Origin of the sequence: Streptomyces sp. NPDC006012 (assembly GCF_042871185.1) — a bacterium.
Taxonomy (GTDB): Bacteria; Actinomycetota; Actinomycetes; order Streptomycetales; family Streptomycetaceae; genus Streptomyces.
In genome coordinates, this window is record NZ_JBIAIE010000007.1 from 288,357 (window position 1) to 346,027 (window position 57,671).

44 protein-coding genes and 2 pseudogenes (1 of these 46 only partly in view) are annotated in these 57,671 nt (G+C 73.5%); 31 read left to right on the forward strand and 15 right to left on the reverse strand.

Annotated elements, in window-relative coordinates:
• Positions 1 to 145 precede the first annotated feature (145 nt).
• The 3 genes from ACFYPJ_RS16385 to ACFYPJ_RS16395 all read left to right on the forward strand — a co-directional run bounded on the left by ACFYPJ_RS16385 (position 146) and on the right by ACFYPJ_RS16395 (position 2,360).
• Positions 146 to 724, forward strand: coding sequence for an HPP family protein (locus ACFYPJ_RS16385; RefSeq protein WP_389016623.1), 579 nt, complete (start codon positions 146 to 148; stop codon positions 722 to 724).
• A gap of 330 nt (positions 725 to 1,054) precedes the next feature.
• A complete protein-coding gene (locus ACFYPJ_RS16390; protein WP_389016795.1) occupies positions 1,055 to 1,819 on the forward strand; it encodes an isocitrate lyase/phosphoenolpyruvate mutase family protein in 765 nt (254 codons plus the stop codon).
• A gap of 109 nt (positions 1,820 to 1,928) precedes the next feature.
• Entirely contained in the window at positions 1,929 to 2,360 is a 432-nt protein-coding gene (locus ACFYPJ_RS16395) for an NUDIX hydrolase (protein WP_389016626.1), read from the forward strand.
• Here the strand turns inward: ACFYPJ_RS16395 and ACFYPJ_RS16400 are convergent.
• From ACFYPJ_RS16400 to ACFYPJ_RS16410, 3 genes are read right to left on the reverse strand one after another with little or no spacing between them, the layout of a single operon-like run.
• Positions 2,341 to 3,069: a hypothetical protein gene (locus ACFYPJ_RS16400; protein WP_389016629.1), complete on the reverse strand. Its 729-nt coding sequence runs from the start codon at positions 3,067 to 3,069 to the stop codon at positions 2,341 to 2,343. The two genes, ACFYPJ_RS16395 and ACFYPJ_RS16400, sit on opposite strands and share 20 nt — an antisense overlap.
• Before the next feature lie 38 nt (positions 3,070 to 3,107).
• Entirely contained in the window at positions 3,108 to 4,493 is a 1,386-nt protein-coding gene (locus ACFYPJ_RS16405) for a hypothetical protein (RefSeq protein ID WP_389016630.1), read from the reverse strand.
• 59 nt (positions 4,494 to 4,552) lie between these two features.
• Entirely contained in the window at positions 4,553 to 5,161 is a 609-nt protein-coding gene (locus ACFYPJ_RS16410) for a TetR/AcrR family transcriptional regulator (RefSeq protein ID WP_389016632.1), read from the reverse strand.
• Between the two features lie 241 nt (positions 5,162 to 5,402).
• On the opposite strand from ACFYPJ_RS16410, the gene ACFYPJ_RS16415 reads away from it, so the two are divergent.
• Positions 5,403 to 6,614 (forward strand): MFS transporter, encoded by a 1,212-nt coding sequence (locus ACFYPJ_RS16415; RefSeq protein ID WP_389016634.1) that lies wholly within the window; start codon positions 5,403 to 5,405, stop codon positions 6,612 to 6,614.
• Between the two features lie 46 nt (positions 6,615 to 6,660).
• On the opposite strand, the pseudogene ACFYPJ_RS16420 reads toward ACFYPJ_RS16415, so the two are convergent.
• The 4 genes and pseudogenes from ACFYPJ_RS16420 to ACFYPJ_RS16435 all read right to left on the reverse strand — a co-directional run.
• A pseudogene (locus tag ACFYPJ_RS16420) lies at positions 6,661 to 6,822 on the reverse strand (MFS transporter); the annotation flags it as partial.
• Positions 6,823 to 6,860: 38 nt separating this feature from the next.
• Entirely contained in the window at positions 6,861 to 9,716 is a 2,856-nt protein-coding gene (locus ACFYPJ_RS16425; protein ID WP_389016637.1) for a glycoside hydrolase family 2 TIM barrel-domain containing protein, read from the reverse strand.
• A 501-nt stretch (positions 9,717 to 10,217) separates the two neighbouring features.
• Positions 10,218 to 11,459: an ROK family transcriptional regulator gene (locus ACFYPJ_RS16430; protein WP_389016640.1), complete on the reverse strand. Its 1,242-nt coding sequence runs from the start codon at positions 11,457 to 11,459 to the stop codon at positions 10,218 to 10,220.
• A gap of 139 nt (positions 11,460 to 11,598) precedes the next feature.
• Positions 11,599 to 12,843 carry a D-arabinono-1,4-lactone oxidase gene (locus ACFYPJ_RS16435; RefSeq protein ID WP_389016643.1) on the reverse strand — a complete coding sequence of 415 codons (1,245 nt, stop codon included), beginning with the start codon at positions 12,841 to 12,843 and terminating at the stop codon, positions 11,599 to 11,601.
• Between the two features lie 195 nt (positions 12,844 to 13,038).
• Here ACFYPJ_RS16435 and ACFYPJ_RS16440 point away from each other — a divergent pair, with 195 nt between their 5' ends.
• The 6 genes from ACFYPJ_RS16440 (at position 13,039) to ACFYPJ_RS16465 (ending at position 21,211) form a co-directional block, all read left to right on the forward strand.
• Positions 13,039 to 14,370: a radical SAM protein gene (locus ACFYPJ_RS16440; RefSeq protein WP_389016645.1), complete on the forward strand. Its 1,332-nt coding sequence runs from the start codon at positions 13,039 to 13,041 to the stop codon at positions 14,368 to 14,370.
• A 322-nt stretch (positions 14,371 to 14,692) separates the two neighbouring features.
• On the forward strand, positions 14,693 to 16,240 hold the full coding sequence (locus tag ACFYPJ_RS16445) for a cellulose binding domain-containing protein (protein WP_389016648.1): 1,548 nt from the start codon (positions 14,693 to 14,695) through the stop codon (positions 16,238 to 16,240).
• Positions 16,241 to 16,487: 247 nt separating this feature from the next.
• Positions 16,488 to 17,582 carry a ribosome small subunit-dependent GTPase A gene (gene rsgA / locus ACFYPJ_RS16450; protein WP_389016651.1) on the forward strand — a complete coding sequence of 365 codons (1,095 nt, stop codon included), beginning with the start codon at positions 16,488 to 16,490 and terminating at the stop codon, positions 17,580 to 17,582.
• Positions 17,583 to 17,682: 100 nt separating this feature from the next.
• Positions 17,683 to 19,224, forward strand: a complete 1,542-nt coding sequence (locus ACFYPJ_RS16455) for a bifunctional transcriptional activator/DNA repair enzyme AdaA (RefSeq protein ID WP_389016798.1) — start codon at positions 17,683 to 17,685, stop codon at positions 19,222 to 19,224.
• Entirely contained in the window at positions 19,221 to 19,721 is a 501-nt protein-coding gene (locus ACFYPJ_RS16460) for a methylated-DNA--[protein]-cysteine S-methyltransferase (protein WP_389016654.1), read from the forward strand. The genes ACFYPJ_RS16455 and ACFYPJ_RS16460 overlap by 4 nt, the downstream gene beginning before the upstream one ends.
• Positions 19,722 to 19,951: 230 nt before the next feature.
• Positions 19,952 to 21,211 carry an SGNH/GDSL hydrolase family protein gene (locus tag ACFYPJ_RS16465; protein WP_389016657.1) on the forward strand — a complete coding sequence of 420 codons (1,260 nt, stop codon included), beginning with the start codon at positions 19,952 to 19,954 and terminating at the stop codon, positions 21,209 to 21,211.
• 51 nt (positions 21,212 to 21,262) lie between these two features.
• Here ACFYPJ_RS16465 and ACFYPJ_RS16470 read toward each other — a convergent pair whose 3' ends face one another.
• Both ACFYPJ_RS16470 and ACFYPJ_RS16475 read right to left on the reverse strand, forming a co-directional pair.
• On the reverse strand, positions 21,263 to 21,745 hold the full coding sequence (locus ACFYPJ_RS16470) for a DUF456 domain-containing protein (RefSeq protein ID WP_389016660.1): 483 nt from the start codon (positions 21,743 to 21,745) through the stop codon (positions 21,263 to 21,265).
• A gap of 47 nt (positions 21,746 to 21,792) precedes the next feature.
• On the reverse strand, positions 21,793 to 22,782 hold the full coding sequence (locus ACFYPJ_RS16475; RefSeq protein ID WP_389016663.1) for a helix-turn-helix transcriptional regulator: 990 nt from the start codon (positions 22,780 to 22,782) through the stop codon (positions 21,793 to 21,795).
• 1,746 nt (positions 22,783 to 24,528) lie between these two features.
• Between ACFYPJ_RS16475 and ACFYPJ_RS16480 the strand changes: the two genes are divergently transcribed.
• Both ACFYPJ_RS16480 and ACFYPJ_RS16485 read left to right on the forward strand, forming a co-directional pair.
• Entirely contained in the window at positions 24,529 to 25,353 is an 825-nt protein-coding gene (locus tag ACFYPJ_RS16480) for a protein phosphatase 2C domain-containing protein (RefSeq protein ID WP_389016666.1), read from the forward strand.
• Positions 25,354 to 25,444: 91 nt separating this feature from the next.
• Entirely contained in the window at positions 25,445 to 27,187 is a 1,743-nt protein-coding gene (locus tag ACFYPJ_RS16485; protein WP_389016669.1) for a pyruvate dehydrogenase, read from the forward strand.
• 204 nt (positions 27,188 to 27,391) lie between these two features.
• Here the strand turns inward: ACFYPJ_RS16485 and ACFYPJ_RS16490 are convergent, their stop codons facing one another.
• Positions 27,392 to 27,733, reverse strand: a complete 342-nt coding sequence (locus ACFYPJ_RS16490) for a hypothetical protein (protein ID WP_389016671.1) — start codon at positions 27,731 to 27,733, stop codon at positions 27,392 to 27,394.
• 733 nt (positions 27,734 to 28,466) lie between these two features.
• On the opposite strand from ACFYPJ_RS16490, the gene ACFYPJ_RS16495 reads away from it, so the two are divergent.
• Complete coding sequence (locus ACFYPJ_RS16495) at positions 28,467 to 29,288, forward strand: hypothetical protein (RefSeq protein ID WP_389016674.1); 822 nt, start codon at positions 28,467 to 28,469, stop codon at positions 29,286 to 29,288.
• Positions 29,289 to 29,647: 359 nt separating this feature from the next.
• A complete protein-coding gene (locus tag ACFYPJ_RS16500) occupies positions 29,648 to 30,100 on the forward strand; it encodes an ATP-binding protein (protein WP_389016677.1) in 453 nt (150 codons plus the stop codon).
• Positions 30,101 to 30,190: 90 nt separating this feature from the next.
• Here the strand turns inward: ACFYPJ_RS16500 and ACFYPJ_RS16505 are convergent, their stop codons facing one another.
• Entirely contained in the window at positions 30,191 to 31,231 is a 1,041-nt protein-coding gene (locus ACFYPJ_RS16505) for a DUF2637 domain-containing protein (protein WP_389016679.1), read from the reverse strand.
• A gap of 404 nt (positions 31,232 to 31,635) precedes the next feature.
• On the opposite strand from ACFYPJ_RS16505, the gene ACFYPJ_RS16510 reads away from it, so the two are divergent.
• A complete protein-coding gene (locus ACFYPJ_RS16510) occupies positions 31,636 to 32,472 on the forward strand; it encodes a GntR family transcriptional regulator (protein WP_389016682.1) in 837 nt (278 codons plus the stop codon).
• Positions 32,473 to 32,582: 110 nt separating this feature from the next.
• Here the strand turns inward: ACFYPJ_RS16510 and ACFYPJ_RS16515 are convergent, their stop codons facing one another.
• Positions 32,583 to 33,350 (reverse strand): hypothetical protein, encoded by a 768-nt coding sequence (locus tag ACFYPJ_RS16515; protein ID WP_389016684.1) that lies wholly within the window; start codon positions 33,348 to 33,350, stop codon positions 32,583 to 32,585.
• A 167-nt stretch (positions 33,351 to 33,517) separates the two neighbouring features.
• Positions 33,518 to 35,269 carry a PucR family transcriptional regulator gene (locus ACFYPJ_RS16520; RefSeq protein ID WP_389016687.1) on the reverse strand — a complete coding sequence of 584 codons (1,752 nt, stop codon included), beginning with the start codon at positions 35,267 to 35,269 and terminating at the stop codon, positions 33,518 to 33,520.
• Between the two features lie 344 nt (positions 35,270 to 35,613).
• Between ACFYPJ_RS16520 and ACFYPJ_RS16525 the strand changes: the two genes are divergently transcribed.
• The 5 genes from ACFYPJ_RS16525 (at position 35,614) to ACFYPJ_RS16545 (ending at position 42,372) form a co-directional block, all read left to right on the forward strand.
• Complete coding sequence (locus ACFYPJ_RS16525) at positions 35,614 to 36,504, forward strand: FAD binding domain-containing protein (protein WP_389016690.1); 891 nt, start codon at positions 35,614 to 35,616, stop codon at positions 36,502 to 36,504.
• Complete coding sequence (locus tag ACFYPJ_RS16530; RefSeq protein ID WP_389016693.1) at positions 36,504 to 37,067, forward strand: (2Fe-2S)-binding protein; 564 nt, start codon at positions 36,504 to 36,506, stop codon at positions 37,065 to 37,067. The genes ACFYPJ_RS16525 and ACFYPJ_RS16530 overlap by 1 nt, the downstream gene beginning before the upstream one ends.
• A gap of 2 nt (positions 37,068 to 37,069) precedes the next feature.
• Positions 37,070 to 39,451 carry a xanthine dehydrogenase family protein molybdopterin-binding subunit gene (locus ACFYPJ_RS16535; RefSeq protein ID WP_389016696.1) on the forward strand — a complete coding sequence of 794 codons (2,382 nt, stop codon included), beginning with the start codon at positions 37,070 to 37,072 and terminating at the stop codon, positions 39,449 to 39,451.
• 228 nt (positions 39,452 to 39,679) lie between these two features.
• Positions 39,680 to 41,137, forward strand: coding sequence for an NCS2 family permease (locus tag ACFYPJ_RS16540; RefSeq protein WP_389016699.1), 1,458 nt, complete (start codon positions 39,680 to 39,682; stop codon positions 41,135 to 41,137).
• An 83-nt stretch (positions 41,138 to 41,220) separates the two neighbouring features.
• Positions 41,221 to 42,372 carry an XdhC family protein gene (locus ACFYPJ_RS16545; protein ID WP_389016701.1) on the forward strand — a complete coding sequence of 384 codons (1,152 nt, stop codon included), beginning with the start codon at positions 41,221 to 41,223 and terminating at the stop codon, positions 42,370 to 42,372.
• A 69-nt stretch (positions 42,373 to 42,441) separates the two neighbouring features.
• On the opposite strand, the gene ACFYPJ_RS16550 is transcribed toward ACFYPJ_RS16545, so the two are convergent.
• Together ACFYPJ_RS16550 and ACFYPJ_RS16555 are read right to left on the reverse strand one after the other, a co-directional pair.
• Positions 42,442 to 42,882: an SRPBCC family protein gene (locus tag ACFYPJ_RS16550; protein ID WP_389016704.1), complete on the reverse strand. Its 441-nt coding sequence runs from the start codon at positions 42,880 to 42,882 to the stop codon at positions 42,442 to 42,444.
• 136 nt (positions 42,883 to 43,018) lie between these two features.
• The gene (locus ACFYPJ_RS16555) at positions 43,019 to 43,819 is read right to left on the reverse strand and encodes a polysaccharide deacetylase family protein (RefSeq protein ID WP_389016707.1); all 801 of its coding nucleotides are present in this window, start codon (positions 43,817 to 43,819) and stop codon (positions 43,019 to 43,021) included.
• A 150-nt stretch (positions 43,820 to 43,969) separates the two neighbouring features.
• Here ACFYPJ_RS16555 and ACFYPJ_RS16560 point away from each other — a divergent pair, with 150 nt between their 5' ends.
• The 11 genes and pseudogenes from ACFYPJ_RS16560 to ACFYPJ_RS16610 all read left to right on the forward strand — a co-directional run.
• Positions 43,970 to 44,611: a phosphoribosyltransferase gene (locus ACFYPJ_RS16560; protein ID WP_389016710.1), complete on the forward strand. Its 642-nt coding sequence runs from the start codon at positions 43,970 to 43,972 to the stop codon at positions 44,609 to 44,611.
• 53 nt (positions 44,612 to 44,664) lie between these two features.
• Positions 44,665 to 45,135: a TIGR03668 family PPOX class F420-dependent oxidoreductase gene (locus ACFYPJ_RS16565; RefSeq protein WP_389016801.1), complete on the forward strand. Its 471-nt coding sequence runs from the start codon at positions 44,665 to 44,667 to the stop codon at positions 45,133 to 45,135.
• A 145-nt stretch (positions 45,136 to 45,280) separates the two neighbouring features.
• The gene (locus ACFYPJ_RS16570; RefSeq protein ID WP_389016713.1) at positions 45,281 to 45,955 is read left to right on the forward strand and encodes a response regulator; all 675 of its coding nucleotides are present in this window, start codon (positions 45,281 to 45,283) and stop codon (positions 45,953 to 45,955) included.
• Between the two features lie 438 nt (positions 45,956 to 46,393).
• Positions 46,394 to 46,883 (forward strand): annotated as a pseudogene (locus tag ACFYPJ_RS16575) (ABC transporter ATP-binding protein); the annotation flags it as partial.
• A gap of 73 nt (positions 46,884 to 46,956) precedes the next feature.
• Positions 46,957 to 48,354 carry an MFS transporter gene (locus ACFYPJ_RS16580; protein ID WP_389016716.1) on the forward strand — a complete coding sequence of 466 codons (1,398 nt, stop codon included), beginning with the start codon at positions 46,957 to 46,959 and terminating at the stop codon, positions 48,352 to 48,354.
• The gene (locus ACFYPJ_RS16585; RefSeq protein ID WP_389016719.1) at positions 48,351 to 49,565 is read left to right on the forward strand and encodes an FAD-dependent monooxygenase; all 1,215 of its coding nucleotides are present in this window, start codon (positions 48,351 to 48,353) and stop codon (positions 49,563 to 49,565) included. The genes ACFYPJ_RS16580 and ACFYPJ_RS16585 overlap by 4 nt, the downstream gene beginning before the upstream one ends.
• 347 nt (positions 49,566 to 49,912) lie before the next feature.
• Positions 49,913 to 51,640 (forward strand): trypsin-like peptidase domain-containing protein, encoded by a 1,728-nt coding sequence (locus tag ACFYPJ_RS16590; protein WP_389016722.1) that lies wholly within the window; start codon positions 49,913 to 49,915, stop codon positions 51,638 to 51,640.
• On the forward strand, positions 51,637 to 53,895 hold the full coding sequence (locus ACFYPJ_RS16595) for a tetratricopeptide repeat protein (RefSeq protein ID WP_389016724.1): 2,259 nt from the start codon (positions 51,637 to 51,639) through the stop codon (positions 53,893 to 53,895). The genes ACFYPJ_RS16590 and ACFYPJ_RS16595 overlap by 4 nt, the downstream gene beginning before the upstream one ends.
• A gap of 31 nt (positions 53,896 to 53,926) precedes the next feature.
• Positions 53,927 to 55,510, forward strand: a complete 1,584-nt coding sequence (locus tag ACFYPJ_RS16600; RefSeq protein WP_389016726.1) for a VWA domain-containing protein — start codon at positions 53,927 to 53,929, stop codon at positions 55,508 to 55,510.
• Between the two features lie 54 nt (positions 55,511 to 55,564).
• Positions 55,565 to 56,623, forward strand: a complete 1,059-nt coding sequence (locus tag ACFYPJ_RS16605) for a hypothetical protein (RefSeq protein WP_389016728.1) — start codon at positions 55,565 to 55,567, stop codon at positions 56,621 to 56,623.
• Positions 56,620 to 57,671 carry the 5' portion of an extracellular solute-binding protein gene (locus ACFYPJ_RS16610; protein WP_389016730.1) on the forward strand. The gene runs 262 nt beyond the window's last position, so only the first 1,052 of its 1,314 coding nucleotides appear in the window; it begins with the start codon at positions 56,620 to 56,622; its stop codon lies beyond the right edge, outside the window. The genes ACFYPJ_RS16605 and ACFYPJ_RS16610 overlap by 4 nt, the downstream gene beginning before the upstream one ends.

Consider the following 57,671-nt stretch of genomic DNA (forward strand, 5'->3'; position numbering starts at 1 on the left):
TGTCGATAAAGTTCCTCAATTGCCCGATAAACGAGCGATCTTGGACGGGATCCGGTCGATGACGTCAGGATGCCCGGCGTGATCCCCGTCTTCACGGACGACGAGCCGCGTGGGCCGAAAGCGGGGAAAATTCCGAGGAGTTCGCGTGCTGTTTCCGAGCGCCCCGCAGACGGCGGCTGAAGCCCCCGGAACAACGGAGACCGTCGATGCGTCGGCCCGCCCGCGGAAGCGTTCCCTGCTGCGCGGACGGACGTCCGCGCAACCGCGGCCGCCCCGGAGCACGGTCGCCGCCTCGGCCGTCACCACGTCGGCCGGACTGGCCGTGCTGGTGGCCGCGGGGACACTCATGCACCAGACCGTGCTCGTACCGCCGCTCGCGGCCACGACGGCGATCGTCACCGCCACCCCCGATTCGCCGCTCGCCCAGCCCCGCCAGGTCCTCGGCGGCCACATGCTGTCCTGCCTCGTCTGCTTCGCCGCGCTCGCTCTCGGCTTTCATGGTCCGTGGGGCGCCGTCGTGGCCTGCGGCGTCGCGTGCGCACTCGTGCTGGTGCTCAGGGCGGCCCATCCGCCGGCCCTGGCGACCGCCGTCATGATCATGCTCACCGATCCGTCCCCGGGCCGCTTCGTGCCCCTGCTGGCCGCCGGTGCGGTACTGCTGGTCGTGGTGCAGATGGTCTCCGCCCGCCTGCGACGTGAGATCTATCCCGTTTCCTGGTGGTGAGCCGGCACGGTCGGGACGGCGGTCGCCGCCTGCCGCCGTCGCCCGCTGCCACCGTTCGGGTACCGCGACCTGCCGAGTCGTCACCGGCCTGGGTGACAGGTGAGTTCTGGCCGGCCTCGGTGGCAGCGGAGTTCTCGCCGGACGAGCCCTCGGCAACGCCGTCACCCGACAGTTCGGCCGGCGCCGAAGCGAACCGGGCCTAGCGTCGGTCCTATGAGCGACATCGCGCAGAAAGCCGCGGCGGGAGCGGCGGTGGCGGCCGTGGCAGGGGGCGCGGGACCGATGCCGGAGCCGGAGCCGGAGCCGGGGACGGAGCCGGATGACGGTCCGCTGACGGGCCGGACCTTCGCCGCGCTTCATCACCGTCCCGGTCGTCCCCTGCTGCTGCCCAACGCCTGGGACCACGCCTCGGCCGCCGCCCTCGCGGCACGCGGATTCACGGCGATCGGGACGACGAGCCTCGGTGTCGCCGCGGCGGCCGGGCTGCCCGACGGCGCGGCGGTGACCCGCGATCGCACCCTTGGACTCGCCCTCATCCTCGGCACCGAGCCGTTCCTGCTCTCCGTCGACGCCGAGGGCGGGTTCAGCGACGAACCCGACGACGTGGCAGAGCTGGCACGGCAGTTGTGGGCCGTCGGGGCCGTCGGCGTCAATCTGGAGGACGGGCTCGGTCCTGCGGACCGGCATGCCGCGAAGATCGCCGCCGTCAAGGCGGCCGCACCCGGCTTGTTCGTCAATGCCCGCACCGACACCTACTGGCTGGGCGACGGCAGGGGCACCCGTGAGCGGCTGGACGCCTATCGACGGGCGGGCGCGAACGGTGTGTTCGTACCGGGGCTGAGCGACCCCGAGGAGATCGCCGGCCTGGTGCGGCACCTCGACGTCCCCCTGAACATCCTCTACTCGCCCACCGGGCCCACCGTCCGCCACCTCGCCGACCTGGGCGTGCGCCGGATCAGCCTCGGCTCGCTGCTCTACCGCCGGGCGCTGGGCGCCGCCCTGGACGCCATGGCCGACATCGCGGGCGGCCGCGCGCCGGACGGTACGACGCCCTCGTACGACGACGTACGAGCCTGGGAACGGCGGCCCGGATGAGAGCGGGAACACAGCCCGGTCCGGGGCGCGCTGGTAAGGTGGGCGCCTTTCTGGGTATGCCTGTATGAAGACCCTTTTCGACCCGTCACCGGTGAGAGACCGAGGAACCATGGACCTGGAGATCCCCGGCGAGAGGCGACTGGCCGCCGCCGTCGTGATGGACGAACGGGCGCGGGTGCTCCTGGTGCGCCGCAGCGAACGCGAGCGGTTCCTGCCCCGGGTGTGGGGCGTGCCGTGCGGGAAACTGGAGCCGGGGGAGTGTCCCGTGGACGGCGCGCTGCGGGAGTTGAAGGAGGAGACCGGCCTGCTCGGCGAGATCGTCGCCCGGGTCGGCGAATCCTGCTTCGTCAGCGACTACCGCGGCCACGAGGTCAAGAACTGGCAGGACAACTTCCTGGTCAGGCCGTTGACCCGGGTCGTCACCCTGCCCGAGCCGGACCAGGCCCACGCCTGGCTGGCCCTGGACGAGCTGACCGGCGTCGACATCGACGACTACAACCTGGACGTAGTCCGCCAGGCCGTCACGTACATGGGCCTCTGAGCAGTTCCGCCAGTTCGTCCAGCGCCGCCAGATAGCCCGGCGCGTCCAGCGGAACCTTGGCCACCGCCCCCGGACGCGGACCGGCCACCGTGAACACGTCCGTATGCTGCCGGCGCCCCGCACCCGTCTCCAGGAACAGCGTCACCGTCGGCGCGTCCGTGTCGCACCAGGCACGGTGCAGGGTGTGCGCGGGCAGGGCGTAGGTGCTGCCCGCCGTGTACCGCCCCACTTGAGTCAGCCGCAGCGACTGACGTCCGGCCGGTGCCAGCCGCCAGTCCGCCGTACCGTCCGACAGCGTCTCCTCGTAGTGGTCCGCCGCGATCCCGTCGCCCCCGGCCTCGTACAACTCCATCGCCAGCCGGCCCCGCACGATGCAGGAGGCCAGTGCGCAGCGGTGGTTGTGGACGTCCTCCTCGCCCGCCGAGCCGGTGCCGGGACGCCAGACATGGGCGCGCAGCATGTGCCCGGTGCCGGTGTCGACCAGCAGGAGCTTGTCGAAGCCGAGGACGTGCCGGTACGACAGCCGGGCGCAGCCCGCCGGGTCGCCCTCGCCCGAGGCCAGTTCGGCGATCAGCTCCAACAGCCGCTCGGGGGCGCCCAGTTCGGCCACCACGGTGCGGGCCGCCAACACCCTTTCGTGCTCGGGCAGTTCACCGTCCAGGGTCTCGGCCAGCAACCGCCGTGCCGCCAGGACCTGTCGACCGCCCATGCACTCAACCCTTCGGCCGCCGGGCCGGAACGACGGGTTCAGCCGTCCGGCTGATACATCCATACGGCATGTGCCCGCATCGCCGAAAGACCTTGATAGGTCATCCACAGGGGGCGGCGCAGCTCGGTGCCGTCGTCCCGGTCCCAGCTCCAGATGCCGTCCGTCTGACCCGCCCACACGGCGGCGAACGCCCCGTCGAGCCGCTCCCGCCAGCGCGCCTGGAGCCCGTCAGCCCGCGCCACCTCACGGGCACCCGGCGTGGTCAGGGCGCGTACCAGCCACGCCGCGGTGAAGTGCCGCACGTTCAGCACCTCGTGCCGGGCCGGGTCGCCGGTGCGCGGCCTGCGCACCTCCTCGCGCAGGTTCGCCACGTCCGGGCAGGCGTCGTGCCGCGGATCCGGGCAGGCGAGCAGCCAGCGCACCCCGTCCTGCCGGGCCGCCCGCGCCCCCGCGTTCTCGCCCAGCACCCGCGCCGCCCGGTCCAGGGCGACCACGGCCTGCGCGGTGTGCAGCGCCGACGGCGGACCGAACGGCGGACACAGCCGGTACGCCCAGCACCGCAGATGCTCCCGGCGCTCGTCGTCGAGCGCGCCGTCCACCAGGGCCTCGCACAGTTCGGGCAGGTGCGGCGAGCGGGGCGCGGCACGCAGCAGACCGCGCAGCACGGTCGTGACGACATGGGTCGAGTCGCGGCCGGCCGGGTCGAGTGCGCGGGTGAACCGCGTGGCGCACCCGGTCACCTCCGCCGCCACCCGGTCGCCCGACGACCCGGCCCGCGCCAGCGCACCCAGCACCAGCGCGGTGACCTCGGGCCGGGCCTGCGAACCCTGGGTGCGCGCCGACCAGCCGCCGTCCGGCAGCCGCAGCCGCCACAGCGTCTCCACCAGGTCGCCGGTGCTCAACCGCCCGTCGGGCACCCCCAGATCGAGGATCGTGTGCAGGCCGTACGCCGTGCTGAGCGCCGTGGGCGGCGACGCGTCGCCCTCGCCCAGCGAATGGGACCAGCCGGTGAGCCGGCCGCGCACCGGGTCGTCGACCACGGTCACCTCGCTCACCAGCGTCTCGTACGCGGCCGCGAACACCTCCGGCAGCGGGCCGGGTGTTTCGGCCGCCGTCCGGACGGACACCGCAGCCGGCCGCCCCGCCCCGGCGGCCCGCAGCCGCAGCAGCGCAGCCGCCAGCCAGGCCGCCACCGCCGTACCGCCCCCGCTCACCCCGGCGACCAGCCACTTGGCCGCCGCACCGCCGAGTGAGTCCGGCAACACCCCGAACAGGGCCTGGAAGACGCCGTATCCCGCCGCCGCGCAGCCGAGGCCGCCCAGCCAGCCGACGAACCGGGCGGGCGGTGAGTCCCCGTCCGCCGCCGGCACCGGATCGACCGCCCCGGATCCCACGGGCCCGCGTCCCAGCTGCTGTTGCGACACGGCGCGCTCCCTCCCCCGCGGCGGCACACAACACCCGCTCACACTCGCGAAGTTCCAGTCTAGGGCGTTGACGGGTCCCCCGGGGCGTCGCCTGCGGGCGCCGTCCGGGGCCAGTGCTCCAGCGCGATGTGCAGGGCGTCGACCGCCTTGTCCCAGGAGAGCTGTACGTCGCGCGGGGCGCCGAAACCGCCCGCCGACTCCAGCGCGCAGTAGCCGTGGAAGGTGCTGCGCAGCAGGCGTACGGCGTCGGTCAGGTCGGGTTCGGCGAGGCCGTAGGCGCGCAGCAGGCCGTAGGTGACGTCGGCGGTGCGGCGCAGCGCGGGGGAGTCGGCGACGAGGTCCTGGTCGATCCGGATCTGGGTGGCCGCGTACCGGCCCGGCCGCTGAAGCGCGTACGACCGGTAGGCCGCGGCGAACGCGACCAGCGCGTCCTTTCCGGTCCGGCCCGCCACGGCGGCCGCGATCCGGTCGACCAGCTCGCCGCCCGCGTACAGCGCGAGCCGGGTGCGCAGCTCTTCGAGACCGCGGACGTGCGAGTACAGGCTGGCGTCCTTGACGCCGAAGCGGCGGGCCAGCGCGGACAGAGTGACCCGCTCGAAGCCCACCTCGTCCGCCAGTTCGGCCGCGGCGGCGACGAGCCGGTCGACGGTGAGTCCTGCCCGGGGCATACGGCGGGCGACCTCCGAATCCCTCTGTCGGCGACGGTCGATCAATCAAGGCCGCCCGACGGGGTTGCCCGACCGGGGTCGGCCGGCGGTCGGCGAAGCGGTCGGCCGGGCTGATTGTCCTACCTGGCCGGCTGCCTAATATAGCCAGGTCCGGCGGTGCGTCGGCGCGGGTTGCGGGTGGGGAGCCGAGCCCACTGCCCAAGACCGCCGGGCGGAGAAGCCGTGATACGGAGTGGGGCGGATGGACGACGGGGCGCGACCCCTGTGGCGGCAACGCGACTTCGGGATCTTCTGGTTCGCGCAGACCCTGTCCGTCCTCGGTGACTCCTTCGCGATGATCGCTCTGCCGCTGCTGGTGCTCCAGGCCACCGGTTCGCTCGCCCGGATGGGCCTGCTGACGGCGGTGGGCGGTGCGGCCTCCGTGCTGGCCGCGGTGTTCGCCGGGGCGCTGGTGGACCGGGTCGACCGGCGCAGGCTGCTGATCGGCTGCGACCTGGTGCGCCTGGTGCTGTACGGACTGGTGCCGCTGGTGTGGGCGTTCGGCCCGCGCGGCTGGCTGCTCTACGTGGTCCTTCCGGTGTGCGAGGCCGTCGGCATGCTGTTCGCCGTCGCCTACGTCACCGTCGTACGGGGGCTGGTCGGCCGGGACCGGCTGACCGAGGCCAACGGCCGGCTGAACGCCACGGCGGCCGCGGCCGGGGTGCTCGGACCGCTGGGCGCGGGCCTGGTCGCGGCCTGGACGGGGCCCTCCGCCGCGATCGGTGTGGACGCGGCGAGCTTCGGGGTGTCGGCGGCCTGCCTGTGCTTCGTCCGGATCCGGGAGCGCGCCGCCGACGGCGCCGGACCGCCCGGGCGGGCCGGCCTGTGGCAGGACCTGCGCACCGGCGTGTCCTTCCTCCGCCACCACCCGGTGCTGCGCACCCTGACCGTCCTCCTCTTCGTCTTCAGCTTCCTCACCCTCGGCCTCACCGACCTGGTCATCTACCACGTCAAGCACGACCTCGGCCATCCCGACGGCACGGTCGGCACCGTCATGGCGGTGGGCGCGCTCGGCACCATCGCGGGCTCCCTCCTCGTCGCGCGGGTCCGCGGGCGGTTCGGTTTCGGGCCGACCTGGACCGGCTCGGTCGCGGTGTGCGGGCTGGCCTTCGCCGGTCTCGGCCGGGCGCACGAGGTGGCCGTCGTCGCCGTGCTGGGCGCCGCCTTCCTGGCCTGCGTCGCCATGGCGGGCACCTGCTCCATGTCCCTGCGGCAGGAGGTCACCCCGGAACCCCTGCTGGGCCGGGTCACCTCCGCCTTCTGGACCCTCCAGTACTCGGCGGCGCCGGTCGGCGCCGCCGTCCTCACCTGGGCCGCGGAACGGCACGGGACGGCGCTGGTCGGTGCCGTCGCCGGGGGCTGCTGCGTACTGATCGCCGCGGTGGCACCGGCCACGCCGATCCGCGGGGCGTGACGGGGGAGCGACGAGGCGCCGATCACCCAGGCACCGACGTCCCGGGCCCGCGGTACGACCCTGGGAAGTGCAGGCCCAGCCCGGCGTCCGACGGGGACAGCCCGAACGCGTAGCGCAGGCCGGGCACCGCCGGCCCGTAGAGGGCCTGGAGCATGCCGATGAGGACGAAGCCGACGCAGGACGCCACCGCGGCCGGCCTGGTGAACAGGCGTCGGCCGGACGCGGTGGCGGTCAGGACCTGGTCGGTCAACCGAGTTCCGAGAAGACGAAGGAGAACTCGGCGGGTTCGGCCCGCAGGTAGTACTGCGGGAGCGGGCCGGGACCGCAGGACTGCGAGCCGATGCCGTGCTGGCCGTGGTCCAGGTTGACCCACACCGTGTCGCCGGGAGTGAGGTCGCTGAGGTGGGTGGCGGCGTCCAGTTCCCCGGTGGTCCAGCGGCGGGCGGTGAACCAGAACTCCAGGTCGCCCTCGACGCGCAGCCCGCCGATCTCCGCCCAGCGGACGTCGGCGCGGGCGCCGTTCTCCTGCGGGCGGACGTACGGGGTCTGCAGGTCGTCGACCGTGGACTCCCAGCGGCCCGGCAGCGCCGCCGACCTCGTGTCCGGGTACGCCTCGCCGGGACCGCCGCCGAACCAGCGCACCCGGTCGGCGGCCGACAGCCCGAGGCGGACACCGAGCCGGGGCAGCGGCACCGTCCAGTCGCCCTCGGGGGACACGGACACCGTGAGCTTCACCCGGTCGCCGTCCGACGTCCAGCGGTACACCGTCGCGAGCCCCACCTCCCGGGCGGCGGGCGCCACCCGGGTGCGCACCGTCAGCGCGTCGCCCTCCGGTTCCACCGCGTCGAGGCGGTGCCGCATGCGGTGCAGACCGAGCCGGCGCCACAGCAGCCCGTACCGGGTGTCGGTCTGCCAGGCCGCGCCGTCGTCGTTGTCGGTGGGCGCCCGCCACACGTCAAGGCGCGGACCGGTGACCGGCACCGCGCCGATCGCCGTGAGTGCGCCGGTCCGGGCGTCGAAGGAGGCCGGGCCGAGGGTGATCAGCCGCTCGCCGGGCACCGGACGCGCGCTCGGGGTGACGGACGGCACCGGGCGCGCTGTGACCGGGAACCGGCCCCAGGCGACCACGTGGCCGCGCGGCCCCCACGCGGTGTCGGCGGCCAGCACCGCCCGTACCGTCCCCTGGATCTCGCCCGGACCTGTCGGGGGCGGCTGCGGGAGCTTCACCTCGGCGGACTCACCGGGCGCCAGGGCCGGCACGGCCAGCGCGCCCGACGCGACCGTGTCGCCGTCCACCTGGTACGACCACTCGAAGGCGAACGCGGACAGGTCGGCGAAGTCCTGCTTGTCGGTGATGCGCACGGTGTTGCCGGTGCCGTCCCCCTCGATCAGGACGGGCTCGATCACCTTCTTGAACTCGACCAGACCGGGGGAGGGCCGGCGGTCCGGGAACAGCAGGCCGTCGCAGACGAAGTTCCCGTCGTGCAGCTCCTCACCGAAGTCGCCGCCGTACGCGTAGCCGTACCGCTCGTCCTCGATGCCGTGGTCGATCCACTCCCAGATGAATCCGCCCTGGAGCCGCTCGTGCGACTCGAAGATCCGCTGGTAGTCGGCGAGGCCGCCGGGGCCGTTGCCCATGGCGTGGCCGTACTCGCACAGGATGAAGGGGAGTTCGCGGCGGCGCCGGGTGCCGCCGTCCAGGCCGCGGCCGATCTGTTCGACCTCGGCGTGCGGGGCGTACATCCGCGAGTACATGTCCGTGTCACGGCAGGTCTGGTCGCCCTCGTAGTGGACGAGCCGCGACGGGTCCCGGCCGTGGATCCACTCGGACATCGCGGTCAGGCCGCGGCCGGTGCCGGCCTCGTTGCCGAGCGACCAGATCACCACCGACGGGTGGTTCTTGTCCCGCTCGACCATGCGGGCGGCACGGTCCAGCAGGGCCGGGGTCCAGCGGTCGTCGTCGACGGGGTTGTCCCGCCACGCCTGCTCGGTGAAGCCGTGGGTCTCCAGGTCGCACTCGTCGATCACCCACAGGCCCAGCTCGTCGCAGAGGGCGAGGAAGGCGGGGTGCGGCGGGTAGTGGGAGGTGCGGACGGCGTTGATGTTGTGCTGCTTCATCAGCAGCACGTCCTCGCGCATGGTCTCCGGGTCGAGGGCGCGGCCCAGCCGCGGGTGCCACTCGTGCCGGTTGACGCCCTTGAACAGCACCGGCCTGCCGTTGACCCTGATCAGGCCGTCGGCCAGTTCCACCGTGCGGAAGCCGATGCGCAGCGGCACCCGTTCGCCCTCGGTGGCCAGTACGCCGTCGTAGAGCGTCGGGGTCTCCGCGGTCCACGGCTTGACCGGGACCGTCACCGGCTCGCCGGTCGCGACGTCGATGCCGAGGCCGGGCACGGTGACCCGGCCGTCCACGTCCGAGTCCACGCGCAGCGTGCCGGCGCCGCCTGCGTGGTCGTAGGAGGCGTGTACGAAGAAGTCGAGGACGGCGCCCGCCGGGCGGTGCAGCAGGGTGACGTCACGGAAGATGCCGGGCAGCCACCACTGGTCCTGGTCCTCCAGGTACGAGCCGGCCGACCACTGGTGGACCCGGACGGCGAGCACGTTGCCGGTGGGCCGCAGCAGGTGCCCGACCGCGAACTCGTGGGGCAGCCGGGAACCCTTGAACTCGCCGATGTCCGTGCCGTTCAGCCAGACGCGGGCACAGGACTCCACCCCGTCGAACCGCAGCACGCAGCCGCCTTCGGCGAGGTCCGGCCAGTCGTCGGGCAGGTCGAAGAAGCGCAGGTGGTCACCGGTCGGGTTCTCGGTGGGCACCCGGGGCGGGTCCACCGGGAACGGGAAGAGGTGGTTGGTGTAGATCGGGGAGCCGTGGCCCTGGAGCACCCAGTGGCCGGGCACCGGGAGCCGGGCCCAGCCGCCGGAGTCGTACCCCGGCTCGGCGAACGCTTCGTCCTCGGCGTCTGCCGTCGGCGACAGGCGGAAGCGCCAACTGCCGTTCAGGGAGAGGGAAGCGGCATCGGAGGAGGGGTACCAGGCGCGGGGCGGCAGGGCCCCGGAGCCGGGTGAGACGTCCTCGACGTAGTCAACGGTCCGGAAAGACATCGGTCTCCTTGCTCAGCCCTCGACACCGGTCCGTGTGGCTCCCGCACCGGCCGTCGCCGGGGGAGGGGGAGACACGGACGGCGGGGGCGGGATGGACATGGCGGTGGCGGTGGCCGTGGAGATCAGGTGGCGGGGACGGTCGGGTCGGTCAACGCGATCGTGGTGGCGGGGACGGGACGGGGCGGTTGCGGTGGCCGTGACCGTGGTGGCCGTGACCGTGGTGGCCGTGACCGTGGTGGCCGCGACCGGGTGGTCGCGCGGGAACCCCAGGAAGTACTGCCGGACGAGTCGGCGGGTGAAACCACCGTTGCCGCAGCCGGAGCCGCAGCCGTTGGGACGCTACCCTTCGCCCAATACTTCGGCAAGGGGTTGGACGAAGCCCCGTCAGGTGCGGCGGGCACGGCGGTCGCGGCGGGGCGCGGGGAGTCGGCCGGCCTGGCCGTGACGTCCGCCGTCGACACGGCGGACGTATCCGATCCACCGCGCGCGTCCGCTGAGCGTTCAGCGCCTCGCCGGGGGCCTGGCGCGGCCGGGGACCGGGGACGGGCTCGGCCGGCCGCCCGGCTGGAGCGCGCCCTCCAGCGCGAACGTCGCCGCGCCCAGGGAGACCGGGTCGGTGGGGATCGGCGAGAGGACGATCTCGGTGGCGGCCAGCGGGCGGCGCAGCGCGTACCCGGCGACGGCCGCGCGCACCTCGGCGAGCAGCCGCTCGCCGAGCCGGGCGGCGACCCAGCTGCTGAGCACGACGACCTCGGGGTTGAGCAGGTTGACCAGGTCCGCGATGCCCGCGCCGAGATAGCGGGCGGTGTCCCGGACCACCGCGGTGGCCACCGGGTCGTCGGCGGCCACCGCGCGGGCCAGCGCCTCGATCGTGGCCGTCTGGTCCCCGGGGTGCAGCAGCGCGGACCGCGGGCTCGCCTCGCGCAGGTTCTGCATGATGCCGGGCGCTCCGACGTACGTCTCCACACAGCCCTGGTTGCCGCAGTGGCACCGCCGCCCGCCCAGCACGAGCGTGGTGTGCCCCCACTCGCCGGCGCTGTTGCTGACCCCCCGGTACAGCCCGCCGCCGAGCGCCAGACCCGCGCCGACCCCGGTGCCGAGGTTGACCACCACGGCGTCCCCCCGGCCGCGCGCGGCCCCGAACCACAGCTCGGCCACCGTGCAGGCGCGCAACGGGTTGTCCAGGTACAGCGGGTAGGCGATGTGCTCGGCGAGCAGGGCGTGCAGCGGTACGCCGTGCCAGTCCCAGTTGGCCGCGTACTCGGCGACGCCGGTGTCCCGGTCCACCTGGCCGGGGAAGCTCACGCCCACGCCGAGCACCCGGGCCGCCTCGACCCCGGCCTGCGCCACCACCGAGCCGACCGCCGCGGCGACGTGCCCGACCACCTGCTCCGGGCGGTTCTCGTCGGGGCGCAGCTCCTCGTCGGCGCGGGCCAGCACGTTCAGCGCGAGGTCGAACAGCTCGGCATGGACGTAGGTCTCCGCGATGTCGACGCCGATCAGCGCGCCCCCCGAGGCGTTGACGGCGACGAGCCCGCGCGGGCGGCCGCCCGCCGAGTCCTCGAAGCCGACCTCGGTGATCATGCGGAGGTCGAGCAGCTCCCCGACGAGCGTGGCGACCGTGGCCAGGCTCAGCCCGGTGGCGGCGGCCAGCTCCTGCCGGGACGCGGGGGACTCGGCGATGATCTGCCGCAGCACCTCGTAGCGGTTCGTGGTACGGATGTCACGTGACGTGTGCCTCACGGAACTGCCCCTCCCAGCCCCGCCTGCCGCAGGCCGGACGGGGGCGGCTTCGGCGCCGGGCTCCGGCGTGGCGCAAGGGTATGGGCTGGAAGGGGCGCGGGCAAGTTCGGCCAGGACTTAGGAAATGGCCTTTACGAAGTCACTCGCCCAGGGCGTCGCGGACGAAGTCGTTGGCGAACTTCCCGGCCGGATCCAGGGACCGCGCGAGCGCCAGGAAGTCGTCGAGACGCGGATAGCGCCCGCGCAGCACGGACGCCGACGCGGTGAACACCTTGCCCCAGTGCGGGCGCGGTCCGAACGGATCCAGCGCCTCCTCCAGCCGGCGCACCACCGGCAGCACCGCGGGCATGTCGTCGACCCAGGTGAAGTGCAGCGCCACCGAGTCCCGTCCGTGGGCGGGACCGAGCCACTGCGGGTCGGCGGCGACGGTCCGCACCTCGCAGGTCTGCAGTACGGGGGCGACCGTCCCCCGGATCGCGTCCAGCGCGTGCAGTGCGTCGAGGGCGGCCGAACGCGGCAGCAGGTACTCCGACTGCAGTTCGTCGCCGTTGCTAGGGGTGAAGTCCGCCTTGAAGTGCGGCAGCCGTTCGTGCCAGGGGCCGGGCTCCCCGAACTGCGGGGTGCAGTTGACCGCGGACATGCCCGGCACCGGGTGCATGGCCTCGGTCGCGGGCGCCGCCCAGGGGAAGACCGGCGGCGCCTGGTCGGTGCGCCGCTTCAGCCACACCTGCCTGAAGCCCGGCTCCCGCCAGTCGGTGAACAGGCTCACGCTGTACGCCGCCGCCGCGACCGTCTCGAAGTCGAGGCCGGCCAGCGGCAGTTCGGTGAAGACGTGCTGCTCGACCTCGTAGGCCGGTTCCAGGCCGAGGGTGAGCGCGGTGACCACGCCGAGCGCGCCGAGGGAGGTGACCGCGCCGTCGAAGCGGGCGTCGCCCCGCGTGACGACCACCGTCGAGCCGTCCGCGGTCAGCAGCTCCACCTCCCGCACCGCGGCGGCCAGCGAGCCGTTGCCGACCCCCGAGCCGTGGGTGCCGGTGGCCACCGAACCGGCCACCGAGATGTGCGGCAGGGAGGCCAGATTGGGCAGGGCGAGACCGCGCGCGTGCACCGTGCGGGCCAGTTCGGCGTACCGGACGCCGCCCGCGACCCGTACCGTGCGGGCGGCCGTGTCCACGTCGAGGACGGGCGGCAGGCCGGCGATCGACACCAGGTCGCCGTCGGCGCCCGGGTCGGCGATCCGGTTGAAGGAGTGGCCGCTGCCCAGCACCCGCAGCCGGGTGGCGGCGGCCACCAGGGACCGCAGCGCGTCCAGCGACCGCGGGCGGTGGTACTCCCTGGCCGTGTAGGTGATGTTGCGCGCCCAGTTGGTGACTCTCTGCGTCAACCCCGTCACCCCTCCCAATGAGTGCTCGTGCTGCTCCGACCTTCTCATTCGCCGTGCCGCACGGCGACGGTCGCCCCTGGTCGTGGCGGCGTGGACTTGGGGGCGGCGCGGCATGCGGGGGGACCCGGCACATCCGACGCCGGAGCGGGGGCATACCGTGAGGAGTCGAACGCCTGAGCCGGGAGGAGACACGGGATGGGCAGCCGTACCGCACTGGTCGAGGATCTGATGGAGCGGTTCCCGCACGTACCGCGGGAAGCCGTCTTCAAGGAGGACCTGCTCCGGGGCGGTGTCGCCTTCGACGCGTCCGCCCTGTCCGACAACGAGGACGGTGAGGTCAAACCGAAGTCGTACTTCATCTTCTCCTTCGACCACGGCACCCTGCCGGAGCTGGGCGAGGCCGCACTGCGCCGCCCGCCGGAGGAGATCATCCTCACCGGCGGCCCGTACGACCTGCGCCGGACCGTGGTGTCCGTACGGGTGAACCCGGCCTCGCCGTACCGGGTCGCCGCCGACGACGAGGGGCAGCTCGGGCTCTACCTCGACGGGAAGCGGGTCGCCGACGTCGGCGTGCCGCCGATGCCCGAGTACTACCGGCACACCCTCTCCAACGGGAAGTCCGTGATGGAGGTGGCCCCCACCATCCAGTGGGGCTACCTGATCTACCTCACCGTCTTCCGCGTCTGCCAGTACTTCGGCGCCAAGGAGGAGTGCCAGTACTGCGACATCAACCACAACTGGCGCCAGCACAAGGCGGCCGGCCGGCCCTACACCGGCGTGAAGGACGTCGAGGAGGTCCTGGAGGCGCTGGAGATCATCGATCGGTACGACACCCAGAAGGTGTCCACCGCCTACACGCTCACCGGCGGCGCCATCACCAAGACGGTCGCCGGGCGCGACGAGGCCGACTTCTACGGCCACTACGCCAAGGCCATCGAGGAGCGCTTCCCGGGCCGCTGGATCGGCAAGGTGGTCGCCCAGGCACTGCCCAAGGACGACGTGCAGCGCTTCAAGGACTACGGCGTGCAGATCTACCACCCGAACTTCGAGGTGTGGGACCGCCGCCTCTTCGAGCTGTACTGCCCGGGCAAGGAGCGCTACGTCGGCCGCGACGAGTGGCACCGCCGGATCCTGGACTCGGCCGACGTCTTCGGCGCGCGCAACGTCATCCCCAACTTCGTGGCCGGTGTCGAGATGGCCGAGCCGTTCGGCTTCACCACCGTCGACGAGGCCATCGCCTCCACCACCGAGGGCCTGCGCTTCTTCATGTCGCACGGGATCACGCCCCGCTTCACCACCTGGTGCCCGGAGCCCACCACCCCGCTCGGCAAGGCCAACCCCAACGGGGCGCCGCTGGAGTACCACATCCGGCTCCTTGAGGCGTACCGCGCCACCATGGACGACTTCGGGCTGTCCTCCCCGCCCGGCTACGGTCCGCCCGGACCCGGCCGCGCGGTCTTCTCCGTCAGCTCCTTCATGGACAGCCTCCCCGCCCGGGAGACGGCGACCGAGCCGGCCGAGGTCTGACACCGGCGGCGCCGCCGGCCGTCGGCCAGGGGGTCCCGTCCGGCGGCCGTCCGGCACGCGTCGCGGGGCGCGGCCCGGCGCGCGGGACCTGCCCGCGCCCGGCCCGTGTCCTGTCCGCACCCGGCCCGCACCCGGCCCGCGTGCTGTCCGCACAATGCCCGCACCCTGCCCGTGTCCTGCCCCGGCCGGCCCGAGGTCAGAACCGAATGAGTTGCTTGTCAGCCGCGTCAACCTCGTGAAAGGCTCGTTTCCGCCGCGAGGTTTCCCCACAACCTCACTGCCCCTATGGTGAGTTGACCTCGCCCGTGGATGCAGGAGACCCATGCCCGAACCGCCGACCCCTCAGGACGCCACCGAGGCCGCGCTGTTCGCCGAGTACTGGGACGTCGTGCTGTCGTACGCCGACCTGTGCACCTCCGGCGCCGGGACGGCCGAACGACTGGCCACGGAGGCATTCGCACTCGGTATGCGCGAGGCCCGCGCCCTGGGATTCTCGCCCGGGCGCAGCGCGGGGCGGCGCACCGGCCGGCTGCCCGTGATCCCGCTGCTGCTCGCCGCCGTACGCGGCACGGCCGCCGGCTGGGAGGCCGCGGGGCGCGGCCACCGGCTTGACCCCGACCTGCGGCTGTGGCTCAACTCCGAGCAGGCGGCCCGCTACACCGGGCCGCCCCCGCAGCGCCCGGTCGCCCTGCGCGGTCTCAGGGACCTCCAGGAGTCGGACGGCACGCTGCTGTGGCTCGCCGAGGTGGAATCGCTGCCGCTGCCCGTCGTGGCCCGTCGGCTCGGACTCGACCCGGACGTCGCGGCCCGCGAACTCGACCAGGCGCGGACCCTGTTCCGGGACCGCTGCCACCGCGCCCACCTCGACACCCCGATGGACGCGGAGTGCCGCAGCTTCACCCGGCTCCTGGACGCGGTCACCCGCTCGCCCGCCACCGACACCCCCGACGACCTCTCCCGGCACCTCGCGGGCTGCGCACGGTGCGCGGAGGCCGCCGCCTGCCTGCGGCTGCACGGCGGCGGACTGCCCGCGGCGCTGGCCGGCGGAGTCGTCGGCTGGGGCGGCCCCGCCTATCTGGCGCGCCGCCGCCGGGCGGCCGAGGTACGGCCGGGCGCGGGCCGCCCGGCGGCACCGGTGGACCGGGAGACCGGCGACCCGACTTCCGGCGCCGGCCACGGCCGTCTGCTGCGCAACAGCCTGCTCGCCACCGCCGTCCTGCTGTCGGTGCTGGCGCTCGGGGTGTCGATGATGCCCCGCGGCGGCACCGCCGGCACCACAAGCTCCGACGCCTACTGGGCCGCCCGGCACGACAGCCGGCCGCCGGCCGCCGAACCCGCCGAACCGCTGCCGTCCGCCGAGGCCAGCCGCCGCCCGCTCCCGTCCACGAGCCCTTCCCGGTCCAGGCCCGCCACCCGCTCCGCCACCCCCTCGGCGACCCGCACCGAGACCGGGTCGGCGGACCGCGAACCCGACCCGGAACCCCAGGGCACCACGTCCGCGACCGTGACCGCGTCCGCCACCCTGAGCGGTCCCGCCGCCGCGACCAGTCCGCCCGCCGCCTGCCGGGTCGCGTACGACCAGGTCGACGAGTGGACCGGCGGCTTCCAGGCCACCGTCACCGTCACCACCGCCGAGGCCCTGACCGGCTGGCGCGTCGCCTGGTCCTTCCGGGACGGCCAGCAGGTGAGCCAGATGTGGGACGCGCGGATCAGCCAGCAGGGCTCCCGGGTCACCGCGAGCGCCACCGACTACGGCGCGACCGTCGCCGCGCACGACAGCCTCAGCTTCGGCTTCCTCGGGTCATGGCACGGCAGGAACTCCGCGCCGTACGGGTTCACGCTGAACGGCGCCGCCTGCGCCGCCCTCTGACCGCCCGCGGGAAAACAGGTTGACGCAGGGAGTTCGGCACGGGATAGATTCTGCGTGCGCACACCGAACGGTGCGCGCACCTGAGAGTGGACGAGGAGGTGTCGACCGATGGCTGTCATTGAGATGGGCGCTGCCCGCATCCAGGAATCCGTCAAGTCCACCTCCGTGGCCACCGGCTGACGACCACTCATCGCACCGCGCACCAGGCGCGTGCCATCGCCGGGGCCACCCTGTGAAGGGTCTCCCGTTGACTTCCACCTCCGCAGTTTTCTCCGCTCTCGCTCCCTACGGCTGGGACCAGGCGTGGGCGGACCTGTTCGCTCCGCACGCGGCCGAAGGGCTGCTGCCCGGCCGGGTCGTCCGCGTCGACCGCGGCCAGTGCGACGTGATCACCGCCGACGGGGTGCTGCGCGCCGACACGGCCTTCGTCACCCCACACGACCCGCTGCGGGTCGTGTGCACCGGCGACTGGGTCGCCGTCGAACCAGGCGGCAACCCGCGCTACGTACGGTCGTACCTGCCGCGCCGTACCGCCTTCGTGCGCTCCACCTCCTCCAAGCGGTCCGAGGGGCAGATCCTCGCCGCCAACGTCGACCATGCCGTCGTCGCCGTGTCCCTGGCCGTCGACCTCGACCTCGGCCGCGTCGAACGCTTTCTGGCCCTGGCCTGGGAGTCCGGGGCGCAGCCCGTGGTCGTGCTCAGCAAGGCCGACCTCGTACCCGACCCGATGACCCTCGCGCACCTCGTGCGGGACGTGGAGACGGCCGCTCCCGGAGTGCCGGTGCTGACCGTCAGCGCCCTGCACGGGGAGGGCCTCGACACCCTCGTCGCGCTGGTCGGGGCGGGCACTTCCGTGCTGCTCGGACAGTCCGGCGCGGGCAAGTCGACCCTCGCCAACGCCCTGCTCGGCGAGGACGTGATGGACGTCCGGGCCGCCCGGGACGTGGACGGCAAGGGCCGGCACACCACCACCACCCGCAACCTGCTCGCGCTGCCCGGCGGGGGCGTGCTCATCGACACCCCGGGGCTGCGCGGCGTCGGACTCTGGGACGCCGAGACCGGCGTCGGACAGGTGTTCGCCGAGATCGAGGAACTGGCCCGGGAGTGCCGCTTCCACGACTGCGCGCACGACACCGAGCCCGGCTGTGCGGTCACGGCCGCCGTCGGGACCGGCCGGCTGCCGGTCCGCCGCCTGGAGAGCTACCGCAAGCTCGTCCGGGAGAACCAGTGGATCGTCGCCAAGACCGACGCGCGGGCCCGCGCCGAACTGCGCCGGGACTGGAAACGGAAGGGGGCGGAGGGCAGGGCGGCGATGCAGGCCAAGCGCGGACACCTGCGCTGAGCCCGCCGGGGGCGGCCGGCGGCGGGCGCGCGGGGGCGGCAGCGTCGCGTCCGATTTCCGCCAGCCGCCCCCGCCCACGTCACCCACACTGGATGACGTGATGGACGAGGACACCAGGTACGAGGCCGTGCGCAGCCGGGACGCCCGGTTCGACGGGGAGTTCTTCTTCGCTGTCGAGACGACCGGGATCTACTGCCGTCCCAGTTGCCCGGCCGTGACCCCGAAGCGGCGGAACGTGCGGTTCTTCACGACCGCCGCCGCCGCGCAGGGCGGCGGTTTCCGGGCGTGCCGCCGCTGCCGCCCGGACGCCGTGCCCGGCTCCGCCGACTGGAACGTCCGCGCGGACGTCGTGGGCCGAGCCATGCGGCTGATCGGCGACGGCGTCGTCGACCGCGAGGGCGTCGCCGGGCTCGCCACCCGGCTCGGCTACAGCGCCCGGCAGGTCCAGCGGCAGCTCACCGCAGAACTGGGCGCCGGACCCGTCGCACTCGCCCGGGCCCAGCGGGCGCACACCGCGCGCGTCCTGTTGCAGACCACCGAACTGCCCATCACCGAGATCGCCTTCGCGTCCGGGTTCGCCAGCGTGCGGCAGTTCAACGAAACGATCCGGGCCGTGTACGCGGCCACCCCGAGCCGGCTGCGGGCCACCGCACCCCGGGGCCGGGGCACGGTGGCGCGCGGGATCCCGGGCTCCGGGATCCCGTTGCGGCTCGCCTACCGGGGGCCCTACCAGGCCGCGGCCGTCTTCGACCTGCTCGCGCGCGAGGCCGTACCCGGGATCGAGGAGGTGCACGGCGGCCGGGGCGACCGGAGCTACCGGCGCACGCTCCGGCTGCCGTACGGCAGCGGCATCGCCGCCGTGGCCGAGCGGACCCGGTCCCCGCGGGCCGCGCCCGCCCACCCCGGCGGCTGGCTGGACGCCCGGCTGCACCTCACCGACCCGCGGGACCTGACCACGGCGGTGCAGCGGCTGCGCCGGCTGTTCGACCTGGACGCCGACCCGTACGCCGTCGACGAACGGCTCGCCGCCGACCCGCAGCTCGCCCCGCTGGTCGCCGCCCGGCCCGGGCTGCGCTCGCCGGGCGCCGCCGATCCGGCCGAGTGGGCGGTGCGCGCGCAGGCCGGGCGTGCCCGGTCCGAGTGGCTGGTGCAGCGGTACGGGAAGGCGCTGGACGCCCCCTGCGGCAGCCTCACCCACCTCTTCCCGGAACCCGCCGCGCTGGCCGCCGCCGAACCGCACGGCACTCTGGGCGCGCTGGCCGCCGCGCTGGCCGACGGCACCGTGGTGCTCGATGCCGGCGCGGACCGGGACGACGCCACGCGGGCCCTGCTCGCCCTGCCCGGCCTGGCGGCGGACGTGGCCGCCACGATCCGGATCCGCGCACTCGGCGATCCCGACGTGGCCCCGCCCGGCCTCGGCATGCCGGACAGCCGGCGGCCCTGGCGTTCGTACGCCGTGCGGCACCTGGACACCGCGCCCGAACGGGACGACGGGAACCACCCGTACGCCCCGCAGCACAACGACTCGGACCCGCACGCTCCGCAGCACACGAACTGGGACCCCTGTGCTCCGCTCTGTACAGACGGGGACCCCTGCGCTCCGCAGCACACGGACTCGGAAAGGAAGCCGCAACAGGCATGAGTCTCGAACCGACCTACTGGACCACCGTGGCCGCCCCCATCGGCCCGCTCCTGCTCACCGCGGGCCCGGACGGCGCGCTCACCTCGCTCTCCGTGCCCGGCCAGAAGGGCGGCCGCACGGTCGGCGAGGACTGGCGGCGCGACCCCGGTCCCTTCCGGGCGGCCGAGGAGCAGCTGCCCTCCTACCTCGCCGGTGAACTCAAGGAGTTCCGGCTGGAGCTGAGGACACAGGGCAGCGAATTCCGGGAGCGGGTGTGGGCGGCGCTCGACGCCGTTCCCTACGGCGCGACCACGACGTACGGCGAGATCGCCGCGCGGATCGGCGCGTCGCGGGCCGCGGTGCGTGCCGTCGGCGGCGCGATCGGCGCCAACCCCCTGCTGATCGTCCGCCCGTGCCACCGGGTGATCGGCGCGGACGGCTCCCTGACCGGCTACGCGGGCGGTCTCGACCGCAAGACCTGGCTGCTCGCCCTGGAGGGCGCGCTCACCCCGGGCTGACCGACGGCGCCCGAGGACGGCTTCGCCGACGGAGCCGTCCTCGGGCGCTGCCCGCCCGCGGCAGCGCCGTGGCCGGTCACGCCGCTGCGCGCGCCCCGTCACGGTGTCCGCGAGCCGTGGCCGGTTCCCGCTGGGCCGTGCGGGTGTCATCCCGGTGATGTTGCTCCGGCGCCACCCGGCCGTGTGCCACCTTCGCCTCCTGCGGGGCATCGGGAAGGGCGGGCGCACACATGGTCAAGGCCGGGCGGGTTCTCGCGGCGGCACTGCTGGCGCTGATCGGTACGACGGCGACGGCGCCCGGGGCGGCGACCGCTCCCCGGCACGGCGCTCCGGCAGCGGCACGGACGACGGCGGCCGCGGTCGCGGGAACGGCCCGCGCCGGAACCCTGCCGAGCCCCTGGTCCGGCACCTGGGAGGCCGCCCCGTCCGGTACCGCGCCCGCACTGCCGGGCGCCGCCGTCCGCAACGTCGTCCGCCTCAGCGTCGGCGGGACCCTGCTCCGGGTCCGGGTCAGCAACCGGCTCGGCACCGCGCCGCTGGCGCTCGGCGCGGTCACGGTCGCGCTGCGCCGCGGGACCGGCCCGGACGCCGTTCCCGGCACGATGCGCACCGCGACCTTCGGGGGCCTGCCCACGGCCGACGTCCCGCCGGGTTCCGACGTGGTCAGCGATCCGCTGCCGCTCGTCGTGCCGGCCGCCGCCGACCTGCTCGTCACCGTCCACACCCCCGGCGACTCCGGGCCCGCGACCAACCACCGCACCGCCCTGCGGACCAGCTATGTCGCCCCGCAGGGCGCCGGCCGGGCCGCCGACGTGGACGGCTCCGCGTACACGGCCACCACCAGCCGCTGGTACTACGTCACCGGCGTCGACGTCCTCGGCAGCGGCGGCGCCGGCAGTGTCGTGGCCTTCGGGGACTCCCTCACCGACGGCACCGGCTCCACGCCCGACGCCGACCACCGCTGGCCCGACCGGCTCGCCGAACGCCTCGGGCCCCAGCGGCTCGGCGTCCTCAACGCGGGGATCGCCGGCAACCGCCTGCTGCGCGACGGCACCGGGCCGAGCGCACTGTCCCGGCTCGACTCCGACGCCCTGTCCCGGGCCGGAGCCCGGGCACTGATCGTCTTCGAGGGCATCAACGACATCAACGGCAAGCCCCAGGCGGACGACGTCCGCGACTTCGAGGCCGCCTACCGCACGATCGTCACCCGCGCCCACGCCCTCGGCATCCGGGTCGTCGGTGCCACTCTCACGCCGTACGGCGGGCACGGCGGCTTCACGGCCGCCCGTGAGGACCTGCGGCAGCGGATCAACGCCTTCATCCGTACCGGCGGCGCCTTCGACGCCGTCGTGGACTTCGACGCCGCCGTCCGCGACCCGGCCGACCCCCAGCGGATCCGGCCCGCCTACGACCCCGGCGACCACCTGCACTTCAACGACGCGGGCATGCGGGCGCTGGCCGACGCGATCGACCTCGGCGCGCTGGGGTGAGGCGCCCCGGCGGACCTTGGCCGGTTCTCGCCGGGTGCCGGGTCCGCGCCGTCAGCCCCAGACCACCGCACCCAGCCAGGCGCCCAGGATCAGCAGACAGGTGAACAGTTCCGTCAGCACCCGGGTGCCGCCCGAGCGCATCGCCGTACGCAGTGCCGCCATCGCCTCGCCGTGCCCGCCGAGCCGCAGCCGCTCGTGCAGATAGATCCCGGCGAGGAAGCCGGGGACCGCGCCGATCACCGGGATCAGGAAGAAGCCGAGGAACGCCCCTGCCCCCGCGTACACCTCCAAATCCGGCGCGGCGCCGCTCTCGCGCAGCCGCCGGGGCGGCAGCGCCCAGCGCACCACCTGGGACAGGAACAGCACGAGAGTCGCGCCGACCAGTACGCCCCAGGCCACCGGCCGCGGATCCTGCAACGCCCACCACAGCACCGCGGCCCACACCAGCCACGACCCCGGCACCCCGGGCACCAGCACTCCGCACAGGCCGAGCACGATGACCAGGCCGACCAGCAGGAGTTCCCACACTCCCATCTGCCCAGGGTGCCGGAGCGCGGCCTCCTGCGCAGGTCAAGTACGGGTCACTCGTGGGCGTCCCGGGCCACCCAGCCGCGTTCGTAGGCGTGCCAGCCGAGCTGCAGCCGGGTCGTCACCCCGGTCAGCTCCATCAGCCGCTTCACCCGCCGCTGTACGGTCCGCAGGCCGAGGTCCAGCTGTTTGGCCACGCTGGCGTCGGTCAGCCCGGCGAGCAGCAGCGACAGCACCTCCAGGTCGGTGCCGTCGGGTCCGTCCGGCTGCTGTTCGCGGACCCCGGACGCGCCCAGGGTGAGCGGCAGCGCCCGGCGCCACACCGACTCGAACAGCCCGGACAGCAGCTCCAGCAGACCGCTGGCGTGCACGACGAGCGCGGCCGGTTCGGCACTGTGCGCGGTGAGCGGGACCATGGCGAGCGAGCGGTCGGCCACCACCAGCCTGGTCGGGACCTCGTCCACCACCCGCACCTGCTCGTCCCGGCCGAGGGCCGCGGTCAGCTCGGTGATCCCGCCCGGCAGGTGCAGCACCGACCTCTCGACCACCACCCGGTAGCGGACGCCGCGCCCGGCGGCCTGTTCCTCGGCGTCGTTCTCGGCGCCGGAGACGACCATCGGATTGCCGGTCACCAGCGCGCAGACCTCGTTGCCCGCGGCCAACTGCATCTGCAGGAACCGCTGGGCCACCGCGGCGGCGCCGGTCACCACCTCGACCAGATCGTGCACGGCGGGCTCGGCCGCAGCCGCCCGGTACTCCTCGGCGAGCAGCGCCGCCGCCAGTTCGGCCTTCTCCAGCTCGTGCCGCTGCTGGGTGAGCAGGGCGCCCAGCGCGACGCCGGGCGGCGCCGCCACCCAGCGGCCCGGACGGGCGGAGGACTGGGCGGCGAGGCCCTGCAGTTCCAGCCGGCGCAGGGCCCGCTCGGTGTCGTGCTCGGCCAGGGCCAGCCGCCGCGCCAGATCGGGCACGTCGGCGGCGCCCACGGACACCAGCGCCCGGTACGCCGACTCGTGCGTCTCGTCCAGCCCTATAGCTGTCAGCATCAGCCCTCGTCCCTCCCCGGCGCACAGGCGCCTCCGGTGGCGGGGCCTGGCGGAAAACGGCCACGGCGCAAACCCGCCTCGGCACATCATCGCCATATCACGGGTCACTCTGCCAAGGTGGCGCTACCGCGAAGTCGATCACTTCTTTGGGTCGCCGCGCCGACGGTGGTCCGCGACCGGGCCACTTGGGTGTCGCCGGGCCGCTCTCCCGTGGGGGGTGGAGCCGCCCGGCGACCCGATCCGGACCGTCCCGCGCCCTCCCGAATCGCGTACCGCCGGGTTCTGTAAGGGAGTTCACTGGCCCCGCACATGCCGTTCGCGGCGTACCGGCGCACCGGTTTTTTCCGATGCCCCGTTTTCCCGGGGCCCGCGCTGTCGACAATTAGGGGCATGAGCGAGCAGGGGGGCAGGCCCACCCGACCAGACGACGACTGGTGGGGCCAGCTGTACGACGACTCCACCCACGACACGGGACCCGCACCGGCGGCGGACTCCCTGGACGACCGATTCGCCTCGGCATCGAACACGGTCGCCACGCACCCATCCACGCCCGCCCCCGCTCCGTCCCCGGCCTCCTCGGCCGCCCCTGCCGGTGCCCCGGCGTCCGGGCTCGGCGCCGGGCCCGCCGTGGAGACCGGGACCGGGGTCGGGGGCGGGGCCGAGAACGGGACCGGGATCGGGTCGGAGAGCGGAGACGGGAAGGAGAGCGGGATCGGGACCGGAGGCGGAGCCGGGGGTGTGGTGCCGACGCAGCGCACCTCCGGGCTGCCGGAAGTCGGCAGACCGGACTTCGGTGGGCCGGACACCGGTGGGCCGGGCCCTGGTCCCCGGACGGCCGGTCCGCAGGGCGCCCGCCCCTGGGCCGCGGGCCCGCAGGGCGCTGATCCCTGGGCCGCAGGTCTGGCCGATGCGGGTCTGCCTGAAGCCGGTCTGTCGGATGCCGGCCCGTGGGGTGGGGGTCTCCGGGACGCCGGTCCTTCGGGTGGTGGTGCGTCGGATGTCGATCCCTGGACTGCCGGTCTGTCGGATGCCGGTCCGTGGGACGGGGGCCTCCGGGAGGCCGGTCCGTCGGGCGGTGGTCTCCGGGAGGCCGGTCCCTCGGGTGCCGGTTCTCAGGTGGCCGGTCCGTCGGGCGCCGCTCCACCGGACGCGGTCCCCTGGGCTGCCGCTCCACCGGAGGCTGTATCGGTGGAGCCTGCGCCGCCGACTGCCGGACCGCCGACTGCGGGATCGCCGGATGCCGAGCCTTCGGCTGCCGGATCGCCGACCGCCGAGCCTTCGGCCGCGGGACCGTCGGCCGGGGGACCGCCGCCTGCCGCACCCTCCGCTGCCGGACCCCTGCCCGCGCGACCGTCCGCCACCCCACCGCCGCCTGCGCAACCGTCTCCTGCCAGTCCACCGTCCGCTGCCGCACCGCCGGACGCCGAGCCGCGGCGGCGGGCGCCGTGGGAGCCGCCGCCCGCGGTCCCGGAGCCCCCGTCGACCTTCCCGCCCGCCCGCCGCAGGCACCGGGCCGCCGCCGGGAGCGCTCCGCACCCGGCGCAGGACCCCGGTCCGGTTTCCGGCGCCGAGTGGGACAGCTCGGGGGCCGGGACGCGGGGCGGGGCCGCGTACGTCGGGTCCGAGCCGCCCACCTACGACGCCGAGCCCACCGCCCTGCCCCCGGCCGACCCCGACGACCTCGGCGCACTCGTCGCGGACACGGTGCTCGACGGCGCCCGGTACGGGGTGTGCACCCTGCGGGCCGTGTCCGCGCGGGGCGACTTGGCACGCTTCCGGGGCGAACCACGCCGGGACGCGCTGCTCACCGCCCGGTTCGGCACGGGCGACCAGGCGCTGATCCTCGTCGCCATGGCGACCGGCGCGCGGGGCACTCCCGACGCCCACCGTGCGGCGGCCGAGGCCTGCGACCGGATAGGCAGGGCCGTGGGCAGCAGCCACCAGCGGCTCGTCGACGACATCCACGCGGCCCGCCGCGGCGACCTGAAGTCCGGCCTGCACCGGCTCACCGATCGCACGCTGGGCAAGCTGCGCGCCAGCGCCGCCGAGCAGGGCATCCCCCCGCAGGAGTACGCGGCCGACCTGCGCTGCCTGCTGCTGCCGGCCCACCCGGACTGCCGTACCCGGGTGTTCTTCGGTGTCGGCGACGGCGGCCTGTTCCGGCTGCGGGACGGCGCCTGGCAGGACATCGAGCCGCAGGTCAGCCGGGCCGACACCAGCGGTGACGCGGTGCTCGGGTTCGGCTCGCTGCCGGCCGAGACCCCCGACGGCGACCGGCTCACCATGGACCTGGGGATCCCGACACCGCCCAGTCCCTACGAGCCCGTCACCGAGCCGCCCCGCGAACCCTTCCGTTTCCGGGCCTCCGTCGCCCGCCCGGGTGATGCGCTGCTCATGTGTGGCGGCGGCCTCGCCGATCCGCTGCGCGGCGAGCCCGCCCTCTGCGCCTACCTGGCCCGGCGCTGGTCCGAGGGCACCGCGCCGGGCCTGGCCGACTTCCTGGTGGACACCCAGGTACGGGTCAAGGGGTACGCCGAGGACCGCACGGCCGCCGCCGTCTGGGAGGCGTAACCGCGGCCGCTGTGAATTCATGGAACTCCGAGCCGACCGTCGGATCCCCCGAGTCCGCAGGGGTACGAGCCCGGAGAGGTACTCGAAAGCCATGGCCAGACAGAACGTTGCCGAACAGTTCGTAGACATCCTCGTCCGCGCCGGCGTGCGCCGTCTCTACGGCGTCGTCGGCGACAGCCTCAACCCGGTGGTCGACGCCGTGCGCCGCAACGCGGCCATCGACTGGATCCACGTGCGGCACGAGGAGACCGCCGCCTTCGCGGCAGGTGCGGAGGCCCAGATCACCGGCAAGCTGGCCGCCTGCGCCGGCTCCTGCGGCCCCGGCAACCTGCACCTGATCAACGGCCTGTACGACGCCCACCGCTCCATGGCGCCCGTGCTCGCGCTCGCCTCGCAGATCCCGTCCAGCGAGATCGGCCTGGGCTACTTCCAGGAGACCCATCCCGACCAGCTGTTCCGCGAGTGCAGCCACTACAGCGAGTTGATCTCCCACCCCCAGCAGATGCCCCGTCTGCTGCAGACCGCGATCCAGCACGCCGTGGGGCAGCGCGGCGTCAGCGTGGTGGCCCTGCCGGGGAACATCGCCGCCGAGCCCGCACCGGAGAAGGCCGCCGAACTCGCCCTCGTCACCTCCCGGCCCTCCGTACGCCCCGGCGACGCCGAGATCGACGCGCTCGTCCGGATGATCGACGAGGCCGACAAGGTGACCCTGTTCTGCGGCAGCGGCACGGCGGGCGCGCACGCCGAGGTGATGGAGTTCGCCGGGAAGATCAAGTCTCCGGTCGGCCACGCCCTGCGCGGCAAGGAGTGGATCCAGTACGACAACCCGTACGACGTCGGCATGAGCGGCCTGCTCGGGTACGGCGCCGCATACGAGGCCACCCACGAGTGCGATCTGCTGATCCTGCTCGGCACCGACTTCCCGTACAACGCCTTCCTGCCCGACGACGTGCGGATCGTCCAGGTCGATGTTCGCCCCGAGGTGCTGGGCCGCCGCTCCCGGCTCGACCTGGCCGTGTGGGGCGATGTGCGCGAGACCCTGCGCTGTCTCGTGCCGCGGGTGCGGACCAAGGAGAACCGGCGCTTCTTGGACCGGATGCTGAAGAAGCACGCGGACGCGCTGGAGGGCGTGGTCAAGGCGTACACCAGGAAGGTGGAGAAGCACGTCCCGATCCACCCCGAGTACGTGGCGTCCGTCCTGGACGAAATCGCCGACGAGGATGCCGTGTTCACGGTGGACACAGGCATGTGCAACGTCTGGGCGGCCCGCTACATCTCGCCCAACGGCCGCCGCCGCGTCATCGGTTCCTTCTCGCACGGCTCGATGGCCAACGCGCTGCCCATGGCGATCGGGGCGCAGTTCACCGACCGCGGCCGACAGGTGGTGTCGATGTCCGGTGACGGCGGGTTCGCCATGCTGATGGGCGACTTCCTCACGCTCGTGCAGTACGACCTGCCGGTCAAGATCGTCCTCTTCAACAACTCGGCGCTGAGCATGGTCGAGTTGGAGATGCTGGTCGCGGGCCTGCCTTCGTACGGCACCACCAACACCAACCCCGACTTCGCCGCCGTGGCCCGCGCCTGCGGTGCCTTCGGGCTGCGGGTGGAGAAGCCCCGGCACCTCGCGGGCGCGCTGCGGGACGCCTTCAAGCACCCGGGCCCGGCCCTGGTCGACGTGGTCACCGACCCCAACGCGCTGTCCATCCCCCCGAAGATCAGCGCCGACATGGTCACCGGCTTCGCCCTGTCCGCCTCGAAGATGGTGCTGGACGGCGGCGTCGGCCGCATGGTCCAGCTGGCCCGTTCGAACCTGCGCAACGTCCCGCGGCCCTGACCCGACGCACGGCGGGGCGGTGTATTGACGATGGACGAGCACGTGACAGACGAGTGATCGCACACAACAGCTCCCGCCAGGGATGAAACCGGGCGGGAACTGATTGCGTTGCCATGTCAGACGAGGCTGCCCCGCTTCACTGCGTCACGAACATGCCCCACCCGGTGTCACCGACGACGACCGCAGGTGCCGTCCGCGTGAGGGTCACACCGCCGTGACCGGCCGCGCCTGATCCCACAGGGCTGCCACGTGACCCGCGAACCGGTCGTAAAGGCCGTCATCTCCGAGGCGCCGCAGATGCAACATCGGCGACTCATGCCCCAGCAAGCTGGACAAGTGCGGAGTCACCAGCATTTCATCATCGAAAGAGAAGACGGAGAGCGCGATGTGCCCGTCGGAGAAGCGCGCTTCGACGCCGTCCCCTTCGATCTTGCTCAGTGCGTCGAGGGTGATACGGATGCGCGTGCTGACGGTGAGGGGAACTCCCTCGATCTCCTCTCGTCGCCGCGTGACCTCTGACTCCGGATCGCCGACAAGGAAGCGCACGGCGCAGTGGGCGGCAGCCCTCGCGGCGAGCCGCTCGGCCAGACGCGGATGTTCCTGCCAGATAAAGTAATTCGTCTACCCCGCAAAGGTAATGGACGACGACGCACCGTCGATAAGGCGTGCCCAGACAGACGTAGAACACGCGTTGCGGTATGGGTATGCCGCCAGGATTTCTCGCTCGGGGCCAGTCTTCACGGTGCTTCGGATCGCCTTCGGCCACAGCACGTCTGCACTCACTCCCAACGCCTTCGCGACGTCCTCCCGCGTGCGAGGGTGCGGCGCACGCATCGGGTCTGCTGCCCATCGTTCGACAGTCTTACTGGTCACTCCGACTGTACGGGCCAGACGGCTACGTGAGATGGGTGACCCTCGTCGTGGAGCAACGGAAACGCCGCGCCGGCCGGCGCGGGTTCGATCCGCCAGGTCCCCCGACCGTCCTCAGTCTTCTGGACCGGATCTCGACTCTGTGCGGCAGGTGCACCGGACACCGGACCGTCCCGTGCCCGTCGTGCTGTGGATTCGACTTCGAGACGTGCCGGCACTGCCGCCGCACCGGGCTGAGGCCATGCCCTGAGTGCACGTCGGGCCCCGACGTCCCAGTGATCCGCTGGTGATGTCACCACCCGCAGACCCGCGGACCGGGCGACCGTGGTGTCCGGCCCGAGGTGGGCGTGACGTGAGTGCACGCCCGGTTTCCCGGGCAGTTCAGGTACTCCCAGGAACTGAGAGGCATATGCACACCCATAGTCCACTCTCCGAAATCCTTTCCCTGATCCAGGAACATACGGGTCCGGTCACCGAGTTCCGCCGGACCGAACAAGGGAACCGTTCGGATCTGACGGCCATTGCCGATTGCGCGACGGGTCCTTTCTTCGTGAAGGCCATGCGTAACCGGCCCGGGGGCCGGCGGGATTCCCTTGTCAGGGAGAGGGAGATCAACGACCATCTTGGGCACATCTCACCGCCTCTGTTGTGGGACGTGGAAGCCGAGGACTGGCTGATCCTGGGCTTTGAGGTCGTTGACGGTCGAGCGGCTGACTTCGCGCCCGACTCGCCAGACCTTCCCTTGGCCGTGGACGCGCTTGCGCTAATTGGCCGCCTGCCGCTTCCCGAGATCGCCCGGAACTGGACTGAAACCCGGTGGGACCGGTTCGCCTCAGACAACTGGGAAGCTGAGCTGTTCCGCGGTGACTCGCTGCTCTACACGGACATCAATCCGGACAACATGATGGTTCAGGGGCGACGCATGAGGGTCTTGGATTGGGCTTGGCCGACCAAGGGGGCCGGGTTCATCGACCCCGCGCTTCTGGTCGTCCAGCTCATTGCGTCGGGCCACAGCCCCGCCGGCGCGGAGAAGTGGGCGGCTCAGTTGGCGGCATGGCACCGGGCCGACCCGAGGGCAATCGATGCCTTCGCCGCAGCCAACCTGCGGATGTCCGTTGCGTTCTCCGAGCGGAAGCCGGATGAGGGCTGGTTGAAGTCCCTGGTGATCGCGTGCCGGTTGTGGACCGACCACAGAGGAGTGACCCCAAGCGCCGACGGCGCCCGACGCTGAGCCCCTCTGCGCAACGTTCCGCGCCCCTGACCCGACGCACGGCGGGGCGTTGTATTCCGGCCAGATTCACGTGCACCGGAGGCGGCCCGGTGCCGGGCTCCGGGCGTCCCGGGCCGTCGTGACGCGGCGCTCGTGGCGCCGTACCGCCCCCTCGACAGCCGGATCCCGCCCCCGGCGGCACCCGGGCATCGGCGGTGCCGCCACGCCGCCGTGGCCGAACCGCCGGGCGTCGGCGATCGCGCAGGACTGGCCGGTGCCCCACGGGGCATGGATCCCCGTGAACGTGTTCGATCAGGAGGGGCAACAGCAACAGCGTGCGGGCGGGGGACATGAGAAGGCAGTCACGAGGGAGCGGTCCCATGGCCATCGGGGCCTCCTCGGTGAAGACGGCGGGGGAAGAGACCGACGACGACACGGCCCGGGCGTACCCGCCGCAACTGCGGCGCAGACTCGGCCGGGCGGATCTGCGGGCCGTGCCCGCGGCCCGCAGGGAACTGCGGGATCTGCTGCGGCACTGGGGCAGACCGGGCCGCTCCGAGATCGCGGAACTGCTCACCAGCGAACTGGTCACCAACGCGCTCGTCCACACCGACCGGGAGGCCGTGCTGACGGCCGTCGTCGGACCGCGCGGACTGCGCGTGGAGGTACGGGACTTCGTGGCCCGCAAGCCGGTGGTGCGCGGGCCGGCCGCCGACGAGGGCACGCACGGCCGGGGCCTGATCCTGGTGCAGTCCCTCGCGGACGCGTGGGGCGTACGGCCGCACGGCGTCGGCAAGTCGGTGTGGTTCGAACTCGGCGCGGAGGCCGCGTGAACGGGACGGGGGCGTGACCCGTGTGGTCACGCCCCCGTCCCGAGGTGTCCGGTCCCGGCCGGTCACGTCTTGCCAACCGTGCTGGCCGCACTAGCCGAACTGCTGCTCCAGGTCCTTGAGCTTGCGCTCCAGTGAGTCGAGTCGCGGAAGGGCCATGGTGTCGTCCTCCGCGGTCAGGTCGACGGTGATCGGCTCAGCCCCTTTGCGGACCGGCTGGAGGGAGGGCCGAGAGCGTACGGGCAGCGGTTCCGGCGCCGCTATGGCAGGCTCCGAGGAGACCTGCGCGGGCCCGCGCTCCATCGCCTGCACCTCGACCCGATGGCCGGCGCCGCGGCCGATGAAATGGCGCGAACCTCGGCTGATCGCCTTGAGCTGGGCCCGCTCGACGCGCTGCTGATCGCGTCGGCGCAGTCGCGCCTCGTCCTTCTGCCGCTTGTCGTCGCGGACTTCGTCGACCGCCTCGTCCAGGCTGCGCACGTTCTCCAGCAGCATCAGCGACCAGGCCTTGTAGGTCTCGCGGGGGGCGCGCAGCCAGCGGACGATGCGGATCTGCGGCAGCGGGCGCGGCACCAGGCCCTGCTCGCGCAGAGCGGCCCGGCGGGTCTGCTTCAGCGCACGGTCGAACAGCACGGCCGCGGAGAGGGACATGCCGGCGAAGAAGTGCGGGGCGCCCGCGTGGCCCAGCCCCCTGGGCGCGTGCACCCAGTTGAACCAGGCAGCGGCGAACGAGAACGTCCACACCAGTATCCGGGAGCCGAGGGCCGCGTCGCCGTGGCTGGCCTCGCGCACCGCGAGTACGGAACAGAACATGGCCGCGCCGTCCAGGCCGAACGGCACGAGGTACTGCCAGCCGTCGGTCAGGCCGAGGTTCTGCTCACCGAAGCCGACGAGGCCCTTGAAGGAGAGCGCGGCCGCGACCGCCGCGCAGCAGAAGAGGAGGACGTAGGAAGCCGAGCCGTACAGGGCCTCCTTGCGCCTGCGGCGCTCCTCGCTCCGTTCCCACGAGTCCTCGGTCTTCGTTTGCTCCCCGGACCGCTTGTTGTGCGTGAGCACCGCCACCGCCACCAGCACGCCCAGGAGCAGTACGGCGCCCGGAAGCAACCAGTTCAGCGATATGTCGGTCAGTCTCATCTAGGGTCCCTTGCATTGGGAAAGGGCGTAACGCCCGCCATAGTGGCCCAATTCCACCGGCCCTCAGGGGGTTTCGGGGCAAGAGGCCGCCAAGGAGGTGCAAGGGGATGCCCACGGCGGCGTTCTGCTCGAACTGCCGCATGAGGGGCGGGAGTTGAGTTCGAGTAAGACTACCCATACGGGTGGTTGAATCGAAAGTTCCTGCGACAGGTGAGGAAGTTGTGGAGGGCGCCGTCCCGGCGTGGGTGTTCTGGACGCGGATGATCTTAGTGGACGTGCGGGATGCTCCGTCCGCTCGCCCCGGGCGTGAGGAAGGTGAGCCTTGCCTTGCTCGTTCCGTCGGAAATTTGACCTGTCGCGTCCTGCGCCTAAGGTGCTTGACGGACAGGTAGCAACCCGTCGTAATGACCCCAAGTACCGACAACCCGGAGGAGGAGTCCGTGGGACACAGCGTGCACGACTCCGCCCAGGCCGGGGTCCCGGCGACGCGGGCGCAGGCGCCCCGGGTGCCCGCCCAGCCCGGGCCCGCGGAGGCGGGCCCGGGGCGGAGCTCCGCCGCTCCGTGGGCGTGCGGCGAGCACACCCACAGTGAGCAGCCCCTGCCGCAGGCGCGGCCCGTGCAGCGCGCGTCGGTGCGCGGGCAGATCCTGGACGCGCTGCGCGCCGCACTGGTGACGGGCGAGCTGGAGCCCGGCGAGGTGTATTCGGCACCGGCGCTCGGGGAGCGGTTCGGGGTGTCGGCGACGCCCGTGCGGGAGGCCATGCAGCGGCTCGCGCTCGAAGGCGCGGTCGAGGTGGTGCCGAACCGCGGGTTCCGGGTGGTCGAGCGCGATGCGCGGGAGCTGGCCGAGCTGGCTGAGGTCCGGGCGCTGATCGAGGTGCCGGTGCTGCTGCGGCTGGCCCGTACGGTGCCGTCCGAGCGCTGGGCGGAGCTGTGGCCGCTGGCCGAGGAGACCGTGCGCGCCGCGTCCTCGGGCCGCCGCGCGGCGTACGCCGAGTCCGACCGGGCCTTCCACCGGGCGATCCTGTCGCTGTCCGGCAACGAGCAGCTGGTGCAGATCGCTGAGGACCTGCACCGGCGGACCCAGGGCCCGCTGGCCGGCGGCCCGGCCCGGACCCGGCGAGCCGAACTGCTGGCCGACGCGGCGCAGCACACGGCCCTCCTGGAGGCCCTGATCGCCCAGGACCTGGACACGGTCACGATCCTCACCACGGCCCACTTCACGGCCGCCACCGTCTGAATCCGCCGCCCGCCATCCCGGCCGCACGATGCGGCGGCAGGCGGCAGGCGGCAGGCGGCAGGCGGCCGGGCGGCCGGGCGGCACCGACGGGCCGCATCCGTGGCCGGCGGTCAGGCCGTCGCCGTGTCCGGGGCCGGCGGGGTCAGGTGCTCGGCCAGCCAGGTGGGGACCCCGCCGAGCAGACGGAACAGCCGACGGGCCTCCTCCCGCAGGCGGGACGCCTCCGGTTCGGACTCGGTGTCGGCGAGCGAGACCAGTGCCGGTGCCGTGCCGACCAGGTAGCCCAACTCTTCACGGATGCGCAGGGACTCGGCGAAGCCATGGCGGGCCTCGGCCACCTCGCCGTCCCGCAGGGCGAGTCCGGCGAGGTGGCGCCAGGTGAAGGACAGCAGCAGCGGGTCGGAATGCGCGGCGGCGCCCGCGTGCGCGCGCCGGTAGGCGGCCAGGGCCGCCTGCGGGGAGCGGGCCAGGTTCTCGGCCAGCAGCCCGCGCCGGAAGTCCAGCAGCGCCCGGCCGGGCGCCCCGGGCGGGATCAGCGCCGCCGCCCGGCCCAGCGCGGCCCGCGCCTCGTCCGCCCGGTCCCGCACCCCGTGCAGGGTGGCCGCGTAGGCGAGCTGGCCGCGCTCACAGGCCGCCGCACCGCGCTCCTCGTCGCTCCGGGCCACCGCCTCCGCCGTACGCAGCGCGTCCTCGGCCTCGGCCCAGCCCCGCTCGGTGTACAGACAGCGCTCGACCAGCAGCCCGGCCCGCTGGAGCGCGGCCGGCGCGGTGTCCGGCCTGAGCAGGGCCGCCGCGTCGGCCCAGCAGGCCCGCGAGCGCAATCGCCATACCGCGGTCTGGAGCGGATCGTCACCAGCGGTCGTTCCGTTCCCAGACATGGCGGAATGCGCCACGTTGCCCTCCCCTAGCGCGCCGTCGAGCAGTTGAGTGGTGGCGGCATTTCAGCACCAATTCCGTGACCTGGCCAAGAGGGCGGGTGAAGGATTTCACAAAGTCGTGGGACAGGGCGTCACCCGGCGTCCGCCCGGCGCACGCCCGCGTGGCCTCAGCTCATGCGCAGGGCCAGGAAGAAATCGAGCTTGTCCTCCAGCCGCGCGAGGTCCCGTCCCGTCAACTGCTCGATCCTGCCCACCCGGTAGCGCAGCGTGTTGACGTGCAGGTGGAGGCGGGTGGCACAGCGGGTCCAGGAGCCGTCGCAGTCGAGGAACGCCTCCAGCGTCGGGATCAGCTCGGCCCGGTGCCGGCGGTCGTAGTCGCGCAGCGGGTCCAGGAGACGGGCGGTGAAGGCCCGCCGTACGTCGTCCGGTACGAAGGGCAGCAGCAGGACGTGCGAGGCCAGCTCCTGGTGGCCGGCCGCGCTCACCCGCCCGGTGCGCGCCGCCGCCACCCGGCGGGCGTGCCGGGCCTCCTCCAGCGCCCCGCGCAGCCCCTCCGCCGAGTGCACGGCCGCGCTGACGCCCAGGGTGACCCGGCCGTCGTCGTTCAAGCCGGCGGTCAGCGGTTCGCGCACGGCGGCCAGCAGTGCGTCGGCGTGGATCCCGGACTCCGAGCCGTCGTGCTCGGCGGAGACGGCGGGCAGCGGGACCAGGGCGACGGCCTCGTCGTCGGTGTGGGCGACCGCGACGCGTTCGGCGGGCTCGGGACCGTCGGGCGCTCCCGCGCCCGCTGCGCCCGGAGGAGCGTCCACCAGGATCTCCTCCAGCAGCGCCTGGGCGAGGGGACCGCCCGCGATGCCGTCCGTCCCGCGCCCGCCCGGGCCCTCGGCAGCCGGCCCGGCGGCCCCGCCCGGCACGTCGGCCCACTCGACCCGGGCCACCACCACCTGCCAGTGCGGGGCCGCGCCGAGCCCGGGCAGCAGCACCGGTGCGGCCACCCGCAGGCGCGCGGCGACCTCCGCGGGCAGCGCGCCGGCCTGCACCAGTTCCAGCACCTCCTGCGCGAGCCGCCGCCGTACCGCGCGCGCCGCGTCCCGCCGGTCCCGTTCGACCGCGATCAGCTGGGTGACGCCCTGGAGCAGGTCGAGCCGCTCCTCGGACCAGTCCCCGGCGTCGGCCTCGACGGCGAGCAGCCAGTCCGACAGCACCGTCTCGCGCACGTCACGGGCGGCCCGCGCGAAACGGCCGCCGGAACGGACCGGGAAGAGGGAGTACACCGTGTGCCCGAGACGCACCCGGTGCGGCCCGCGGCGGCCGGTGCGGGCGGCCCCCAAGTGCTCGGCGGCCAGCCGGACGCAGGTCTCGGCGGGCAGCGCGGGCCGGGCGCCCTCGGCGCCCGCGACGATCCGGCCGGTGGGGGAGAGCACCCAGGCCCGCAGGTCCAGGTCGGACCCGAGCAGGTCCAGGACCACGTCCGGGCCGCCGCCGGCCGGGCCCGCGGTCATCATCCGCCGGTGCCGGTCCACCACGGCCGCGAGGTCGCCGGCCCGCTCCGAGGACACCTGGCGCACCACGTGCTCGGTGACCGTCGCGAACGCAACCGACTCGTGCACCGCGAACAGCGGCAGCCGGTGCCGTGCGCAGGCCGCCACCAGGTCGTCCGGCACCGCCCCCAGCTCGGCCTCGCCCGCGGCGAGACCGGCGACCTGGGCCTGCACCAGGAGCCGTACGAACGGCGCGGAGTCGGCGGCTTCCCGGCGCCAGGCCAGCCCCGTCAGCACCAGCTCACCGCCGGAGAGGTAGCGGCTCGGGTCGCGCAGATCGGTGGTCATCACGCCCCGGACGGTCCGGTCCAGCTCGTCCTCGCCGCCAAGCAGCCGCAGGCCCAGCGCATCGGTGTCCAACAGTGCGCGCAGCCGCATCTCGTCGCCGCCGTTCTCTGTCTCGAAACCTACGATGGATCTTGGGTGGGGATGCGCGGGAGGAGCCCGGCGACCGGCGTGCGGGCCGCTCCGCACGTCGGCCCGGCTGTGTCGCGCGTTTCCTCCGGAAAACGGAGGGGCTCCTGATGACCTCTGTTCATACGAATCTACAAGATGTGCGTCCTGGCCAGCCAACTCCTTCATGGTTTCGGTGACTGACCCGGTCGGAGCAAGGCACTGTGTACTGGGCCCACTCCGAGTGAACAGGACATGAACGAGCCGGGCGCACGGCACACGGATTGGTTCAATCGAAACGCCCCACGAGACGAAGAAGAGAGCCGGTCATGGACTTCCTTCGCCCCGCCAGCTGGGAGGAGGCGCTCGCCGCCAAGGCCGCGCACCCCACCGCTGTGCCGATCGCGGGCGGCACCGACGTGATGGTCGAGATCAACTTCGATCACCGGCGCCCCGAGTACCTCCTCGACCTCAACCGCATCGGTGACCTCTACGAATGGGAGGCCGGCGCGGACACCGTGCGGCTCGGCGCCTCCGTCCCGTACACCCGGATCATGGAGCACCTGCGCGCCGAGCTGCCGGGCCTCGCGCTCGCCGCGCACACCGTCGCCTCCCCGCAGATCCGCAACCGCGGCGGCGTCGGCGGCAACCTCGGCACCGCCTCCCCGGCCGGCGACGCCCACCCCGCGCTGCTCGCCGCGGGCGCCGAGGTCGAAGCCGCTTCGGTGCGCGGCACCCGCCTGATCCCCATCGACGACTTCTACACGGGCGTGAAGCGCAACGCCCTCGCCCCGGACGAACTGATCCGCGCGGTGCACGTCAAGAAGGCCGACGGACCGCAGCAGTTCTCCAAGGTCGGCACCCGCAACGCCATGGTCATCGCGGTCTGCGCCTTCGGACTCGCGCTGCATCCCGCCACCCGCACGGTCCGCACCGGCATCGGCTCGGCCGCGCCGACCCCCGTCCGGGCCGAGGCCGCCGAGGAGCTGCTGACCGCCGCGCTCGACGAGGGTGGATTCTGGGAGAGCGGACAGGTCATCACCCCGTCCCTGGCCCGGCGGTTCGCGGACCTGTGCGCCGCCGCCTGCAACCCGATCGACGACGTCCGGGGCACCGCGGCCTACCGCCGCCAGGCGATCGGCGTGCTGGCCCGCCGGACGCTCACCTGGACCTGGGAGACGTACCGCGGCACCCGCCGCGCCGCTGAAGGAGCTGCGTGATGCGCGTCAACTTCACCGTCAACGGACGGCCCCAGGAGGCCGACGACGTCTGGGAGGGCGAGTCCCTGCTGTACGTGCTGCGGGAACGGCTCGGCCTGCCCGGCTCCAAGAACGCCTGCGAGCAGGGCGAGTGCGGTTCCTGCACGGTCCGCCTGGACGGCGTGCCGGTGTGCTCGTGCCTGGTCGCGGCCGGCCAGGTCGAGGGCCGCGAGGTCGTCACCGTCGAGGGCCTGGCGGACTACGCCGGCCAGCGCTCCGGCGGCGGCGCCCGGGGGACCGCCCTCGACGAGGCGAAAAACTGGCAGGCGCGGGGCGCCGGGACCGGCGAGGGCGCCGGGCTCTCCCCGGTCCAGCAGGCGTTCATCGACGCCGGCGCCGTCCAGTGCGGTTTCTGCACCCCGGGTCTGCTGGTCGCCGCCGACGAGATGCTGGAGCGCACACCGAACCCGACAGACGCGGACATCCGCGAGGCGCTGTCCGGCAACCTGTGCCGCTGCACCGGCTACGAGAAGATCATGGACGCGGTCCGGCTCGCGGCCGCCCGCCAGTCCGAGGGGGTCTGACCATGCCGAACGGCGCTCCCACCAAGATCACGCAGGGCACCCGGACCAAGGGCGGCATCGGTGAGTCCACGCTCCGCCCGGACGGCGTCCTCAAGGTCACCGGCGAGTTCGCGTACTCGTCCGACATGTGGCACGAGGACATGCTCTGGGGGCAGATCCTGCGCTCCACGGTCGCGCACGCCGAGATCGTGTCGATCGACACCGGCGAGGCACTGGCCACCCCGGGCGTCCACGCCGTGCTGACCTACGACGACCTGCCGGCCGACGTGAAGAACTACGGCCTGGAGATCCAGGACACCCCCGTCCTCGCCCACCGCAAGGTCCGCCACCACGGCGAGCCGGTCGCCGTCGTCGCCGCCGACCACCCCGAGACCGCCCGCCGCGCCGCCGCCAAGATCAAGGTCGAGTACCGGGAACTCCCGGTCATCACCGACGAGGCGTCCGCGACCGCCCCCGACGCGGTCCTCGTGCACGAGAACCGCACCGATCACCACCACGCCCACGTCCCGCACCCCAACATCGTCCACCGCCAGCCGATCGTCCGCGGCGACGCGGCGGCGGCCGCGGCGCGGGCCGACGTGATCGTCGAGGGCGACTACGTCTTCGGCATGCAGGACCAGGCGTTCCTCGGCCCCGAGTCGGGCCTCGCCGTGCCGGAGGAGGACGGCGGAGTCCACCTCTACGTGGCCACCCAGTGGCTCCACTCCGACCTGCGCCAGATCGCGCCCGTGCTCGGGCTGCCCGAGGACAAGGTCCGGATGACGCTGTCCGGCGTCGGCGGCGCGTTCGGGGGCCGCGAGGACCTGTCGATGCAGATCCACGCCTGCCTGCTGGCGCTCCGCACCGGCAAACCGGTCAAGATCGTCTACAACCGGTTCGAGTCCTTCTTCGGCCACGTCCACCGGCACCCGGCCCGCCTGCACTACGAGCACGGCGCCACCAAGGACGGCAGGCTCACCCATGTGAAGTGCCGCATCGTCCTCGACGGCGGCGCCTACGCCTCCGCCTCCCCGGCCGTGGTCGGCAACGCCGCCTCCCTCGGCGTCGGCCCGTACGCCGTCGACGACGTGGAGATCGAGGCCGTCGCCCTCTACACCAACAACCCGCCGTGCGGCGCGATGCGCGGCTTCGGCGCGGTCCAGGCGTGCTTCGCGTACGAGGCGCAGATGGACAAGGTCGCCGACCGGCTCGGCATGGACCGGGTGGAGTTCCGGCAGCTGAACGCCATGGAGCAGGGCACGCTCATGCCCACCGGGCAGCGCGTCGACTCGCCCGCCCCGGTCGCCGAACTGCTGCGCCGCGTCAAGGCGATGCCGATGCCGCCGGAACGCCAGTGGGAGAGCAGCGAGGGCGTCGACGTACGGCAACTGCCCGGCGGCCTGTCCAACACCACCCACGGCGAAGGCGTCGTCCGCGGGGTCGGCTACGCGGTCGGCATCAAGAACGTCGGGTTCTCCGAGGGATTCGACGACTACTCGACCGCCAAGGTGCGCATGGAGGTCGTCGGCGGCCTGCCGGTGGCCACCGTGCACACGGCGATGGCGGAGGTCGGCCAGGGCGGCGTCACCGTCCACGCGCAGATCGCCCGCACCGAGCTGGGCGTCACCCAGGTGACCATCCGGCCCGCCGACACCCAGGTGGGCAGCGCCGGTTCCACCTCCGCGTCCCGGCAGACGTACGTCACCGGCGGCGCCGTGAAGAACGCCTGCGAGCTGGTCCGCGAACGGGTCCTGGACCTGGGGCGGCGCAGGTTCGGCAGCTACCACCCCGCCTGGGCCACCGCCGAACTGCTGCTGGAGGGCGGCAAGGTGGTCACCGACGGCGGTGAGGTGCTCGCCGACCTCGCGGACGTCCTGGAGGGCGAGGCCGTCGAGGTCGAGGCCCAGTGGCGGCACCGGCCCACCGAACCCTTCGACCTGCGCACCGGGCAGGGCAACGGCCACGTGCAGTACTCCTTCGCCGCGCACCGCGCGGTCGTCGAGGTGGACACCGAACTGGGCCTGGTCAAGGTCGTCGAGCTGGCCTGCGCCCAGGACGTCGGCAAGGCGCTCAACCCGTTGTCCGTGGTCGGCCAGATCCAGGGCGGCACCACCCAGGGCCTGGGCATCGCGGTGATGGAGGAGATCGTCGTCGATCCGAGGACGGCGAAGGTCAAGAACCCCTCGTTCACGGACTACCTGATCCCCACCATCCTCGACACGCCGACGATCCCGGTCGACGTGCTCGAACTCGCCGACGACCACGCCCCGTACGGGCTGCGCGGCATCGGCGAGGCACCCACCCTGTCGTCGACCCCGGCCGTCCTCGCGGCGATCCGCAACGCGACCGGGCTGGAGCTCAACCGCACACCGGTCCGGCCGGAGCACCTCACCGGCCTGTCGTAGCCGAACCGCCGCCGTCGCGGCAGCCGTGCCTCCCTCGCGGCCCGCGGGCCCGGGGAACCCCGCGGCACGGGGGTCCGTGACGGCACCCCGGCGCCGGGCGGTCCGCCGCCCCGGCACCGGCCGACAAGCGTGCAGTACCGGGCCGTCCCCCGGGTCGTGCACATCCCAAATCCCGCGTACGCCGAGTGCGCTTCGCGGGTGTCCCTATGAATCTTGGGAGACGGCACCATGACCCAGCAGTCACTGGAGACCGGGAACACGGCCGAGGACGCGGGCGCGGGCACCCGCGTCCCGGCCGGCAGATCCTGGCTCGACCGGTACTTCCACATATCCCGGCGGGGATCCACCCTCGCGCGTGAGGTGCGCGGCGGCATCACCACCTTCATGGCGATGGCGTACATCCTGCTGCTCAATCCGCTGATCCTGTCCGGCAGGGACGTGGCCGGGGACACCCTCGGCCGGCCGGCCCTGATCACCGCGACCGCGTTCGCCGCGGCCCTCACCACGCTGTTGATGGGCTTCGTCGGCAAGGCGCCGCTCGCCCTGGCCGCCGGCCTGTCCGTCTCCGGCGTGCTGTCCTCGCAGGTCGCCCCCCAGCTGACCTGGCCGCAGGCGATGGGCATGTGCGTGCTGTACGGGGCGGTCATCATGCTGCTCGTCGTCACCGGCCTGCGCGAGATGATCATGAATGCGATCCCGCTCGCGCTCAAACACGGCATCACCATGGGCATCGGCCTGTTCATCGCCCTCATCGGCCTCTACAAGTCCGGCTTCGTGCACCAGGGCAAGGCCACCCCGCTCAGCCTGGGACCCGCGGGCGAACTGACCGGCTGGCCGGTCCTGCTGTTCGTCGGCACCCTCCTGCTGATCTTCATGCTCCAGGCCCGGAACGTGCCCGGCGCCATCCTGATCGGCATCATCAGCGGCACGGTCGTCGCCGCGGTCCTGGGCGGCCTCGGCGTCGTCGGCGCCGGGCAGTGGGCGAACGGCGCCCCCGAACTGCACGGCGGCGCCGTGTCGATGCCCGACTTCTCGCTGTTCGGGCAGGTCGAGTTCGGCGGCTGGGGCCAGGTCGGCGCGATGACCGTCGGCGTGATCGTCTTCACCTTGGTGCTCGCCGGGTTCTTCGACGCGATGGCCACCATCATCGGCGTCGGCACCGAGGCCGGGCTCGGCGACGACAAGGGCCGGATGCCGGGCCTGTCCAAGGCGCTGTTCATCGACGGCGCAGGCGGCGCCATCGGCGGGGTGGCGGGCGGCTCCGGCCAGACCGTGTTCATCGAGTCGGCCACCGGCGTCGGCGAGGGCGCCCGCACCGGACTCGCCTCCGTGGTCACCGGCCTCTTCTTCGCCGCCTGCCTGTTCTTCACCCCGCTGACGGCGATCGTTCCGCAGGAGGTCGCGTCCGCCGCGCTCGTCGTGATCGGCGCGATGATGCTGATGAACGCCCGGCACGTGGACTGGGGCGACCGGGCCACCACGATCCCGGTGTTCCTCACCGTCGTCCTGATGCCCTTCACCTACACCATCACCACGGGCGTGGCCGCGGGTGTCATCTCCTACGTCGCCATCAAGGCCGCCCAGGGCAGGGCACGGGAGGTCGGCGCCTTCATGTGGGGCCTGACGGTGGTCTTCCTCGTCTACTTCGCCCTCCACCCCATCGAGGGCTGGCTGGGCGTGCGCTGAGCGCTCCGCCGGACGGCCGGCCCGTGCCCGTTCGGCCGCCCTGTCCCACCCCGTGGCACCGACCGTCGTAAGGAGACCGAGACATGCTGGACATCGCCGACGAACTGCACCGGTGGGTCGAGCAGGGCCGTGACTTCGCCGTGGCCACGGTGGCGGCCGTCGGCGGCAGCGCCCCGCGGCTGCCCGGCGCCGCCCTCGCGGTGGACGCCGAGGGCACCGCGATCGGCTCGGTCTCCGGCGGCTGTGTGGAGGGCGCCGTCTACGACCTGTGCCGCCAGGCACTCAAGGACGGCCAGAGCGTCCTCGAACGGTTCGGCTACAGCGACGAGGACGCCTTCGCCGTGGGCCTGACCTGCGGCGGTGTCATCGACATCCTCGTCACACCGGTGCGGGCGGCCGATCCCGTCCGCCCGGTGGCCGCCGCCGCGCTGGCCGCCGCCGCGCGCGGTGCGGCGGCGGCGCTCGCGCGGATCGTCGCGGGCCCGGCCGGGCTGAGCGGGCGGGCGCTGCTCGTCCGCGCGGACGGCACCGTCGAGGGCGGCTTCGGCGCCCACCCGGAGCTGGACCGCACCGTCGCCGCGGAGGCCGGCGCCCTGCTGGACGCGGGCCGCACCGGCACCCTGGAGATCGGCGCGGAGGGCTCCCGCTGCGGCGCCCCGCTCACCGTGCTGGTCGAGTCGTCCGTCCCGCCGCCCCGGATGATCGTCTTCGGGGCGATCGACTTCGCCGCGGCGCTGGTGCGGATCGGCAAGTTCCTGAACTACCACGTCACGGTGTGCGATGCCCGCCCCGTCTTCGCCACCCGGACCCGTTTCCCCGAGGCCGACGAGATCGTCGTCCAGTGGCCGCACCGCTACCTGGAGCGCACCGACGTGGACGGCCGGACCGTGCTGTGCGTCCTCACCCACGACCCCAAGTTCGACGTGCCGCTGCTGCGCCGGGCGCTCGGTCTGCCGGTGGCGTACGTCGGCGCGATGGGCTCCCGGCGCACCCATCTGGACCGCCGGCAGCGGCTGCGCGAGATCGGCGTCACCGAACTCGAACTGGCCCGGCTGCACTCGCCGATCGGCCTCGATCTCGGCGCCCGCACACCTCAGGAGACCGCCCTGTCGATCGCATCGGAGATCGTCGCGAGCCGCCGCGGTGGCAGCGGGGCCTCGCTGACCGGCGCCCGCACCCCGATCCACCACGACACCGTCACCGTCCCGCCCCGCCGGATCGGCTCGGTCGCCTGACAGGCCCCTCGTCCCCGTGGCCGCCCCGCCCCGGCGCATGCCGGACCGGGCCCGGAACACGGGTGGTGATCAGTCCGCTCCGAGCAGTGAGTCGACCTCCCGGCCGAACACGGCGCGCGCGGCAGCGGCCAGCAGCGGGTCGAAGAGGGCCGGCAGCCCGCGCACGCGCAGTTCCTCCCGCCACAGCACCCGGGTACGGCCGCCGGGACCAGGGCGTACCTCCAGTTCGGCCCAGCCGACGACCACCCGGCCCCGCTTGACCAGCCGGACCAGCCCGGGCTCGGCGTCGGCGGGCGGACGCCACACCGTGACCTCCATCGGGTCGTCGAAGCCGAGCGTCCCGAGGCCCGTACGGGCCACGAACCGCGTGCCCACCCGGGTAGGCGGCGCGGTGACCATGACGATGCGGGTCAGCGGCACCGTGCCGGCGTGCCGAGGCCACCGCGTGAGCCGGCGCCAGGTCTCGTCTACCGGAAGCGGTGCGGTGCGCTGGAGAACGAAGTCGGCCACGGGCCGATCCTAGGGAACGCCCGCCAGGCACGCCCGTACGCACGCGCGGGCGGAACGCCCGACGGCCACGGCCCCGACGCGTGCGCGGCCGGAACGCCCTTCAGGGCACGGTCCATGTGTGTGGTGCCGCGAACGCCTACGGCCGGTAGATCTTGCCCGGCTGGGGCTTCCCCGGGGCCAGTAGCTGCGGGACCGTCACGAAGACGTACCCGCGTTCCTTCAGCGCGTCGATGATGCCGGGTACGGCGGGCACGGTGCCCGGGTAGATGTCGTGCAGCAGGATGATCCCGTCCCGGGTCGCCTGGTCCAGCACGCGCTGGGTGATCAGCGCGGAGTCGTTCGTCGTGTAGTCCTTGGCGGTCACGCTCCACAGGACCTGTGCTATCCCGAGCTTTTCGCAGACGCTCGTCACGGTCTCGTCCGTCCGGCCCTGCGGCGGGCGCATCAGCACCGGCCGCTGTCCGGTCAGCCGCTCGATCGCCTCGCTCGGCCGCAGCAACTCCTCGCGTATCTGCTGTTCCGAGAGGCTGGTGAGGATCTTGTGGTCCCAGGTGTGGCTGGCGACCTCGTGGCCCTCGGCCGCCATGCGCTTGACGAGTTGCGGGTACTTCTCGATGTGCCGCTTGCCGAGCAGGAAGAAGGTCGCCGGAACCTTCTTCTCCTTGAGGATGTCGAGGAGACGGGCCGAGTGCTCACTCGGGCCGGCGTCGAAGGTGAGCGCGATGCACTTGGCCTCGCGGCAGTCGACGGTCCCGAACCGGGCCGGGGACGCCGTGGCCGCATTCGCCCGGGCCGCGCTGGGCGTGGTGGTGTCCACTTTGGCGCAGCCCGTCAGCGCGGTGGTCAGACACCCGGCGGCGACGAGCGAGACCGCGAGGCGGAACCAGGACGCCCGGCCTTTCACTTTGTCGTTCAAATACTTGCTCGGAAAACGCATGTGTGGACTATACGCATGGCGTATACCCACCGTTGGCCGAGGGGGTGCACAGCCGGGGCATGGCCGCACCGGAGCCGCCGTATCACCATGGAAGAAGAAGGGGCGCCGGCTCCGGGGGAGCGGACCGGCCAGCGGCGGAGAGGATCGGCCATGCGCTTCCACGACCGACGGCAGGCCGGCCGGGAACTCGCCGGACGGCTCACCGCGCTGCGAGAACGCAGCGGTCTGCCGGATCCGGTCGTACTGGCCCTGCCCCGCGGTGGCGTCACGGTGGCCGCGGAGATCGCCCGGGCCCTCGGCGCCCCGCTCGACGTACTGCTCGTCCGCAAGATCGGCGCCCCGCGCCACGAGGAGTTCGGCGTCGGCGCCATCGCCGGCGACGACCCGCCCTGCTACGACGAGCTCACCCTCAAGCGGCTCGGCCTGAGCGAGGCCCGGCTCGCCCCCGTGGTGGCACGGGAACGCAACGAACTGCACCGCCGCGAGCTGCGCTACCGCGAGGGCCGCCCGCCGCCCGCACTCGCCGGCCGTACGGTGATCGTCGTCGACGACGGCCTGGCCACCGGCGGCACCGCGCGCGCCGCCCTGCGCCATGTCCGGCGGCAGGCGCCCGCGCGCCTGATCCTGGCGGTCCCGGTCGGTGCGCCCGAATCGCTGGCCGCGCTCCGCGGGGAGGCGGACGACGTCCTGTGCCTGCACGCGCCGTACTCCTTCAGCTCCGTGGGCCAGTGGTACGAGGAGTTCGGACAGCTGACGGACGACGACGTGCTCGACGCGCTGCACGGGAAGTGACAGTGACCTGCGGCAGGCGCCCCCGAGCCGCAGGAGAGCCGAGGAGGCCGATGGTGCCGGAGATGGCGGCGGACGAGGCGAGGCGGCGGTTCGCCGCGGCCCGGGTGGCGAGGCTCGCGACGGTGGACGGGGCCGGCCGGCCCCATCTGGTGCCCGTCGTGTTCGCGGTACGCAACGCCGCGGGCGGGAACTGCATGGACGGCATCGTGACGGCCGTCGACGGCAAGCCGAAGACCACGACCCGGCTGAAGCGGCTGCGCAACATCGCCGCCCACCCGGCCGTGAGCCTGCTCGTGGACGCCTACGGGGAGGACTGGGAGCGGCTGTGGTGGGTCCGGGCCGACGGCGAGGCCCGTGTCCTCGGCCCCGACGCCACCGACGTCGTCGTACGCGCCGCCCACCGGGCCGCGCTCGGCAGGCTGCGCGACAAGTACGCCCAGTACCGCGACCGCCCGCCGACCGGCCCGGTCGTCACCGTCAACGTCACGCGCTGGACCGGCTGGTGCGCGGGCCCGCTGGCCTAGCTGCGAAGGAGGAGAATCGCTGCGGCCCGGCATCTGAGCGGCGCGCAGTCGGGTCCGCCTGTCCGCCTGTCCGCCTGTCCGCCTGGTCCGCCTGGTCCGGCTTCCGGGTCGCCGCCCGACTTCCCCTGATCGAAAGGGACTTCACGTGACGACGCGCGTCATCATCGTCGACGACCAGGCCATGGTGCGGGCGGGCTTCGCCGCGCTGCTGGCCGTCCAGAGCGACATCGACGTGGTGGGCGAGGCCGCCGACGGTGCGCAGGGCGTCGAGCTGAGCCGGCGCACCCACCCCGACGTGGTCCTGATGGACGTGCGGATGCCCGAGATGTACGGCCTGGAGGCCGCACGGCGCCTCCTGACGCCGCCACCGGGTGTGACGCACCGGCCGCGCGTCCTGATGCTCACCACGTTCGACGTCGACGACTACGTCTACGAGGCGCTGCGGGCGGGCGCGAGCGGCTTCCTGCTGAAGGACGCGCCGCCGGCCGACCTCATCGCAGCGGTACGCATCGTGGCCTCGGGCGACGCGCTGCTCGCCCCCTCCGTGACACGCCGTCTGATCGCGGACTTCGCCCGGCAACGGCCCACCGCCGGGCGCAAGCCGACGCAGCGTCTCAAGGCCCTGACGGAACGCGAGACCGAGGTTCTCACCCTGGTGGCCCGCGGCCGGTCCAACACGGAGATCGCCCGGACCCTGGTGCTGGCCGAACAGACGGTGAAGACGCACGTGAGCCGCATCCTGACCAAGCTCGACCTGCGCGACCGCGCCCAGGCGGTCGTCTTCGCGTACGAGTCGGAGCTGGTCACGCCGGGTGAGTAGGGGCCGCCCCTGAGGCTGCGGCCCGGGATTTCGGGTGCCTCGCCGTCGGAGGGCACGAGAGCCTGCCGCCCGTGGTGCCGGCCTGGTGCCGGTACCCCCTGAGCCCCGCTGGGCCGCGGCCTCGTCGGGCCGCGATTTCCTCGGGGGCCGGGCTCGCTCGCTCCACTCCAGGCACCTCCCACACAGTGAAGCGGTCCCCTTCTGCGGGGCCACGCCCTGGAGTCCGGCACCGGGCGGGCTCCCCTGACGCCGCGCCGGCGGCGGACCGGCCCGCCCTTCCCCCGGGTTCTTCCACCCGGCCGAGAGGGAAGGGCCCTGTCTCCTCCACCCCCTACCGGGGTAGCACCTCCGCTTTGGCTCCCGGGTATGACGTCCGGCGCGCAGCCGTCCCCGCACCCTCCGTTCCGTCGGAACGAGAGAAACGCGAAAGGGCGGAACATGAGGCTGCGCAGCGGCAGACGACAGAAGGCGGACGACCGACCGGAGACCCCGGCCGCCACGCCCGGTCTCGCCGTCGAACTGCGTGGTGTCCGGGGGCAGTACGGCCGCGGCGCGGGTACCGTGCAGGCGCTCGCGGGCATCGGCCTCACCCTTTCCGCGGCACGTTCACCGCCGTCATGGGTCCGTCCGGGTCCGGCAAGTCCACCTTCCTGCAGTGCGCCGCCGGGCTCGACCGGCCGTCGGAGGGCTCCGTGCGTCTCGGCGGTACGGAGATCACCGGCATGAGTGAGAACGAGTCCACCGAACTGCGCCGCAGCCGCCTCGGCTTCGTCTTCCGGGCGTTCGACCTGCTGCTCTCCCTCACCGTCGAGCGGAACGTCCTGCTCCCCGTGCGTCTGGCCGGGCAACGCCAGGACCGCCACCGGGCGGCCGCGGTGCTCGCGCAGGCCGCGGGCTCGCCGACAAGGCGCGGCGCCGGCCCGGACAGCCGTACCCAGAGCCCCCGGGCCCTCCGGCCTCACGAACAACCAGAGCAACCACCCTTGAAAGGCAGGACGTTCATGACCGCAGCCCTGGCTCCCCCGGTCCGCGTCGGGAAGGCCGCTGTCGGGGCCCTCGGCCTACTGGCACTGTCCACCGGTGCCCTGGAATCGGTGGTGACACCCACGCTCCCGCTTCTGCAACGCGAACTGGACCTGAGTCCGGCCGAAGGGGCGCTGCTGAGCATCGTGCTCCTGATCGCCGGCGCGCTGGTCACACCGCTGGCAGGCAAGTTCGGCGACCGCTACGGCGGGAAGCGGGTCCTCATCCGGCTGATGGCGGTGGTCTCGGCGGGCGGCCTGGTGTCCGCCCTGGCGCCGAACCTGCCCGTGCTGCTGCTCGGCCAGGTCCTGCAAGGGGCGATGGTGGGCGCGCTGCCCCTGTCGTTCATCGTGGTACGCAAACACCTCACCGCGGGCGAGTCGAAGGTGGCCATCGGCGTGGTCAGCGGACTCTTCGTCGGAGGCGGGATGGCCGGCACCCTGTCGGCCGGGCCGGTGGCGGAAATGCTCTCCCGGCACTGGATGTTCGCGCTGCCGACGATCGCGGTCATCGGCGCCACCCTGCTGGTGAACAGGGCGATGCCGGCCGATCCGCCCGGCCGGTCGCACGACGCCGGGATCGACTGGCCCGGCCTGCTGCTCCTGAGCGGGACGCTGGTCACGCTCATGCTCGTCCTCGCGCTGGCGCCCGACCTCGGCTCGCAGCCACTCCTGCTCGGCGCCCTGATCGTGGCTCTGGCCGCCTTCGTCACCGGCTGGGTGGCCGTCGAACGGCGGGCGGCCGCGCCGATGATCGACCTGCGCATGCTGGCCCGGCCCGCGATCTGGAAGGCGTGCGTGCTGACCTTCGTGATCTGCCTCGGCACCTCCATGGCGGTCTTCCTCGTTCCACAGCTGTTCGACGCGCGCGGTGACGGGTACGGATTCGGGGCCGGCGCCACCGACATCGGCTTCTTCCTGCTGCCCGGAGCCGTCGCCGCAACGCTGGCCGGGCCGCTCGGCGGGATCGGAGACCGGCGTTTCGGCTCGCGCGCCGTGGTCGATACCGGCGTAGTCATGATGGCCGTCTCCCTGCTCACCCTGGCGGCCGTGCACACCGAGGTCTGGCACCTCGTCGTCGCCAAGGCGCTGATCGCGCTGGCCAACGGCCTGTGTGTCACGGCGATGATGACCAGCACCGCCACCGCCGTCGACCCGGACGACACCGGCATCGCCACCAGCCTGATCCTGGTGAGCCGCGTACTCGGCTACGCCGTCGGCGGCCAGCTCGGCGGTGCGCTGCTCAGCGCCGCAACCCCTCCCGGCTCGCAGACCGCGGCCGAATCGGCCTACGTCACCGGCTTCGTCATGGCCGGCACTGTCACGGCGCTGGCCCTGCTGGTCACGCGCACCATGAACAAAGGAGTCAAGGAATGACCCGAACCGATCAGCCGAGCAGCGTCCGTACCAACCGGAGGGGCAAGGTCCTGATCTCGGGGGCCAGCATCGCGGGCCCCGCCCTGGCGTTCTGGCTGAACCGCTACGGGTACGCGGTCACGGTGGTGGAGAAGGCGCCCGCACCGCGTGCCGGCGGCTATCCCATCGACGTGCGCGGCACCGCCCTGGAGGTGGTCAGCAGGATGGGGATCCTGTCACGGCTGCGGGAGGCGCACATCGACCTGCGCCGGCTGACCTTTCTGGACGCGGACGGCAGTGAGGTGACCTCGGTCCACCCGCACGACGTCACCGGCGGTGTCGCGGGACGGGACCTGGAGGTGCGGCGCGGGGATCTGTCCGACGCGCTGTACTCCGCGGTCCGCGACGATGTGGAGTTCGTGTTCGACGATTCCATCGACACCCTGGACCAGTCCGGCCCCGGGGTCGACGTCACCTTCCGCCGGGGCGGCAGCCGCACCTTCGACATGGTGTTCGCCGCGGATGGCCTGCACTCGTCCACCCGGGAGATGCTGTTCGGTCCCGAGGAGCAGTTCCACCACTATCTCGGCTACTGCTTCGCGGTGTTCACCATGCGCAACACCTTCGGGCTCTCCCGCGAGACGGTGATGTGGAACAGTCCGGGCAGGGCCGCGGCACTCTACGCGGCGGGAGACAACGACGAGGTCCACGCCTTCTTGAACTTCGCCCACCCAAAACCGCCGTTCGACGCGTTCCCGGACCCGGAAACCCAACGGGACCTGGTCGCCACGGTCTTCGCCGACGCGGGATGGGAGGTCCCGGGGATGCTGGCGGCCCTGCGCGACGCGGAAGACCTGTTCTTCGACGCGGTGACTCAGATCCGTGTGCCCCGCTGGTCCAGCGGCAGGGTGGTCCTGGTGGGCGATGCCGCGTGGGCGCCGTCGTTCCTCACCGGGCAGGGCACCAGCCTCGCGCTGGCCGGCGCCTGCGTGCTCGCCGCTTCCCTGGCGGACCGGGACCACACCGCGGGCTTCGCCGCTTACGAACAGGACACGCGTGAGTTCGTGACCGTGAACCAGAACCTGGTCGCGGGGGGCGGTGCCACACTCTTCCCGACCACTCCACAGGCCCTGGAAGAACGCAACAACAGGCTGCGCAGGCTCTCCGCCCTTCCCTCCGGGAAGGGCCGGCCGGCCCACTCGGCCCTCACCCTGCCGCCAGTATGTGTCTGACCGGCGGCGGATCTCCTGATCAAGGAGAGACGCCGCGTGAGTGAGAGGACGATCGAGCCCGAGTCCTCCGCGGCCTCCCGTCGCCCGCGCGGCTGCTCGCCCGCCCGGGCCTCGCGGACGGTGCCGTCCCGGTCCCCGGGGCCGCAGCGTGATCCGGACGCCCCACCGGAGCGGGAGCCCGCGTGGGTTCGGCCGCCCACCTGCGGCGACGGCCGGGGCGGAGCACGGGGGCCGGCCCGGCCGCCGGCCGGCCCGCCTTCCCTGGCGTCGTCCCGGCCCCGCCTGCCCGCCGGGATGCGGCGCATCACAGTGGTGGCGCGAAGGCACGCGGAGTAGCCTCGGGAAACATGACGCGCACGGGGGAGCGAGTCGTCGAGTCGCGGTGGCGTACACCGAGTTGGGTGGCACGCATCCACCGGACCGAGGGATCGGTCATCGGTGCCGGCGTGCTGCTGAGCCCTGACCGGGTGCTCACCGCGGCCCACGTCGTCAGCCCGGGACAACGGTACGTCGTCCACTTCGTGGGCGCCCCCGGCGTCCCGGCCGTGGACGCCGCCGTCGACGAGGAGGCGTACGTTCCGGAGGACATGGACTCCTTCGGCGACCGCAGCGGAGATCTGGCCCTGCTGCGTCTCGCCGTACCGCGGCCCGCCGACCACCCCACCCGGCTGTTCCGGCTCGCGGCCCCGCCCGCGGGCGTGGAGATGTACGGCTTCCCGGAGGGCGACGACGTCGGCCGCTGGTACAGCGCCGCCCCGCTCGGCGGGCGGGGCCGGGACAGCCGGGTCCAACTGCGCCCGCACACCCCGCAGGAACTGGCGAGTCCCGGCTTCAGCGGTGCCGGAGTCGTCGACCTCGCCACCGGCCAGGTGCTCGGCATCGTGCTCAGCGCCGACGAAGGGCACGAGGCCAACTTCACCCACATGAGCCCCACCGAGACCGTGCTGAGCCACCTCCCGCAGGTCGCCGACTGGACGGACGGCCCGTCCGCCGTCGATCCGCAACTGCGCCCCGGAGCAGCCGCCGGCCGGCTCGACGTGCCGTTCGCCACCGAGCTGGCCACCTGGTTCGGCGGCCGGGGCCGGCCCGTGCTGGTGAGCGTCGTCCCGGCCGACGGCGACCGGGCCTGGAACCTCCAGCGGGCCATCGCCCTGGCCACCCGGGAACTGCGCACCACGCAGCAGACGAGCCGGTTCGCGGGCGACCCCCCGCACACCGTGCCCCCGCCCGGCGGCCACGACCTGGCCCTCGCCGTACGGGGCATGACCGTCCGGCAGATCACGGACCGCCTCGCCGAACGGCTCGGCGTCCGCACCGACCCCGTGGTCCCGTTCCCCGACCGGCTCGGCACGCTGCGCCTGACCCCGGCCGCCGTTCTCGTCGGTGTGGACGAGTCCGCCGAACCCGGGCCGCTGCTCGGCATGCTGGGGCAACTCGCCGCGCAGGGCGCCCGGTTGCTGCTGGTCTTCCGCAGTCCGGAGGGGCTCGCCGCGCAGGCCGAGGAGACCCTGGTGCGCCGGCCGCTGCTCGAACGCCGGGCCCGGCTGCGCAGAGCACTCGACGCGATCGTGGACCGGCTCGGCCCCGGCCTCGACCAGCGGCTCAGCCGGGTGCGGCCCGGCCCGGACCCGGCCGACACGGAACTGGTCGACCGGGCCATGCAGGGGGTCTGGCTCACCGGCATGCTGCGCGAGCAACTGACCGGCACCCGCGACGGCGAGCCGGAAGCCGCCGGCGTCGACGCCCTGCTGCGGCACGAGGCCACCGCCGAACGCCGCAGAAGACGCCTGGAACGTGCGACCGAACACCTCGACGCCCGCCTGGTACGCCTGCACGAACTGCGACTGCGGCTCACCGCGGAATGGGGACTGTGGCGGCAGAAGGCGGGCCCGGCGGGCGCCGGCCCGGACCTGACGGCGTACGGGCTGTACGAGAGTGCGGCCGCACTGCTCCGCGAGGCCCCCTGCGACATCGAAGCGGCGGAGACGGCCGTCGCCGCCTTCGCCGAACACTGCTCGAAACAGCCTGATCCGTCCCGCTCCGCCCATGACAGCGAAGGGGAGGGCCCGTCATGACGTCATGCTCCCGGTCCGGCTGCCGGGGCCGCATCATGGCCACCGGCTTCTGCGACACGTGCGGCCGTCAGGCCCCGCCGGACCCCGCGCCACCGCCCGACACCGGTCTCGACGCCCCGGTGAGCCAGCGCACCGAGCGCTCCCGCCGCGCCCCGAAGCCGGCCTTCCCCGGCGTCGGCGAACTCGACCAGCACGGACTGGTCGTCCTGCCCGAGGTGGCGCCCCCCGAAGACCCGCTGGACGACGACCCGCAGCCGCCCACCGGCGGCCGGCGCTGCGGCGCGAACGGCTGCTCCATGATCATCGGCGTGGGCTACGGCGGCCAGCCGCCCCGGGCCGACGGGCGCTGCCCGCGCTGCGGAACCCCCTACTCCTTCCGGCCCCAACTGCACGCGGGCGACCTGGTCGCGGACCACTACGCGATCCTCGGCTGCCTCGCCCAGGGCGGACTCGGCTGGGTCTACCTCGCCGAGGACACCCGCGTCACCGGATACCGGGTGGTGCTCAAGGGACTGATCAACGTCCATGACGCGCTGGCCCGCAGGACCGCCGTCGAGGAACGCCGCTCGCTCACCGAACTGCACCATCCGGACATCGTCCGCATCGTGACGTACGCCGAACACGCCCTCGCCGGCCAGTCGCCCACCGGCTACCTGGTCATGGACTACATCGGCGGGCGCTCGCTGCGGGACCTGTTCGCCGCCGACGACGCCGACCGCCTCTTCCAGGGCCGCCCCCGCCTCGACCACGTGCTCACCTACGGCTGCAAGATCCTCGGCGCCCTCCAGTACATGCACGAACGGGGCCTGCTGTACTGCGACATGAAGCCCGCCAACGTCATCCACTTCGGGCGCGGCATCAAGGTCATCGACCTCGGCGCGGTCCGCGCGGTCAACGACCGCACCTCCGCCTACGTCTACACCAGCGCCTTCGCGCCGCCCCCCGAGGAGGTCGAGGCCCGCGGCTGGCACGTCGACAGCGACCTCTACACCGTCGGCGTGACCCTTCAGGTGCTCGCCGGCGCCACGGAGCGCGCCCCCGGCCTGGCCGGCGACTCCTTCGACCGGCTCGTCGCCCGGGCCACCCACGCGGAACCCCGGGCCCGGTTCCGCTCGGCGGCCGAGATGTCCCGCCAGCTGTGGGAGGTGCTGCGGGAGTTCCGTGCGCTGCGGTTCGGCGAGCAACTGCCCGAGAGATCCACCCGGTTCCGGGCCACCGACGCCTCGCTCGACGCCGGGCTCGGCGCGATCCCCGCGCTCGGCCACTGGACGGACCGGCCGCACGGGCACCTCTCCGCGCTGGACGTCTCGCCGCCGTCCGCCGCCGAAGTGGCCGCCGCGCTCCCGCAGCCCGTGCCCGACCCCGACGACGGCGCGGCCCTGCTGCTGGACGCGTTCGAGCCGGACGCCCCCGACCGGGTCGCCGAGCAGCGGCGCCGCTCGTCCCGGCTGGGCACGCCCGAGACCGCCCTGTGGCTGTGCCGCGCCTACCTGCGATGCGGCGAACCGGACCGGGCCGAACAGTCGCTCGCCGAGGCCGAGACCCAACTCGGCGAACGGCAGGCCCCGTACGACTGGCGCATCGCCTGGCACCGCGGCGTCCTGCACCTGAGCAAGGGGAAGGTACGCGCGGCGGGCGCCTGCTTCGCGCGGGTGTACCGGGCGCTGCCCGGCGAGTACGTTCCGAAGCTCGCCCTCGGCTACTGCGCTGAACAGGACCGTGAGGCGTCCGTGGCCCGGCCCGTGACGTTCTACGAGGCGGTGTGGAAACGGGACTTCGCCCATGCGCCCGCCGCCTTCGGGCTCGCCCGCTGCCATCTGGCCGCCGGCGAACGGGACGAGGCGGTCCGCGTGCTCGACGACGTGCCCACCACCTCCCGGCACCACGACGCCGCCCGCATCGCCGCTGTCCGCATCCGCACCGGCGCCCTGCACGGCCGCCCGCCGTCCGTGGCCGACCTGCGGGACGCGGCCCTGCGCCTGCCCGAACTGCGGCTGGACGGCGGCGCGGCCGAGGGCGAATCACGCGCCCGGCTGGTCGCCGAGGTGCGGGAGACCGTCCTCGCCCACTGGCCGGAGCAGGGCTGGGGGGCGCAGTACCCGGTCGGACCGGTGTTCGGCGCAGGCCACCAGGACTCGTTGCGCGGACTGCTCGAACAGTCCTTCCGGCAGCTCGCCGGACAGGCCCGCACCGCTGGCGAGCACGGCAGGCTGCTCGATCTCGCGCACGCCGTCCGGCCCATGACCACCTTCTGAACACCCACGAGCCGTCGAGGGGGAGACCGCGATGACCGAGACCGGTGGCACGGACGGGGCGACCGGCGAGTCCGGCGCCGTCGAGGTCACCCTGGCGGTGGGCCAGAACAAATACCTGTCGACCGTGCCGGCCGTCGCCGGTCCGCCGGGCGAACAGGTGATGTACGCCGTCCTGGAGGTCGGCGTCGGCACCACCGGCAGCGCGCCCGCCCCGCCCCGGCCGGCCGACTCGGGCGCCGCACTCGCCGAAGTTCTGATCATCGACACCTCCAAGTCGATGCTCTACCCCGACAGCAAGCTGCACGCCGCCAAGGACGCCACCGTCGCGGCCGTCCGGCGGCTGCCCGACGGCACCGCCTTCGCCGTGCTGTCCGGGCGGTTCGACGCGACCGTCGTCCACCCGCGCACCGGCACCGAGGCGATGGCCGTCGCCGGGCCGGACCAGCGCGACGCCGCCGAGCACGCGATACGGGTCCTCGACGCGGACGGCGGCACCGCGATCGGCACCTGGCTCGACCTCGCCCGCCGCCTGCTCCAGGAGCAGCCCGCGCCCGTCAAACACGTCCTGCTGCTCACCGACGGGCGCAACGAGCACGACGCCCGCGCCGCCATCCGGCTGGAGAACGCGCTCACCGCCTGCGCGGGCCGGATCAGCTGCGACGCCTGGGGCATCGGCGACGACTGGGACGCCGAACTGCTGCTGCGGATCACCCGGCGGCTGCACGGACGGGCCGGCGCGGTCCGGCACGAGTCCGAACTCACCGCCGCCTACCAGAAGCTGATCGACGACCTGCTCGGCACCTCCGTCCCCGAGCTGCGGATCCGGCTGGTCCCCACCCCCGGCACCCGGATCCGGCAGGTCAAGCAGATCGTGCCGGGCGAACAGGAACTCCCCGCCACCGTCGACGCATCCGGTGCGCGGGAAGCCGAGTACGTCACCCGCGGCTGGGGCGACGAGGTACGCCACTACCAGGTCGTGCTCGCCGCCGACCCGTCCGACCGCGACCTCGGCGAGGACCTCCAGCTCGCCGCCGTGGAACTGTCCGTCCCGGACATCGGCCGGCCGGTGCGGCTGCCGCTGCCGCAGCCGATCCTCGTGCACTGGACGGACGCCCCCGCCGACGCCTCCAGACCGCACCCCGGTATCCGCCGCCACCAGCTCTACCAGCAGGCGAACGCGGCCGTGCTGCACGCGCACCAGGCGTGGCTGCGGGGCGGGGCCGGCCGGCCCGACGCGGACGCCGCGCTGGCCCGGGCCGTGGCGCTGGCCGGCGAACTCGGCGACGCCCAGCTGCTCGGCGCGCTGCGGAAGGTCGCCGACACCTCAGGTCCGGGCGCTGCGCGGATACGGGACGGGCTCAAGGACGTCGACTGGCAGCACCTGATCCTCTCCAGCGCCATGACCACCCCGCACCGGTCCCCGGCCGCCGAGCCCGGGGCCGAGGAGGAAGGCACGGGGGACGCACCGGCCGGCGGCGACGGGACGGCTGACGGCGGCGGGATCGCCGGCGGCGGGGCCCTGGTCGAGTGCCCGGCCTGCCACTGGCTCGGCCCGCCCGGCTCCCGATTCTGCGGCGGCGACTGCGGCCGGGAACTCGGCGGGCCGCCGGTATGAGCGAGGACTCGGCGACCCGCACCAACTGCCGTCCGTCACGGAGGTGAGTCCGCAATGAGCAAGCAGAACACCACGGACATCCCGCCCCGGCCCCCGGCCGCGGCGCCCGGGCGGGCCCGCCCGCCGACCGCGCCGACCCGCCTGTTCCGGCTGCTCGCCCCGGTCCTCGCCCGCGGCACCGGCACCCCGGACGCGGCCGGCCCGGGCGACGCCAGCACCACCTCCCGCGAACTGGCCCTGCGCCGACGGCTGCTGCTGGTCGTGTCCGCCGCCGTCAGCGTCGCCCTGTTCTTCTCCTACCAGGGCGTGCACGGCGACGCCGACCCGCTGCGCATCGCCAGCGGCCCGGCCGTCCTCGCCATCGACACCGCGCAGCACGCCCTCACCGAGGCGCAGACGACCGCCGCGACCCCGGCCACCGGCGAGTTCCAGAAGCAGATCTCGGTGGCCGTGCAGTCCCTCGCCGTCGCAGCCTCCGACGGCGCGGGCGGCACCACGGGCCGCCAGGCCCTGCAGACGGTCGCCGGCCTGATCACCGTGTACGCCGGCATGGTCGGCAAGGCCCAGCTCGAACCGGCCGACTCGGTGCTGCGCCGGGCCTATCTCGGATACGCGACGAGCATCCTCGCGGAGAAGGACTCCGGCATCACCGCACGGCTCGGCCTGCTCCGGGCGGAGCAGCGGCACGTCGTCCGCCGGCAGACGTCCTTCGGACGGCTGCTGTGGCTCGGCTGGAGCGTCACCGCGCTGCTCGTCCTCGCGCTGGCCGCGGCCCTGGCGGAGACCCAGGTCTTCCTGCGCGACCGGTTCCGTCGCCGCTACAACCGGCAGCTCCTCGCGGCCGGCGCCGTGCTGCTCGGCGGCTTCGTGACGCTGAGCCTGTTCACCCTGTGGACGCACCAGGGCATGGCGGACACCCGCGGGCTGCTCGACCGCCCGCTGTCCGGCCAGGCCATCACCGACGCGGGCCGGCGGACCGCGACCTACCTGGCGAACACCGGCTTCCGCGCCGCGGCGGCGGTGTGGATCGCGATCGGAGGCATCGTGCTCATGGCGCTGGCCGAGGCGGGACTGCGCCCGCACATCAACGACTACCGGTTCAGGCCGCGGTGAGCGCGCCCGGAAACGGCCCGGCGGCCGTCCCCGCCACCCGCCGCGGTCCCTCCCGGCGGGCCGTCCGCACCGGCACCGTCCTGGCGAGCTGCCTGGCCCTGCTGGTCGCGGCGGTCGTCGTGGGCGTACGGGTCTACGACCGCGAACCGACCGTCACCCTGCTGGCCAACTGGACCGGCAAGGACGAACGCGCCTTCCGCGACGCGGTGATCGCCCCCTTCGAGCGCAAGTACCGCATCCACGTCGACTACCAGGGCAGCTCCGCCCAGAGCCAGGTGCTCAGCGCCGACGTGGAGGCCGGGACGCCGCCCGACGTGGTGGTGCTCACCGGCCCTGGCGAACTCGCCTCCTACGTCGCCCAGCGCCGGCTGAAATCGCTCGACGGCCTCGTCCCCGAAGGCGCCTTCAGCGCGTCCTGGACCACCCGGATCGACGGGCACGTCTACTGGTTCCCGCTCAAGGCGGACCTCAAGAGCATCGTCTGGTACCCGGGGGACATGACCGAACAGCAGCGCCGGGACGCCGCAGGGCAGCCCGCCCAGTGGTGCCTGGGCCTGGGCGCCGCAGCGACCAGCGGCTGGCCCGGCACGGACTGGATCGAGGACCTGCTGCTCCAGCAGTCCGGCTGGCGCACCTACGACAAGTGGGCGCGCGGAGAACTGCGCTGGACCGACCCCGCGGTGCGCAGGGCCTGGACGGCCTGGCGGGACCTGGTCGTCGGCAGCGGCGAGAACGAGCGGCTCGTCAGCCGGGCCCTGGAGACCCACTACCAGGACGCCTCCGCGTACCTCGCGAAGAAATCGCCCCAGTGCAGCCTGGAACACCAGGCGTCGTTCATCGGCGCCGACGACGACTGGAAGAAGGCCGACGGACGTTACGAGGCGTCCGCCACGCTGCTGGGCACCGGCTACTCCGACGCCTGGGAGGTCTCCGGCGACCTGGTCGCCCTGCTGCACGAGACCCCCGCGGCGAAGCAGCTGATCCGCTATCTGGCCTCGACCGAGGCCGGGCGGGTGTGGAGCGTGCAGCAGTCCGGCTTCTCGGTCCG

Coding starts and splice junctions, on each gene's coding strand:
- ACFYPJ_RS16510 (WP_389016682.1), top strand. CDS start 31,636: ATGACCCCAAGTACCGACAACCCGGAGGAGGAGTCCGTGGGACACAGC.
- ACFYPJ_RS16475 (WP_389016663.1), bottom strand. CDS start 22,782: ATGCTGACAGCTATAGGGCTGGACGAGACGCACGAGTCGGCGTACCGG.
- ACFYPJ_RS16465 (WP_389016657.1), top strand. CDS start 19,952: ATGGTCAAGGCCGGGCGGGTTCTCGCGGCGGCACTGCTGGCGCTGATC.
- ACFYPJ_RS16460 (WP_389016654.1), top strand. CDS start 19,221: ATGAGTCTCGAACCGACCTACTGGACCACCGTGGCCGCCCCCATCGGC.
- ACFYPJ_RS16540 (WP_389016699.1), top strand. CDS start 39,680: ATGACCCAGCAGTCACTGGAGACCGGGAACACGGCCGAGGACGCGGGC.
- ACFYPJ_RS16395 (WP_389016626.1), top strand. CDS start 1,929: ATGGACCTGGAGATCCCCGGCGAGAGGCGACTGGCCGCCGCCGTCGTG.
- ACFYPJ_RS16555 (WP_389016707.1), bottom strand. CDS start 43,819: ATGCGTTTTCCGAGCAAGTATTTGAACGACAAAGTGAAAGGCCGGGCG.
- ACFYPJ_RS16440 (WP_389016645.1), top strand. CDS start 13,039: ATGGGCAGCCGTACCGCACTGGTCGAGGATCTGATGGAGCGGTTCCCG.
- ACFYPJ_RS16505 (WP_389016679.1), bottom strand. CDS start 31,231: ATGAGACTGACCGACATATCGCTGAACTGGTTGCTTCCGGGCGCCGTA.
- ACFYPJ_RS16515 (WP_389016684.1), bottom strand. CDS start 33,350: ATGTCTGGGAACGGAACGACCGCTGGTGACGATCCGCTCCAGACCGCG.
- ACFYPJ_RS16400 (WP_389016629.1), bottom strand. CDS start 3,069: ATGGGCGGTCGACAGGTCCTGGCGGCACGGCGGTTGCTGGCCGAGACC.
- ACFYPJ_RS16600 (WP_389016726.1), top strand. CDS start 53,927: ATGACCGAGACCGGTGGCACGGACGGGGCGACCGGCGAGTCCGGCGCC.
- ACFYPJ_RS16410 (WP_389016632.1), bottom strand. CDS start 5,161: ATGCCCCGGGCAGGACTCACCGTCGACCGGCTCGTCGCCGCCGCGGCC.
- ACFYPJ_RS16545 (WP_389016701.1), top strand. CDS start 41,221: ATGCTGGACATCGCCGACGAACTGCACCGGTGGGTCGAGCAGGGCCGT.
- ACFYPJ_RS16580 (WP_389016716.1), top strand. CDS start 46,957: ATGACCGCAGCCCTGGCTCCCCCGGTCCGCGTCGGGAAGGCCGCTGTC.
- ACFYPJ_RS16525 (WP_389016690.1), top strand. CDS start 35,614: ATGGACTTCCTTCGCCCCGCCAGCTGGGAGGAGGCGCTCGCCGCCAAG.
- ACFYPJ_RS16425 (WP_389016637.1), bottom strand. CDS start 9,716: ATGTCTTTCCGGACCGTTGACTACGTCGAGGACGTCTCACCCGGCTCC.
- ACFYPJ_RS16535 (WP_389016696.1), top strand. CDS start 37,070: ATGCCGAACGGCGCTCCCACCAAGATCACGCAGGGCACCCGGACCAAG.
- ACFYPJ_RS16495 (WP_389016674.1), top strand. CDS start 28,467: ATGCACACCCATAGTCCACTCTCCGAAATCCTTTCCCTGATCCAGGAA.
- ACFYPJ_RS16445 (WP_389016648.1), top strand. CDS start 14,693: ATGCCCGAACCGCCGACCCCTCAGGACGCCACCGAGGCCGCGCTGTTC.
- ACFYPJ_RS16560 (WP_389016710.1), top strand. CDS start 43,970: ATGCGCTTCCACGACCGACGGCAGGCCGGCCGGGAACTCGCCGGACGG.
- ACFYPJ_RS16585 (WP_389016719.1), top strand. CDS start 48,351: ATGACCCGAACCGATCAGCCGAGCAGCGTCCGTACCAACCGGAGGGGC.
- ACFYPJ_RS16595 (WP_389016724.1), top strand. CDS start 51,637: ATGACGTCATGCTCCCGGTCCGGCTGCCGGGGCCGCATCATGGCCACC.
- ACFYPJ_RS16520 (WP_389016687.1), bottom strand. CDS start 35,269: ATGCGGCTGCGCGCACTGTTGGACACCGATGCGCTGGGCCTGCGGCTG.
- ACFYPJ_RS16530 (WP_389016693.1), top strand. CDS start 36,504: ATGCGCGTCAACTTCACCGTCAACGGACGGCCCCAGGAGGCCGACGAC.
- ACFYPJ_RS16415 (WP_389016634.1), top strand. CDS start 5,403: ATGGACGACGGGGCGCGACCCCTGTGGCGGCAACGCGACTTCGGGATC.
- ACFYPJ_RS16485 (WP_389016669.1), top strand. CDS start 25,445: ATGGCCAGACAGAACGTTGCCGAACAGTTCGTAGACATCCTCGTCCGC.
- ACFYPJ_RS16470 (WP_389016660.1), bottom strand. CDS start 21,745: ATGGGAGTGTGGGAACTCCTGCTGGTCGGCCTGGTCATCGTGCTCGGC.
- ACFYPJ_RS16590 (WP_389016722.1), top strand. CDS start 49,913: ATGACGCGCACGGGGGAGCGAGTCGTCGAGTCGCGGTGGCGTACACCG.
- ACFYPJ_RS16500 (WP_389016677.1), top strand. CDS start 29,648: ATGGCCATCGGGGCCTCCTCGGTGAAGACGGCGGGGGAAGAGACCGAC.
- ACFYPJ_RS16605 (WP_389016728.1), top strand. CDS start 55,565: ATGAGCAAGCAGAACACCACGGACATCCCGCCCCGGCCCCCGGCCGCG.
- ACFYPJ_RS16455 (WP_389016798.1), top strand. CDS start 17,683: ATGGACGAGGACACCAGGTACGAGGCCGTGCGCAGCCGGGACGCCCGG.